The following is a 55,516-nucleotide window of genomic DNA, read 5'->3' on the forward strand; positions in this document are numbered from 1 at the left end:
ACCAGCAGCAGATGGTTGTCGGTGCCGCCGGAGACGACTTTGTAGCCCCGTTCGATGAAGGCGGCAGCCATGGCGCGGGCGTTCTCCACCACCTGCCGCTGATAGTCGCGAAACTCCGCCGTCATCGCCTCTTTGAACGCCACCGCCTTGGCGGCGATCACGTGCATTAAGGGACCGCCCTGAATCCCCGGGAAAACCATGGCGCTGAGCTTTTTCTCGATCTCCGGATTGGCCTTGGCCAGGATCAGCCCGCCGCGGGGTCCGCGCAAGGTCTTGTGGGTGGTGGAAGTGACCACGTCGGCGATTGGCACGGGATTAGGGTACAACCCCGCCGCGACCAGTCCTGCCACGTGCGCCATATCCACCAACAAAAACGCACCCACGGCATCGGCGATATCCCGAAACCGCTGCCAGTCCACTACCCGGGAATAGGCGGAAAATCCGGCCACGATCAGCTTGGGGCGATGCTCTCGGGCCAACTCCTCGACCTGCTCGTAGTCGATCTCCCCGGTATCGAGGCGAACGCCGTACTGCACAGCGCGGAACAATTTGCCAGAAAAATTGACCTTGGCGCCGTGGGTCAAGTGGCCGCCGTGGGCCAGACTCATCCCCAAAACCGTGTCGCCAGGCTCAAGCAGCGCCAGAAAAACCGCCTGGTTGGCCTGCGAGCCGGAATGCGGCTGGACGTTGGCGTAGTGGGCCCCGAACAAGGCCTTGGCGCGCTCGATGGCGAGCCGCTCGACCCCATCCACGTACTCGCAGCCGCCGTAATAACGCTTGCCCGGGTAGCCTTCGGCGTACTTGTTGGTAAGCACCGTCCCCTGCGCCTGGAGAACCCTGGGACTGGCGTAGTTTTCCGACGCGATCAACTCGACGTGGTCCTCCTGGCGCTTGAGCTCGCCTTGGATCGCTTCCCAAAGCTCGTCGTCGAAGCCGGCAATCTCCATCCCCTTGCTGAACATATTCACCTCCTTACCATCGTGTTGCCATTTTAAGCTCGGACTGCCGCAACGGCCAGCAAAATCGGGTACAATGCCTTTAAGGTTAAACCCCATGCGCTTGCGTTTTTATGGCTCAATACATCTACACCATGCATCGGGTGAGCAAGATCGTGCCACCCAATCGCACCATCCTCAAAGACATTTCCCTGTCCTTCTTTCCCGGCGCCAAGATCGGCGTTTTAGGCCTTAACGGCTCGGGCAAATCCACCCTGCTTCGGATCATGGCCGGCGTGGACCAAGACTACGAAGGCGAGGCCAGGCCCATGCCCGGCATCCGCATCGGCTATCTTCCCCAAGAGCCGGTACTCGACCCGAACAAGACCGTGCGCGAGGTGGTCGAGGAAGGCGTCGCCGAGGTGGTGGCGGCGCTTAGGCGCTTTGAAGAGGTCAGCGCGGCGTTTGCCGATCCAAGCGCCGATTTTGAGCAGCTCCTTGCCGAACAAGCCGAACTTCAAGCCACGATCGACGCCCACGACGGCTGGAACCTTGAGCGAAAACTGGAAATCGCGGCCGATGCCCTCAGGCTGCCGGATTGGGACGCCAAAACCGCTCACCTATCCGGCGGCGAGAAACGGCGCGTGGCTTTGTGCCGGCTGCTTTTGTCCAAGCCCGATATGTTGCTTCTAGACGAGCCCACCAACCACCTGGACGCCGAATCGGTGGCCTGGCTGGAACGTTACCTGCAAGAATACCCGGGCACCGTGATCGCGGTCACCCACGACCGCTATTTCCTCGACAACGTCGCCGGCTGGATTTTGGAGCTGGACCGCGGCCACGGCATCCCCTGGCAGGGTAACTATTCCTCTTGGCTGGAGCAGAAGGAAAGACGCCTTGAGCTCGAGGAAAAGCAGGAAAGCGCCCGCATCAAAGCGATGCAGGCCGAGCTCGAATGGGTGCGAAGCTCCCCCAAAGGCCGCCACGCCAAATCCAAGGCGCGCCTTAAACACTTCGAGGAACTTGCCGCGCAGGAATTCCAAAAGCGCTCCGAGACCCGCGAGATCTATATTCCTCCCGGACCGCGCCTGGGGGATCGGGTGATCGAGGCCGAGCATCTTAGAAAAGCTTACGGCGATAAGCTCCTCATCGACGACCTAAGCTTTACCCTGCCGCCCGGCGGCATCGTCGGAGTCATCGGTCCCAACGGCGCCGGCAAAACCACCCTGTTTCGGATGATCGTCGGCCAAGAGACTCCCGACGCCGGCACCATCCGCATCGGCGAAACGGTCAAACTGGCCTACGTCGATCAGAGCCGCGACACGCTCGATCCCGAGAAAACCGTATGGGAGGAAATCTCCGGCGGTCTGGACGTGATCGAGGTGGGCAATTACAAAACGCCCTCGCGCGCTTACGTTGGCCGATTCAACTTCAAAGGTCCAGACCAGCAAAAACGGATCAAAGATTTGTCCGGGGGCGAACGCAACCGGGTGCATCTGGCCAAGCTCTTAAAATCGGGCGGTAACGTGTTGCTGCTCGACGAGCCCACCAACGACCTAGACGTGGAAACCTTGAGGGCGCTGGAAGAGGCGCTTTTAGCCTTCCCCGGGTGCGCGGTGGTGATCTCCCACGACCGCTGGTTCCTGGACCGGATCGCGACCCACATCCTGGCTTTCGAGGGCGACAGCCGAGTGGTCTGGTTCGAGGGCAACTACGCCGACTACGAGGCCGACCGCAGACGTCGCCTGGGCGAAGAAGCCGACCGCCCGCACCGGATCAAGTACAAGCGCCTGGACCGGTAGATGCCTGCCGTCGATGCCGCTTACGCGCTCAGCCGGCTGCCCGAGGCGCAGCGCCAGGGCCGGGCCCAGCGCAAAACCTTCAAGGGCCTAGACTACTGGCACTACACCGACGACTTTCAACACATCCCGCGCGGCACGGCGGTATTCGGCGAGACGGTGGTCTTCGGCTACCCCCACATCGGCCGCGTGTTCGCGCTCGAGGCCGGGATCCGGGCGCATTTTAGGGCGCCTTTCTGGGCCGAGGAGAAGATCAACGGCTACAACGTCCGCATCACCCAAATCCAAGGCCAGCTCGTGGCCTTGACGCGCGGCGGATTCGTCTGCCCGTTCACCACCGATCGCCTGGCGGACCTGATGCCGCTTGAAATCTTCCAGAAAGAGCCGCGGCAGGTCGTCTGCGCCGAGGTCGCCGGCCCCGACAACCCTTATCTAGAAAGCAGCCCGCCGTTCATCTCCAAAGACGTCAAGCTGTTTGTCTTTGACCTGATGACCCAAGGTCAGCCGGGATTCTTGCCCGCGCGCGCCAAGCAGGCGCAGATAAAGCGGTTCGATCTTCCCGCCGTTCCCTTATACGGCTATTTTCAGCCCGACCAAATCGAAGACTTACGCGCCTTGATCTTAAAGCTCCACGAAGAATGGCGCGAAGGGCTGGTGCTTAAGGAGGACTCGCCGCGCGACCACCGCGCCAAATACGTCACCGGCCACAGCAACATCGACGACATCCGGGCAAGCAGCGACAATCTCCTGGAGTTGCCGCCGGAGTACTTCATCAACCGCCTGCTGCGCCTGGCTCTGTTCGTCGAGGAGCACGCCCTCCCCGCCACTTCCGAGCTGAAACAAGCCTTAGGCGGCGCCTTCCTCGACGGCCTGCGCGCTGCGATGCAGTGCTACCGCGCCACCCACCACGTCAGCACCCGTTTCCGCTGCCGCTTCCGGCACAAGGAAAACGCAGAATTGCTGCTCGACCACCTCAGGCACGCCAGCCGCCACGTCCAGATCCTCCTCCGCGACCTGCGCAGGGAGGATGGCTACTGGCAGCTAGAGTTCGAGCGCGTCTATCCGGCCCTGACCGGAATGCTCGGCGACCTTTTGGCCGGAAAGATGGTTTACGATTAGCCCTCCACCAGCTTTTCGAGGATCTGGAGCAAATGCTCCGGGTGCACGAGCATCACCCCCACCTTGTCGGCCCAGGTGCGCAGGCCCTCATCCGCCGACAGCAAAATTCCGTCGAGCTCGTAGGCTAAAAGCAAAACGTCCATGTCTTCGCGGCTGTCGATGATCCCCTGCCTTAAGGCCTCGCGGTAGCGGCCGCGCAGGCGGTTGATGACCTTGCCCACCTCCTCCGACTGCGCCCCGCCCCCTACCATCTTGGCGTGCTCCTCGGCGATCCTTAAGCCCCGGTCGATGCGCGCGCGCACTTCTTCGATGAACTCGTACAAAATCCCCGCCGGCACCTGCAAGTTAAACCGGCGCGGCGAACGGATCCTAACCACCGCCTCAAATTCCGGCGGCACCTCGCCTTTTTTGACTAAGCACAGCTCCTCATAAACCGAGCTGGGCATGTAAAATCTGGCCCGGCTGCGGCGCGCCAGATCCAAAAACGCCTCCATCGCCACCCGCGGCGATTCGCCAAACTGGGTGTAGACTTCAGGGTTGGTGAAGAGGCTGGTGTCGAGGACGAAATTGTCCATAACTTTACCTTGCCGCTTGTATTTAAGGGAGCAAGCCGTTATATATCCTGAAAGTCCAACTATACTCGATCGGGAGGGTTTATGCCGACTTACGATTATCTTTGCCGAACCAATCAGAGGATCGTAGAGGTCCGTCACGGGATGGGAGAGACCGTCAAGACCTGGGGGGAGCTGTGCCGCCTGGCCGGAATCGACCCAGGCGATACGCCGGAAGAGGCGCCGGTGGAAAAGCTGATTACCGGAGGCAACGTGATCTCCAGCGCCAGCCTCAAGAACCCGGAACCGTGCGGAGCGGGGACGTGCGGGATGGCGGGGTGCGGCAGCGGCGTTTGCGCCTTAGACTGAGAGGACTGGAGCGGGTGATGGGAATCGAACCCACGTTCTCAGCTTGGGAAGCTGATGTTCTACCATTGAACTACACCCGCCTTAAGCGATGGACCATTATAGCCGCGCGGCGGATAAAAACAAGACTTAATTTGGCATGTTTCACCGACTCAAGGACCGCTTAAACCGCTTTCGTTTTGCCAGAGCGTGCCAGGGGATCTACGCCACTCCCCCTTTGAGTTTAGGAGCCGAACAAGCCGTCGCCGTCCTCACCCAACTGCAGCACAAGGACGTAATCTTATTCTTGCTCGCGATCAAGTCGTTTGCCCGCTACGTGCCGCTGCGCGAGGTGTGGGTTTTAAACGACGGCAGCCTCACCGACGAAGATCAAGCCGTTTTGACCCACCACCTCTCGGCGCAGATTCTGCCGATCGCCCGCTTCCAAAACCCGCGCTGCCCCCGAGGCGGATGTTGGGAGCGGCTGCTGGCCATCGCCCAGATCAGCCGCGACCGCTACCTCATCCAGCTCGACGCCGACACCCTCGCGCGTGGGCCGCTGCCTGAGGTCATCGAGGCGATCGCCACGCAAACCGCCTTTGTGCTCGGCACCTGGGACGGGCAGGAATTGGAACCGATGCGGGCGTGTGCGGAGCGGGTGCGCGCTCGGCACCCCAACGCCGCCTCCCTCCACGTTCAGCTTGCCGCCGAGGCGGCGTTCCTGGACCTGCCGGAAGTCGACCGCTTCCGCTACGCGCGCGGCTGCGCCGCCTTCTGCGGATTCCCGCCGGGAGCGGTGGAGGTCGAACTCATCGAGCGCTTTTCGCAGGCGATGGAGGCGCGGCTGGGTGACAAGTGGCGCGCCTGGGGGTCGGAGCAAGTTATGTCCAACGTGGTCATCGCCAACGCTCCCAAGGCGCGCGTCTTGCCGCACCCGGACTACAGCGACTGCCACAAAATGAACGCCAACACGCGCTTTATTCATTTCGTCGGCACCTGCCGCTTTCAAGGTCAGCGTTATGCCCAAGAGGCCAAACAGGTCCTCCGGGAACTTCTCTAGCCCTCCGCCTCTGGCTAAGACGCTTTATCGGCTGCAGGAGTGGGCGCTCAAGCGGCCGACCTTCGCGTTCCTCGACGAACTGGAAAAAACCCAATTCCTTCCGCGGCAAGCGATCCAAGCGCTGCAGCTAAAGCGCTTGCAAGCTTTGCTTAAAACCGCCCTTGCCCACAGCCCTTGGCACGCCAAAAGGATCCAGGCAGCGGGCCTGGATTTGGCCAAGCTCACCTTCGAAGACTTCCGCCGCCTGCCGACCATGACGCGCGAGGACGCCCGCCGCCACGGCGATGAGATGGTCTGGAAGGAGGCTCCCGGCGGGGTCTTTCGTTATACCACCGGCGGTTCTTCGGGGGAGCCTTTGATCTTTTACTTTGGCCGCGCCCGTCAGGCCGCTGACGCCGCCTGCCGCCTCCGGGCCAGGCGCTGGTGGGGAGTCGAACCGGGGGATCGAGAAGTGCTGCTGTGGGGGGCGCCGGTGGAGCTGAAGCGCACCGACCGCATCAAGGCGCTGCGCGACCGTCTCTGTAACCAACTGCTGCTCAACGCCTTTGAGATGTCTAAGGCCCGCATGGACGCCTATTTGGCTCAGATGGAGGCTTACCGGCCCAAAGTGATCTACGGCTACGCTAGCAGCCTGGCCCTCCTGGCCGAGCACGCAGAAAAACGGGGCATCCGGCCGCACCTGAGCGATCTGAAAGTGGTTTTTGCCACCGGCGAGCCCCTCTATCCCCACCAACAAGAGCTCATCGGCCGGGTGTTTTCTGCCCCCGTGGCCCGCGAATACGGCGCCCGCGACGCCGGACTGATCGCCCTCGAATCCCCCGCCGGCCAGCTCCTCGTCAACTCGGAGTGGGTCCTCGTCGAGCTGTTGGACGCAGAGGGTCAGCCGGTAAAATCGGGTAAGATGGGCGAAGTGGTGGTCACGAATTTGGCTTCTGAGGTTCAGCCCTTTATCCGCTATCGCACCGGCGATTTCGCGCGCTTTAGCGCCGAGCCTTGCCATAGCGGACGCGGGCTGGAGGTTTTGCAAGAGGTGTGCGGCCGCAGCACCGATTTCATCATCCGCGAGGACGGCACGATCATGCACGCCTTGGCCTTGATTTACGTCTTGCGCGAGCTCCCGGGAATCGAGCAATTCAAGATCATCCAAGAAACTCGGGAGTTGGTGCGCGTGCAACTCGTCCCCGGTCCTGGGTGGCAGGAGAGCCATGCGGAGCGGATCGTGCAAGGCTTGAAGCAGCGTTTGGGGGCTAAAACTTGCGTCCAAATTGAGTCCATAGACGCCATTCCCCCAGAACCTTCCGGCAAATTCCGTTACGTGGTCAGTAAAGTGCCCCCGCCATGAAAACTTTGATCAAACGCGCTTTGCGCAAACTGGGCTACAAGATCGAACGCCTCGACCCTCTGGAAGAAGCGATCCCGGCCGATTACCACCGCTCGCCTTTTCTACCTCGCGCCTACCGGGGATCGCTGCACCGGATGCTGTATTTCCTAGATCAACTGGAAAAGGTCAAAGATATCGAAGGCGACATCATCGAGTGCGGGGTTTCCATCGGCCACGGGGCCCTGCTGTTCACCCTGATGAGCGAATATTTGGGGAAGATGCGCCACTACTATGGCTTTGATTCTTTTGAGGGCTTTCCCGACCCCATCGACAAAGACGAAACCACCCCAATTACCGGCAAAGGCTTTTGGGCGAGCCCGCCTGAAATCGTGCTCAAGGTTTTGCGCGATGGGCGCTTACCCGAAGACGTTATCCAAACGCGCATTCACCTGATCAAAGGCTGGTTCCAGAACACCCTTCCGCAATACCAAGGCAGGATCGCCCTGCTCCATCTGGACTGCGATCTGTACGAATCCTATAAAAAGGTTGCCCCGGGTGGGATCGTCATGTTCGACGAGTACGGCGATCGGCGTTGGCCTGGCGCGAGCAAGGCCATCGACGAATTTTTCGCCGATAAGCCCGAAAAGCCCACCGCGCACGAAAAGTGCCCTTGGAAATACTTCGTCTGTAAACGCGCATGAGTAAACGCCTCTGTAAGCTCCTCGTGCTCCTTTATCTCACCCCCGCCTTGGCTTTGCCTCCTTGGCCGGAAGCGATCCGCGGCGATTGGAAAGAGATGCCTACGCCAGAGCCGTTGCCGCCTTTCTGTCGCCCCAAACAAATGGGAGAGAGCGAATGGCGAATGCACGGCGCTATCCCAGGGCTAAATCACTTTTGCGACGCTAAGGTCAAGCGTTTCATCTGCCTAAAATACTCAGGAAAAGACCGGGCCGCGTGCCTATCCTATCTCGCTCGGGGAGTGCACGACGCCATCCGCGGCGCCCAGGAAAAATCGCCCAATCACCCGCTGGTGCCTTATCTGCATACCGAATACGCCAATTTTCTCGCCGAAGCCGGGGATTTTCCGCACGCTGTTCAAGAGTATCTGCAAGCGGTGCGGATAAACAAAAAGTATCTGCCTGCCTACGTCAAGCTCGCCAATGTGTTGATCAAAACCAAGGAGTACGACAAAGCGGAAAAGACCCTCCAATACGCCCTCAAAATCCAAAAAAACAAGCGGCACGAAGCTTACCTAAAAAAGCAACTGGCCAAAGTGGCCGCTTTGAAGGCCAAATCCCAATGACTTTACCCACGGTATCCATCATCCTGCCCACGCACAACCGTCCGGACTTACTGGCCCAGGCCATCGCAAGCCTCGATCGGCAAAGCTATCCCGGCCCGGGCGAGATCCTCATCGCCGACGATGCCTCATCGCCTCCGGTGACCGCATCCTCTCTGCCGCCTTGCCGATTTGCCGTCCGCATCGTCCGCAGTCCCACTCCCCAAGGTGGGGCGGCGGCCAAAAACCTAGGCGTCCAAGCCGCCTGCGGCGATTATCTCGTGTTCTTGGACGACGACGATCTTTTATCCCCGGGATATATCGAGGACGCGCTCGCTGCCCTGCAAACCTATCCAAACATCAAAACCTTATTCATGCGCGTTGAATGGTTTGGGGAACGCGCCGAATGGGGGCAGACCCACCACGACCGCAATACCTTTTGGATCTTGGAACAAACCAAACCTACGCAAATCGCGCCGGAACTTTTTGTTTTCAACGAAGACTTGTTTTTCGCCCTCCTCCAACGCATCCCCATGCCGTTTCAACGCCCCGTGCTACGCCGGGAGGACTTCCTGGCGATCGGCGCGTATCAAAAAGATTGCCTGTTGTGGGATTGCGAGTGGGCTCTGCGGGCGGCGCTCTATGGACCTTGTGCGTTATTGCAAAAGTCGCCCTATCTGCAACGCGCCTCCGGGCAAGGGTATTCTTCCACCGCCTCCCGCCAGGAAGAACACCTGCGCGCGATGCTGGTGGTCAAGGAACGCTTGCTCGATCACCCCAAAGCTTCCTCTTTTCGATCTAAGCTCACCGACTCGCTGGCCCAGGGGTATTTCGATCTTGCCTATTTTTACAGTGAGAACCGGCGCTTTGGCGAGGCGCTTGCGGCGCTTAAAATCTCTGCCTCTTACGGCAGATCGCTCAAGCAGCTTAAGCTTCTGACTAAAATCGGATTAAAGAGCTGGATCTGACATGCTGCAAATTGCCAAAAACCTCTACGATTACCGCGAACTGATCGCCGCCCTCGCTTGGAAAAACGTCATCGTGCGCTACAAGCAGGCTTACTTGGGCCTTCTGTGGTCGATCCTCAAGCCGGTGATGCTGATGCTGATCTTTACCCTAGTGCGAAGCTTTGTCGGCATCGACACCGGCGGCGTCCCCTATCCAATCCTGACTTTCGCCGCGCTGATGCCGTGGATCTTCTTCCAGGAGTCGGCCTCGGAAGGGGTGGGCAGCGTCACCGGCAACGCGGCGCTGATCCGCAAGATCTACTTCCCGCGCGAAGTCTTCCCGTTAACGGCGATGGTCACCAAAACGGTGGAACTTGGGATTAATTTCTTGATCCTGGCGGGGCTGATGGCCTATTACCAGATGGTTCCCACCCTCCACGCCTTATGGGTGCCGGCGATCATCCTCTACACCATGATCGTGGCCTTGACCGTCAGCTTCTTCGGGGCCGCGGCCAACGTCTACTACCGCGACGTGGCCGCCGCCTTGCCGGTGGCGCTGTCGCTTTTGATGTACGCCTCGCCTATCATCTATCCTCTGGAGCTGGTCAAACAAAAACTCTTGGTGGAGCAGGCCGCCGGCAGTTGGTCGGAAAAGCTTTATACCCTGTATTTGTGCAACCCTCTGGCCGGCATCATCGACGCCTTCCAAAGGGTGCTGCTCAAAGGCCTGCCGCCGGATTGGCACGCTTTGCTCCCCGGCGCCATTGTCATCGCGGTGATGCTGCCCTTGAGCTATCTGTTCTTTAAACGGGCGGAGAGCTGGTTCGCCGATGTCATCTAAGTAGACAAGATATACTGGCCGTAGCGACAAAGAAATTTCATCATGCCGGTGACAGAGACCAACGACGAACGCCTCCGCGAACTGGTGGAACGGATCGTGGAGGAAAAACTCCGCGCCTTCGTGGCTGAACGCGACCTCGAGCTGCGCGAGCGTTTGGTGCGGGTGGAGGAGGCTATCCGCCACCAGGGCGAGCTCATGGAACAGGGTTTCCGCCTGATGGAGAAGCGCTTCGAGCAGGTGGACAGGCGCTTCGAACAGATCGACAAGCGCTTCGAACAGATCGACAAGCACTTCGAGCAGATCGACAAGCGCTTCGAAATGCTCATCTCCCAGATGGAGAAGCGCTTCGAGCAGGTGGATAAGCGCTTCGAGCAGGTGGATAAGCGCTTCGAGCAGGTGGATAAGCGCTTCGAGCAGGTCGACAAGCGCTTCGAGGACATGAACAGGCGCTTTGAACAAATGGACAAGCGCTTCGAGCAGATGGAAGCCCAACTGCACATGATCGTCCGCCGCCTCGACCGCTTCATGTTCTGGTCCTTGGGGCTGACCCTGACTGCGGTGCTGTTCGTCATCGGCTTTCTGAAATGACGATAACCACAACCCACGATCAGAACTTCAAAAACCTGATCCTCGACTATCCTCGCCAGGCGCTGGAATTCTTTGCCAAAGCTGAGGCAGAGCAGATCGACGACCGGGTCAGAATCGTGCCGGTGCGCCAGGAACAGCTCAAGGAGCGTCTAGGGGATCGCTTCCGGGAACTGGACGTGCCGCTTCTGGTGGAGTGGCCCGACGGCCGCCGCGCGGCCATTCTGTTCGTCCTGGAAGAGGAGACCGATCCCCGCCGCTTCCACATCCACCGCCTGGCCCACTACTGCCTGGACCTTTCCGAGCTGTTCGAAACCGACCGGGTCGTGCCGGTAGTAATCTTTCTCCGCAGAGGACCCGTCCTGCGGGAGCTGCACCTTGGAGGCGACCGGGACACTTACCTCAGCTTCCACTATCTCGCCTGCGTCCTGAGCGATCTGCCGCTGGAACGCTATCTGACCTCGGACAACCTGGTGGCGCGCCTGAACCTTCCTAACATGCGCCATCACTCTCGCGAGGACAGGCTGCGCGCTTATGCCTACGCCATCCGCGGCCTATTGGAACTGGAACCGGACCCGGAAAGGCGGCTCAAATACGTCGATTTCATCGACATCTACGCCGGCCTGGACGAAGACGAACGGGCCGCCTATCAGCGTCAATACCCACAGGAGGCACAAATCATGGAAACCTTCGCATCCCGTTTCGAAGAACGCGGCGTCAAAAAGGGCTTTGAAAAAGGTCTGCAACAAGGCATCCAACAAGGGCTTCAACAAGGGCTGCAACAAGGGCTTCAACAAGGGCTGCAACAAGGGCTGCAACAAGGGCTGCAACAAGGGCTGCAACAAGGGCTGCAACAAGGGCTGCAACAAGGCGTCCTGCAAGGCAGGCGCCAGGGTGAAGCCGAGGTGCTCATGCGCCTGCTCGAGCGCAAATTCGGCCCGCCGACCGAAGAGCAGCGCCACAGGATCCTCGAGGCCGACGCCGACACCCTGCTGCGCTGGGCCGAACGCGTCCTGACCGCCGACCGCATTGAGGACGTGCTCGCCCCGTGACCGATCCGGCCGAAACCGAAAAACGCATCCTCGCCATGCTGCGCCAGGTCTTCGACCGCCATCGCGGCAGGCTGCGCGGCTACCGCATCCTACTGTTCGGCTCCCGCGCCACCGGCCGGGCGCGGGAGCGTTCCGACTTCGACCTCGGCGTCATCGGCGACCGCCCCCTGCCCCTGACCGATTTCTATGCCATCGAGGAAGACATCGAGCAGCTGCCCACCCTCTATCGGATCGATTGGGTGGACTTAAACCGCGCATCGCCTATACTAAAAGAAGAGGCTCTGAAGGAAGGCAAGGTCATTTATGAAGCCTGAAAGGATTCTGGAGGATTTCGAGCGCGCCCTCGGCCAACTTGCCACAGCCCTGGAAACGCCGGCAGACACCGACCTCATCAAAGCCGGCTGTATTCAGTACTTCGAATTCTGCTTCGAACTGGCGTGGAAGGCGATCAAGGCTGTCGCCGCCAAGCTCGGCCTGGAATGCAATTCGCCCAGGGCCTGTCTGAAACTTGCCTTCCAACAAGGCTGGATCGACGACGAGGACCTTTGGCTGGAAATGCTGGCGGCCAGAAACCGCATGTCCCACACTTATCACGCCGAAAACGCCCTGGCCATCTACGCACAGCTGCCGGCTTTCCATCAGGCCCTGCGGCAACTGTCTGCCCAACTCAGAAACGTGGAAGTTTGAAGCGGTCATGCCCCTCATCGAAGTCGAGCACGTCACCAAGGAATATCAGCTAGGCACCTTGACCGGCTTCAAGGGCAACCCGGCCCGAGATGGGGCCGGCACCGATCTGGAAGTGGGCAAGGATTGATTTTCCCCTGCGAGACGAGGTGTTGATTGAAACCGGTCAGATTTACCCGCCACGCTCAAGAGCAATGCATGGAACGCGGAGCGGAGACATCGGAAGTGTTGGCGGCCATTGAACACAGTGCTCGGGAACCGGCCAAGCATGGACGGATCCTGTGCCGGGCCAATTTCCCGTTCAATTCCACCTGGCAGGGAAAACACTATAGGAACAAACAGGTGGCTCCGGTTATCGCCGAAGAGTCGGAGGAAATCGTAGTGATCACCGTCTACACTTTTTACTTTTAGGAGAACACCATGAAGATCAGTTACGATCCTGAAATCGATGCGCTCTATATCCGGCTTGTGGAAGGCCCCCGCCAGTGTAAGACAATCCGCCTGACGGACGAAATCGCCCTCAACATCGGCGAAAACGAGGAACTGGTCGGGATAGAAATCCTAGATGCCAAAGAAACCTTAGGTGAAGGCAAAATACCTTCCGTGGTATTGGAAAACATCCAGATCGCCGCATAAAAACTTTACTTGGTTGACAATCCATGCCCATCATCGAAGTCGAGCACGTCACCAAGGAATATCAGCTAGGCGCCTTGACCGGCTTCAAGGACAGCCTGGCCAACCTAGGCCGGCGCCTGCTCGGAAAACTACCTATCGAGCGCGAGCGCTTCAAAGCTTTGGACGATGTCAGCTTCACCGTCGAGGAGGGCGAGGTGGTCGGCATCATCGGCCACAACGGCGCCGGCAAGTCCACCCTGCTCAAGATCCTAGCTAAGGTCACCACCCCCACCCGGGGGCGGGTGTACGTAGGCGGCTCGGTCGCCCCCCTGATCGAGGTGGGGGCCGGCATCAACCCGGAGCTCACTGGCCGCGAGAACATCTACCTCAACGCCTCGATCCTCGGCATCCCGAAAAAGGTCATCAAACAAAAAATCGACGAGATCATCGAGTTTTCCGAGCTTGAGCAATTCATCGACACCCCGGTCAAGCGCTACAGCTCCGGGATGCAGGTCAAGCTGGGATTCGCCATCGCCACCAGCCTGGATGCGGAGATTTTTATCATCGACGAGGTGCTGGCGGTGGGGGATCTGGCGTTTCAGCGGAAGTGTTTCGACCGGATGGAGGAGCTGATCAAGCGGCAGGGGAAAACCGTATTGGTAGTTAGCCATAATCTAAGGCAAATACAGCGGCTATGCAGCCGGGTAATCCTACTCGATCATGGACGTATCCGAGAGCAGGGCAAAGCAGAGGCGATCTGTAACCTTTTTTATGAATTAAGTGACAAGCAAATCCAAGCAAGGCGCGCGAGCTCCTCCTCAAAACTTAGCTCAAGCGGTGAAGTCGAATTGTTAGACATCCAACTTATTGATGACAAAGGAAGTATTGTAAATACTGTTCATTATAAACAAAACGTCATAATCCGAATGCAGTTAAAAGCCAATGTCCACTTAATCAATCCTATAGTTTCTGTCGGAGTGCACACTACTGATTTTCTCTACTTAGCAACTCAGGGAACAAAGATCCCATCACTCGAACCAGGTATTCACACTATTTTCTGCAAGATTCTAGAGTTTCCCTTTTTACCCCGCTCCTATTCGCTTCGTGTAAGTATTGATACGGGAGAATACGGCCATACTGCATTCTATGGTGAAAATCTCAAGTGTTTCTTAGTAGAATCGCCAAGATTCAATAGAGTCCACGGAAGCGAGGGCTTTGTCATGATAAATTGCAAATGGTGGCTGGAAGAGCATAAAAAAGACAACAAAGAAATCGGATCCCTCAATGAAAAACATGAAATGACTGAAAACCTAAGCACCCCCTAAGATTTGCATGAGTAGCATTGGTAAATGGATTCGCCAAAAAGCAGAAATTAAGGCTAATGAGTTAGCAGCATGACTCAAATTATTGACTTATCTGTCCATCAAGAGCACATCCCTGTTGGTATACGTAGAAATCTTTGCTTAAATACCGGTAAAGAGCAGTATACGTTTTATTTCGACTTAGTCGATTGTTTTGATATTCCTGAACCACAAGTTCTCGATGGCTTCGTCTACGGTATTATCTTCCTCGCCATGCAAATTAGGCAGCCATTGAGGGTGCATGGAGCATTGAGTCGCAGTGCTATTTTTAATTTGACAGAATACCAAAGCGTTTGGGCATGTTGGCTCCCCGAGCGCTATAAAATTGTCGAGATCATTCCTGATGCGATTATAGAACTGTCGAATCCCAACCCGGATCGCGCTATTGCCGCTTTCTCTGGAGGCATTGACAGCACCTTTACCGCAATTCGGCATAGCAAACGACTCCTGGGGCCTGCTTCTTATCCACTCGATACTGTATTGCTTGTACACGGTTTTGACGTGCCGCTAAGCAAAGAAGATTCGTTTATTAAACTATGTCAGCGTATCCGCCCTCTGATAGACGAGTTAGGGCTAGAGTTCAAAGTGATTCGCACCAACCTCAAGGAAGCCTCTGGACAAAACTGGGAAGATAGCCACGGTGCACAATTGGCTGCTTCATTGCACAACTTTTCCCATGCTTTCAGATACGCTTTGATTGGCAGCACTGACCCTTATAATTATATGTGTTATCCCTGGGGATCGTCTCCTATTACTGACCACCTGTTATCTGGCGATCAAATGCGTATCGTCCATGATGGAGCCGCTTACTCAAGAACAGACAAGCTCGCTGTAATTGCCTTTTTTCCAACAGCGCTCAAAACCCTCAAGGTGTGCTGGGAGGGTCCTGACCCAGAACATAACTGCGGCCGCTGCGAGAAATGTTTACGCACTCTGTTGAACTTTTTTGCTCTCGATATCGATCATCCACCGTGCTTTGACAACGCGTTGAAGCTAGAAAATATTTACACTATTCAAATCCGCAATCAGACGCAATTCTACGAGCTCGAGAGCATCTACCAACATTTGGAAAGACGCGAGCCAACTGAGAAAGTCCTAAAAACGAAATTCGCACTCGATGCAATCTTAAAGTCTTACAAAGCCAAGCAATTGGCTGATGAATTTGGGCAGCTGAACAGACTCACACAGGATATCAAAGACATAGCCCCGGCATTCAGATCCAAGCGGAACACTTTGTTTAAAATCCTTGCACAAATCGATACCCCTTGGTTGTTCCATGAGGGCTTCAAAGAATACATTAAACTTAAACTGAAGCATTATCTAAAGCCCTATCCAAATGCCTGACACAATCAACCAATTACGCAAAAAAATCGGACAAACATTAGACCAAATTTTACCAACCGGAGCAAAATGCGTTCTGCTCGACTTTCCCAATTACAGTAATGTCGGAGACAGCGCGATCTGGCTGGGAGAAATCGAGTACCTCAAAGCTAGAAATGTTACCATTTCTTATGTCGCAGATTGCATTAACGACAATCTTTCAGTTTTAAAGCAGGCCATCAGCGAGAAGGATTACATACTTATTAATGGAGGAGGCAACTTTGGTGATCTCTGGCCACACCATCAAACTTACAGAGAAAAAATTATCCAGGCGTTTCCTGAGAATCCGATTATTCAGCTTCCACAGTCTATCCATTTCCAGGACAAAGCCAACCTCGACCGAGTTCGGAAAATCATCAATTCCCATGAGAATTTCACGCTGCTCGCCCGCGACGAAGCAAGTTATGAACTAGCCCACCGAGTGTTCGAGGGCCAAGTTCTATTATGTCCAGATATGGCTTTCATGCTTGATTTATACCATATTGGACGCGCTATCAAACCCTATTATGATGTTTCTTTCTTGCGTCGTACCGATAAAGAAAGCGCTGGTAGAATGTTTGATCTCCCCGGGACTATCAGCGCATTTGTTTATGACTGGCTTGACGAAGTGCCTCCTCCCAAAACTGCGGCCATCTATGCACAGCTTATTAATCGATTGTCCTCTACTCCGGTACAAAGCTCCCATCTTTCCGAGCTTATCGTTACAGCTTCCCTGCGTCTTGCTTTAGAACGAGTGATACGGGGGGCTTTTTTATTAAAGAAAGGCCGGGTGGTAGTCACTGACCGTTTACACGGACTGATTATGGCCACATTGCTTGGCTTGCCTGTGCTGGCTCGAGACAACAGTTATGGCAAACTGTCCCAATTTTGCGAAACATGGCTAAAGCCATTAATTGATGCGGGCATTATTTCATTTCCAGATTCCCAGCAGGCATTCGAACATAATCTGGCCAAAATGATCCGGCGCGATGTCCTTATTCAGATAAGCGAGTATTATGAAAACGCAGAAGCTGCCACTACTTCTTGCCTCTTTCCTACTGTTTGGGATAGGTTGACTGGCCAACCAGGCAGCTTGGGCAGTGAATTTCTAAGATGGGCTTATTTATACCAACATGGCGGCAATAAATGTATGGCTAGACAACTTGCCATCAAGGCAATCACGTATGCTCCGTTATGCGGGCGAGGTTATAAGTTACTAATAGATTTATTCATTTCAAAGATTCTCACTCCGCGCCGCAGAAGCATCATCGCTTGGTATAAAAAGCGTCTTGGCGAGGTGATCTTCGGCAAGCAGGCAGTATGATCAGCATCGTTATCTGCACTTATAACCGTGCAGAGATACTAGCGGATACGCTTAAAAGCTTTCTAGCTTGCGAGCGCGCGGGGATCGATCATGAAGTTTTGGTGGTGGACAACAACTCCCAAGACAATACCCGCGAGGTGGTACAGCAGTTCATCGATCGGGATCCAACCATCGGTTATCTTCAGGAATCCATGCAAGGCCTCTCTCACGCAAGAAACCGAGGTATCAGATGCGCCACGGGGAAAATCATCGCCTTCGTCGACGACGACGTCTATTTTTCCCCAAACTGGCTGACCGAACTGGAAGAAACCTTTGGTGATCCTGAGGTAGCCTGCATGGGCGGCAAATCCATCCCCCTGTTCGAGGATGGGAAACCTCCTTGGCTGACAGAAGACATTCTTCCCGTTTATGGATCGACGCGTTCCGGAGAGGCATCCAAACTGATGCAGTATCCGGAGCACCCTTTCGGGCTCAACATGGCTTTCCGCAGGGAGGTGTTTGAAACAGTCGGCCTGTTCAACCCCAAACTTGGCAGAATCGGCAAGAACCTTCTCTCCAACGAGGAGTCCGAGCTGTTCTGGCGCATCCACCGCGCCGGCCTGAAGGTGGCCTACAATCCCAATGCCATTATCTACCACAGGATTCCCAAGGAACGAGCCACTCCGGAATGGGTCCTTCGAAGATACTATTGGCAAGGCCGTTCCGAGGCAGTAATGGATAGGATCGTACTTGGCCAATCCCGTCTCCAAATATTAAGCAAGTTGACAGATAAATTTGTCACTACTCTAAGGCCCACTTTGAAGGGAGTTTCTTGGACACATCCCAAAAGATCTTATTGGCAATTAGCAGCCATGCCACTATCGAGGAAAATTTCGTGGTATTACTTGGCCGGATATCTCCAGCAGGTTTTTACTGGAATTCTGTCAATCCGAAATTGATCATTTTATACAAAATTGGCTGCCTTGCAAGGCGAGTCTTTATCTTTGTTCTTTTCTTGTATATTTGCCTGCCCATGCCCAGTTGGGCACAACCTAAAATTAAATCCATTTCCCTAAACAGCAATCCCGTCCCAAAATATGAAAAGTTGGAGTTGACTATTGTTACAGAGGGATTGAAATATAATAATCCATATAATCCGCATGAAGTCGACCTTCGTGCAAAATTTATTTCGCCATCCGGAAAAAAATGGCTAATTTCTGGATTTTATGATGGAAAGCACTGGAAAATCCGTTTTACCGCCAATGAGACCGGCCTCTGGCGCTACCGCGTGGGACTTAAAAATCATAACGACATCGCATTATCAGTACCCGATTCGTTTATAGTAACAGAATCCGCACGCCATGGATGGCTACGCGTTTCATCGATCGATCCTTATTATTTAATTCATGATGACGGCACTCCATTTTTTGGCATCGGCCAGGCAGGCGGAAATAGCAAACCACTTTGGTTCGTAGAAAATGCTATCAAAACCATCCGTGACATGGGAAATCATGGCCTTAATACGCTGTTGATTTGGTGGGGACCTTTTTTCCCCCTCGAATCCGAAGGGAAAGATACAGAAAATACAGGTGTCGGACGTTATGATCAATCCCAGGCACGACAACTGGATCGACTGGTCGAGGCAGCGGAAGAACATAACGTCATTCTCATTCCCGTGCTTTGGTCTCATAACCAGTTCTACAACCGATTTTCATACAGCTGGAGCGACCCGACAAAACCTCGCCGAAATCCCTATCGCCATTTGCATAACGGCAAACTTCGTGCAACAGAATGGGCTACCGATGCTGAGAGTTGGGAATATCAAAAGCGGCTGTATCGATACATTATTGCGCGGTGGAGTTATAGCACTGCTATCGGTATTTGGGGCTTATTTAGTGAACTTAACTTATCAGAATTAAAAAATGGAGAAGCATGGCTAAAAAAAATCTACAGATGGTTCAGAGTGAATGATCCATTCAAGCACCCTACCACAGCATCGTTAAATTCCAATAAAATCTGGTACAAAGGATACTCCATACTCGATGTGGCATCTTTTCATTCTTATAATGACAATGCCAGCCTTAGCAAAAATACTCAAATCCTGGTCAATGCTATTACCCATATGCGCCAATGGACCAAACCTAATTTTATCGGTGAATACGGTGTGCTTTCAAAGGAAACTAGGCTAAAATACGTTGTTGATGCAAACTGGGCGGCAACTATGAGTGGCAGTGCCATGACGCCACTTTACTGGTGGATGGCTAATGATCGTTATTCATCACCGCCGGGTAGTCTTACCTGGAAAAAATATCTGGAAATCCAGAAAATTATTTCTGAATTCGTCAATGACATTCCCTTTGGGAGAATCAAACTATGGCCTGTTAAGCCAGGCAAGGATGTTTACTTGAATTCTGTTCCAGATGGCTTCCGCCTATCAGCACCAAACAAAACGTCCTTTTCGATTACCTTGACACCAAAGAGTGAATGGAAGATTCCGGAGAATTTGGAGAATCCAATAATTATAATCCAAGAAGGAAATTTAACCCCTAATTCAGGAAAATTAAACGCTTACTTGCATGGCAGAGCACACCGCAATATGCAACAATCAGTCGAATTTGTCGCTCATTTTGATAAACGAAGTCAATTTATAATAGATGTAGATAGCTATAGCCGTAGTGGCGCCACATTGCGTGTCAATGTCGAGAATAAAACCACTGCGGAAACTATCTTTCCATCTGTCTTTCCATCTGTTTCGGGTCAGCATGCGAATGACTATATTGTAAATATCAATAAGTCTTACCTTATCCCAATCCCGTCCGGAATTCATTCAATAAAAGTCTTAAACTCTGGTCCCGATTGGATTCGAATCAAAGCTTATCGCTTCAAGAATGTGATCCCGCTCAGTCATGAGGAACTCGACAGAATAAAATATAAAAGAGGGGTTTTTGGTCTAAAAGGAAAAGACAGGCTTTATCTCTATATCAGAGACCACAAGATTTGGAGCAATGGCTTGGTTAAAGCAAAAAACTTAAAATCCGGGCTATATAGAATTCAATGGTGGGACACGGAAAAAGGCTTTATTAATGCCACCCAAGTAAAACCGAACTCAAAGGGAGAAATTATTGCCGTTATTCCAAAATCAGATCATGGGATCGCATGTAAGATCGAGTTGATTAAAAATTAAAACTATCGGTTATTGCAATGAAAATCCTGGTTATATCTGCTTTTTATCCCATGCCCGACCGTGCCTCAGGGGATCTCCGGTTTTATAATTTATTAAACTTTCTGTGTGAAAGACATGACGTCTTTTTTTACTCTTATGATGTCAAAAGACATTGTCAGGAGCTAGGCATAACAGAATGCAACCGTTATCAACAACTTGCACAGGATCTCGGCTTACGCCTGTTTGAAGGCCCCTTACCAAGATTGCTCCAGAAAGAAAGATTTGATGTTGTTTTCTTTGAGTTTTATCATTCAGCTCCTCAGTTCAGACTTGATTTAATCAGATTTTGGCAGCCTCATGCTAAGGTTGTCATAGATTCTGTCGATATTCATTTTCATCGGTTACGAATGAAGGCACAGGTGACACAAAAACAAACTGATATTAGCCAAGCTGCTGATGTGCAGGCCAGAGAATTATCAGCTTACAATCAAGCAGATATCATTTTGACAGTTACTGAAAAAGATAAGGACATTGTTTTATCCAAACTGTCGAATGCTTGTGTAAAGGTGTTGCCCAACATACACTATATACATCCTTTCAAAGAAAAATCTATTGATAAATCACGCGTACGATTATTGTTTGTTGGCGGTTTTAAACACGAACCAAATATCGACGCGGTTTTGTATTTTTGCAGAAAAATATTTCCAAAGATTGTAAACAAACAGCCAAACGTCCACCTTATTGTCATAGGAAGTAATCCTCCGGAAGAAATACGCAGGCTCGCTTCAAATAATGTCGAAGTACTTGGTTTCGTTCCTGAACTATATCCTTACTATGAAAAATCTGATATTGCTATTGCGCCACTTCGCTTTGGTGGAGGAATGAAAGGAAAAGTAGGTGAAGCAATGAGTTTTGGGTTGCCGGTTGTAACTACTTCATTTGGTGCAGAGGGTTTTGGATTTACCCCAGGTGAGCATGTCTTGATAGGAGATAATGCTGATGACTTTGCTTCTAAAGTACTTATGCTTCTGCATGACCAGCAGCTATACGAATATGTTCGAAAAAAAGGATGGGAATTTATAAAATCAAACTATTCAACCGAGGCGGTAAAACAGCGCACATTCAACATTTTTGAATCCATAGAAGGATGCAAAGTTAAACGACTTCCTCTGATGAAGCGGTCAAAAATGTGGTGCGAAAGTTTTCTTGAAAGACACTTGTTATGGAGGCTTAAAATAACATGAGCCCCCCCCTTGTCAGTATTTTGATGCCTGTATTTAATGGAGAAAAATATATTTCACAGACCATTGAATCTGTTCTTTCTCAAACCTATAAAAATTATGAAATCATAATTGTTAATGATGGCTCAACCGATCATAGCTACCAAAAGATAAAGCCATATCTGCGTTTGTCACATCTTAAATATATAGAGCAAGACAATGCCGGGGTTGCATCTGCTCGTAATGCTGCTTTACAGCTTGCCAAGGGAAACTACTTTGCATTATTAGATCAGGATGACCTCTGGCATCCAGAAAAGCTAACAAAGCAAATTGATTTATTTAAGTCCAATCCCAAGCTCGGTCTTGTACATTGTCATGCCGTGCCAATCAATGCTACTGGAGAAATACTGCCTGCTAATCCATGGTGGCCCAGACCTACTCCCCCGCGTGCTTTTGAGGAAATTTTTCTTGCCAATCCTATTCATTCATGTACCGCCGTATTTTGCCGCACCGCGTTGGAACAGATTGGCGGCTTTGATCCTTCTCCCGCTATACTTTTTGCTGATGAATATGATTTATGGCTCCGCATCGCTGCCACCTTTGAGGTAGGTTATATACCCGAAACCTTATCTTATTATCGCTTGCATAGCGAAAACAATAGTAGAGATACTATTCGGATGATAACCTCCACTCTTAATGTTCTAAAAAAAACCCAACATGATTTTCCAGAGCAAGTTAGCTGTATCCAGCGACAAAACCTTCGAAAACGGTATGCTTATCTTTATCTAAACTTAGCTGAAGAACAGCGCAGAACTGGCATGAGACTTCACGGTATAACTAATTACTTGAAGGCGGCCATATATGCACCGCGGTTCGTGTTATGGCGACTAATAGGAGAAAAACGAAGGAACCTTTGGGAATGGTATAAAAAACGCTTGTTTAATTGGCCCATGAAACTTTGATGATACCATGAACACCGTCCTCTACATCGCCAGCCGCTCCGACATCGCCGGCGGGGAAATCTATTTAAGGGATGTTTTCCAGCACCTGGATCGCTCCCGCTTCCGCCCCCTGGTGGTCCTGCCCGGCGACGGCGCGTTTCGCAACCTTCTCGACGAGATGGGCGTTGAATGGGTAATCCAGGCAGTCAATTACGGCTGGCTCAAGCCCCCCCTGCCCTGGTACTCCTTTCTGGCGGAATTGCCCCAACGGGTGCGCAACCTGGTCCGCCTGATCGAGGAAAACCAGGTTGCGCTCGTCCACACCAATTCCAACCAAATCCTGGAAGGCGCCTTGGCGGCCAAACTGGCCGGCGTCCATCACCTCATCGTGGTGCACATCCCCTTCCAGAGCAATCTCCCCATCTACCAGCGTTTCCCTTTGAATCCTCACAGCTTCGCCGAACTGATCGGCGATCTTTCCAGCCGTATCATCGCCGTGGCCGAACCGGTCGCCCGCTCGCTCTCCCCGCCCATTCCGCGGGAGAAAATCCGGGTCATTCACAATGGGATCGAGCTGGAACGTTTTCAAACCTTGCGCCAATTTGAACAGCCGAGTATCCGGCAGGAACTTGGCATACCACAGAATGCCCCCCTGATCACTGGCGTCGGCCGCCTCCACCCGGACAAGGGGTTTGAATATTTTGTGGAGGCTGCCGGGAAAGTGGCCCGGGAATTCCCCGAAGCCCATTTCGCCATCGTGGGGAGCGCAGATTCTTCAGATTATCAGGCCAGGCTGAAAGCCCGGGTTCAGGCGTTGGGGATCGATCGGTGCTTTCATTTTTTGGGCTTTCGCCAGGACATCCCCACCATCCTTACCCAGTCGGACGTTTTCCTGTTGACCTCGCGCACGGAAGGCGGGCCCTATGTGTTGATCGAGGCGATGGCCTGCGGTTGTGCGTGCGTGGCCAGCCGCTGCGGCGGATTCGTCGAGTACGTCATTCGCCCCGGCCACACAGGCTTCTTGGTGGAGTACGGCGATCCCGAATCGGCAGCGGATGCGCTACGGGAATTGCTGCGAAACCCTGGACTGAGACAGCAAATCGCAAAGCAAGGACGGGAATTCGTATTGACCTGCGGCGAGTTCGACGTGCGCCATTCGGTGCAAAAATTGATGGACGTGTATGAAGACGTCCTCTCCCTCCCCTCTCCCGCTGCTGGAAGCTATGCGGTGGATCTGCTACTTCAAGGAGCCATAGAAATCGGTTATCTGGGTCAAAAAATCACCGCCATGGAAGAGCGGCTGACAAAGGCAGAAAGGGTCGCCGCCCTGATGCTGGAAAATCCGCTCGTCAAGGCCGCCCGCACGCTCAAAAGCAAGTTGACCTCATGATCCCCCCACCTCCACCAGACACCTCGCAAAGCGGCGCAGATCGTTGAGGCGGTGTTCCAGGATCGAACGCAGGATTTGGACATCCAGTTCCTGGTAGGCATGGACGGCGATGTTGCGGAATCCGACCATCTTTTTGAGCGCCTCGGCGAGATCGCGAGGAATCACTCCAACCTGCGCCAGCAGGGTGAAGGCCTCGCGGCCCGACTGGGGAATCCCGAGGCGGCGGACGCGCACCAAGTGCATGGCGGCATCGATGGCCGCCTCGCAGGCGCGTTGCAAATTTAAAACGATGGCGTCCTGGCGAGTGAAATTCGTTTCCAGCTCGTCTTCGTGGCCCCGGTATTCCTCTTCGATTCGCTTCAGGCAGCGTTCGATGATCGCCGCCTTGTTAAGTAGCACGTCATCCATAAACACTGCCTCGTTGACGGATGTCCTGCAAAATTCCGGCGCGGCGCTCGTTGAGGTCCACGTAGTCGGAAAACACGTGGGTCTCGAACAGTTCGCAGGCGAAGCGGTCGCGGCAATAAAGTCGCCTGCCGCTGGAGATCACCTGCATCGCAAGCACCGTCGGTGCCCGTCTCAGATCCACCAGGTCCACGTCCCGCCCGCCAAGGTCCATCAGCTCCAGGGCCAGTTCCCGCAACCTATCTTCCGGCAGCGGGCGGCAGGTCAAGACGGCCAGGTCGATGTCGCTGTCCGGCCGCACGTCTCCGCTGGCGAAGGAACCGTACAGCCACACCCCAAGCAGTTCCTCGCCCAGCTTCCGGATCAGATGGTCCAGCAAGCGGTCGATGACGGTTTGAGAACCTGCTTTAGGTTGCAAAGTCATAAGAGCAACACCGGTATCGAAAAGTGATTTGCCGCTTGCGCCATAGCTTTATCTGCGGTCACCAACTCCGCCCCGGCCAACGCTACAGCGGCCAGGTGCAAAGCATCCAGCGTTCTTAAGGGAGTGTCGCAGCCCAACAGCCAGTCCCGAGCCAGATGGTAGTGCTCCCGGTGTAGGTCCAACACATAATAACAACCACGACGCCCATCTTCCTGAAAAGCGGCCTGAATCAGATTGGCATCCGAAGCGTCCAATTCGCTCATCCGGACCAGCCGGGCCAGCACCGAGGCAAACTCAGTCTCGGTCAGTGTACTGATCAGCACCTGGCTTTCAGTTTGGATGAGCAGCGCCTGAACCTGATCGCTCAACGGTTCCGGTCGATAATAGGGAATCAATGCGCTGGTATCGAAATACCGCGTCAATCCTGCTCCTCCCGCATCTGCCTGACTATTTCAGCCGAGACAGTCCGCGCTGGCCTGAAGCGGTTACGAAACTGGCGCCGGTCAGGGAATACGGGCCTTTCTGTGGCTCGTATCAGTTTGGCTACCGGTTTGTCCCGTCGGCAAATGATGATCTCCTCTCCGGCAATCACTGCATCGATCAATTTTCGCAGTTGATCCCTCGCTTCAGTGATATTGACAGCACGCATGGATGATTCTGCTCGTTAATGTACAGGCTCATTGTACAAGACGCGGTTCTGCCGGCAAAGAAACCCTATAGTCGCTCAGCTTGCGGGTCAGCTGTGCGATGACGGTTTGCACAAAAAGCCCAAGTTGCCAGATTTTGGCCTAAACTATAAGCGTTTGCCAAACATAACGCCACCATGCCAGCCGCAAAGCTTCCTTTAGACCCCCGCGATGCCGCGGCGATTCAGCGGCTGCTTCAGCCTTGGCTTGAGCGTTTTAAGGCCCAGCTCATCCTGTTCGGCTCCCGCGCCCGCGGCGATTTCTGTCCGGCCTCGGACATCGATGTCGCTATCAAAGCAGAAAGCCCCCTTCCCCCCTGGCTGCTGGCCGAGATGCGCGAGCTTATGGAGAACTCGCCTCTGCCCTTTAAGGTCGACCTGATCGACTATGCCCGCGCCCCCGAAGATTTAAAGCGCGCCATCGACGCGGAGGGCATTCCGTGGCCGATTTAAAAAGACGTCTGGAGACCGCCCATAGGGCGCTGGAGACTTTTGAGGAACTGGCGCTCGTTGCCGACCCAATCGTTCGGGACGCCGCCATCCAACGCTTTGAATACACGTTCGAAGCCGTCTGGAAAGCCGCCCAGGCCGTGCTCCGGGAACGTTACGGCGTAGCCCTGGCTTCACCCAAACCCGTCATTCGCGCCTGTCTGGAAAACGGCCTGCTGAACGAAGAGGAAGCCCACCTGGCGCTGGCCATGGTCGATCACCGCAATCTCACCGCCCACACCTATAACGTGGCCTTGGCAGAAGAAATCTTCGCCGCCCTGCCGGCGTACCGAAAGCTTTTGCGTGCCTTAAGCCGCCTTCAAACATGAGCACGACCAAGACCTTGCAGACCCTGCGCCTCGCCGACGCTGCTCGGGAGCTCGTCCCTTCCCTAGACGCGGAGCAATTGATCGACCGGCTGGGGGAAGCCGAATGCCGTTTTCTGCGCTTTCGGGGGCCGGCTGACCACCTCCTGCCCGGCGTCTCCCGGATACGAGCTTGCCCGGCCGGAGGCTGGCTGCTGGAAGGAAAAGAAAACTTCTGGGTTCCCCGCTTGCCGATGGCAAGAAGGCTGGATTCCCAAGGGCACGTCTTGGAAGAGACCGCCGCCCCCCTTTCCGGCTTGGCGCTGGACGATTCGGGGCTGACCCTGTCCCTTGCGCCGCCCGAAGATTTTGTGACCGATCTGATAATCTGGCGGCTGACGCCGAGGCTGCATCAGGAGCTGACCGATCTCACTCCCATCGAGACCCAGGCCTATTTCCTGTGGGGATCGCACACTCAATACCGCAAACCCGCCGACCTTTACCTGCACCTCATCCACGGCTTTGTGTACGAAAACCGCGCCAGCTGGCCCAAATACTGGAAGATCTGCTCGGAAAACGACGCCCACGCCCTGTACGTCTTGTTTTCTGGCCTAGAGCGGGCCACCGGCAAAACCCTCTATCGCCTGTTCAAACGGCAATTGATCCTGTCGGTGCTGAGCCGCCAAGCCGAAGACGGCGGGTTTTACCACGGCGAGTGGACCGATGCCATGGAGTCGCATTTCCGCCTTCACACCAGCGCTCTCCATCTACTGCTGGACGCCTACGAGGAAAAACTCGATGCCTCCATCGCCACGGCCTTAGAACGCGGCGTCGAGTTTCTGCTCCGGCACGCCGAGCGCCTCGAGAGCGGCCTGTGGTTCCTGCACGATTCCCTGGAGCTGACGGCGGAATCGATGCGCCAAAGCCCGTTCCAGTGGCTTCCCTGCCGGGCCTTTGGCAAATCTGCAAGCAACATGTTGGTGCTTAACACGCACCTTGACACCACGGTCGCCGTGGACCGGGGAGCAAGACAGCTAGAGAAATCCGCCTGGCAGAAGGCGGTAAACGAGGCCAACCGGACCACGGAAACGATCCTTGCGGCCACTCCGGCCACCTGGCTGTACCGCCTGGTCTTTGGCCCGATCGCCCTAAGCTTTCTGCCCAGCGAGCGCGCCGCCGCCCTCCCAATTTGGCAAAGAGCCTTAAAGCGGCTGGGTTGGAAATACCTGATCCCTTATTTTCACCATTTAAAATGCCGCTTTCCCCGCCTGGTGATGCCGGGCGGCTATCTTGACCGCGCCTTGTGCCTCAAGGGGATTTCCACCGCCTACCAGGCCATCAACGTCATGGATCTGGTCAGGCTCCAAGCGCGCTTTCCGCAATTGAAGCTGCGCCCCTACATCGACGACGCTGTGGCATTCACCTACCGCAGCGGCCTGTGGCAACGCTGGGCCGAGGACGAAAGAACCCGCTACGCTTACGGCTTCTGGGCCGAGGCCCTGCACCGCCTGTGTCTGCTCGATCCCGATCCGGCGCTGCGGAGCCGGCTGGCCGGGACGATGGCGAAACTGGAAGAACTGGGGCTAGGGCAGCCGCCCGGGCTTCTGGGGGGAGACTGGGAGCGGGGCATTGCCGGCTCTCCGCAACGGGATCTGCACAAACTCTTACCTGGCGTCCGCATCGCCGATCTTTCCACACCCGCCGGGGCGGAGTACCTGCTGTTGGGAACGGGTAAAGGCCCGGTGCGTTTGGACACCGGAGCACTGGGGACGGGGCTGAACTGGACCGATCCTGAAGGCAGGCCCATGGGCCCCGAGCTTTCCCTGCAACCCGGCCAGTGGGCGGTAGGACGGTGACCCTGCCCCACGTCGGCATCGTCTCCCCGGAATTCCCCCCGGACATCGGCGGGGTGGAAAGCTACGCCTTAGGCTACGCTCAAGCCTTGGCCGACTTGGGGTATCCGGTCACCGTGTTCACCCGCCCTCACCCCCAGGGGGAAATCGAGCTTGCCGGCGTTGCCATCCGCCCGGCCCTGAAGCTGCGCCGGGGGCTGGACCGGAAGCTCTTGGAGGCGCCGGAGATCGACGCCTGGCATGTCATGAACGCCGCCTACGCCTGGATCGCTGAGGAAACCGACCAACCCGTGGTGGCTTCTGTCCACGGCAACGACTTTCTGCGCGCCTATTTTCCCACCACCGCCCCGGCCCTGTACCGTTTCGGTCCCCTGTGGCGCTTCGAGGGTACATTGCGCGCTCTAGAACGGCTCTGGCGCACGCATACGACCCGGCAAATCCGCGCCTGGCTGCCCAAGACCACCGCCGTCCTTACCAACAGCCGCTACACCGAGCAGGTGCTGCTCGAAAAAATCCCAGCCTGCGCGGGCAAAACCATCCCGGCTTGGGTGGGGGTCGATCCGTTTTTTCTAGAGCCGCCTTTGCCTGCGGAAGAACGGCACCGTCCGGCGCGCCTGGTCACGGTCGCCCGGCTGTCCGAACCGCGCAAGAACGTCCCTCGGGTCCTGGAAGCCTTGGCCCGGTTGCGGGAGCGTCACGACTTCCGTTACCTCGTCGTCGGCGAAGGCAGCCAGCGCCCGGACCTGGAGCGCCTGACGCGCCGGCTGGGGCTGGCGGATCGGGTCCGGTTTGCCGGCAGCCTGGACCGACACGCGTTGCGCAAGGTATTGCTGGATTCGGACCTGTTCGTCCTTACCCCTTCGGTCCTACCCCACAGCCACGAAGGCTTCGGTCTGGTGTATCTGGAGGCGGCCGCCTGCGGGGTGCCGTCCCTGGCCGCCCGCCTGGCTGGGGCCGCCGAGGCAGTGGCGGAAGGAGAAAGCGGCTTTTTCGTCGAGAAGCCGGAAACGGAGGCGATCGCCTCTGCCCTCGGCGCTTTCCTGGAAGGTAAGATCCGCTTCTCCCGCCAGCGCTGCCGGGAATTCGCCAAGCGCTTTACCTGGGAGCAGGTTGTACGGAAGGCGCTTCCCTTCTATGCTGGATGATAGACAATTGCAGGCTGAAGCTGCTGAAGAGAGACACCGATGAGATTGAAGCTCGTAATCCACAAAGCGGAGGAGGGCGGTTACAAAAGCACTTGATGAGGCTTGCAGATATCGATGAGTCAGAACTCTGACCCTCAAATCTCCGTCATCATGCCCTGCCACAACGCCGCCGCCTACGTGGCGGAGGCGATCGGCAGCGTGCGCACGCAAACGTTCCAGGATTGGGAACTGATCGTGGTCGATGACGGCTCCAGCGACGCCAGCGCCGAGATCGTCACCCGGCTGGCCCAAGAAGACGGGCGGATCCGCCTGCTGCGCCAGGAAAACCAAGGTCCCTACCCGGCCCGCAATCTGGGTCTGCGCCACGCCCGGGGAGAATACGTCGCCTTTCTTGATGCCGACGACTGGTGGGACCCGACCTTCCTCGAAAAAATGCACCGAGCGTTCCTCCAAAACCAAGCCGATTTGGCTTATTGCGGCTGGCAGAACGTGGCCGAAAACGGCCCAAGCCGCCCTCCTTACGTGCCGCCGGATTACCTGCAAGAGCGCGATTTCTGGCAGCGCTTGCTCTACTCTTGCCCTTGGCCCATCCATGCGGCCTTGACCAAGCGCGCGGCGATCGAGGCGGTAGGAGGCTTTGCCACGTATGCTTTTACCAGCATGGACTACGACCTCTGGCTCAAGATCGCCGCCCATACCCGAAAGTGGGCGCGCGTGCCAGAAGTCCTGGCCTATTATCGCTGGCACGAGCTTGGCCAGATTTCAGCCATCCGGTGGCGGCAGGTCTTGAACGCGTACGAAGTGCGGCGAAGGTTTGCAAAAGCGCATCCCGAGTTCTACCGCCGTCTCGATCCCAAAGACCTTCGCCGGCTGCTCGCCAAGCCTTTGCTTCAGAGCGCCTACCAAGCGCTCTGGAGGCGCGAACTTGACTCCGCGCACCGCCTGTTTCGCCGGGCCTTGTTTCAAGGCGGCTGGGGGTTTAAGGACCTAAAATACCTTCTGGCAAGCCTGTTGCCTTTTTCTTGGTACCGGAGGATGGTGGCATGAGGCGCTTTTTGATCCTCATGTATCACATGATCCGCGTGCCCAAGACGCCGGAAGAGGCGCGCTACGCCTGCCCGCCCGCGCGCTTTTATCGCCACCTTGCCTGGCTCAAAAAGCACCGCCCTTTGGTCTCGCTCGACCAGATCGAAGCGGCGTTGGCCGAACAAAGCGCGCTGCCTGAAGGCGCCGTCGCCGTGACTTTGGACGACGGCCACGCCGACAACTATCAAAACGCCTTTCCCATCCTGCGGGAGCTTCAGGTTCCGGCCACGATTTTCTTGACCACCGGATACCTTGGCCGAACCAACTTGTGGATGGCGCGCTCGGGCTTCCCACCCAGCCCGATGCTGAGCTGGGAGCAAGTCGAAGAAATGCACCGCTACGGCATCGCTTTCGGCGCCCACACCGTCACCCATCCGCGCCTGCCCGAGCTTGCCCCTGAAGCCGCCAAAGCGGAAATCCTCGCCTCCAAACGCGCCATCGAGGAGCGCTTAGGAAGCTGCCGCTATTTCGCTTATCCCTACGGCCTGTTCGACCCGGCCTGCCGGGACTGGGTTAAGGAAGCGGGCTTTGCTTTGGCCTGCTCCACGCGCTCAGGTTTCAACCATTTGGGACGCGATCCTTTGGCCTTGCACCGCATCGAGGTGCGCGGCGACGACGCTTTGTGGCAGCTCAAGCAAAAGCTTAAATTCGGCACCAATCAAGCCAGCCTTGCGCTTCCCTTGCGCTATTATGCTCATAGGCTCAAAGAAAAATTGCGCGCATGGACATCTCGGTAATCGTTTGCACCTACAACCGCTGCCACAACCTGCCCGAATGCCTGGCCGCCCTGGAACGCCAGGAGGGCGTCCAGGACCTTGCCTGGGAGGTGATCTTAGTCGACAACAACTCGAGCGATCAAACGCGCAGCTTCGCCCAAGATTACCTAAGGCGCGCGCCTTTTAACTTCCGCTACGCCTTTTGCCCTGCGCAAGGCCTCTCGCACGCGCGCAACTTCGGCATCGATCAGGCCCAAGGGCGCTATTTGGCCTTCATCGACGACGACATCCGCGCCGCTCCCGGTTGGCTGGCGGCGATCGTAGCCACGTTTCGCGCGCACGCTTGCGATGCCGTCGGCGGCCGAATCCACCTTGAGGTGCCGCTCGCCAGCCTTCCCAAGTGGATTCGGCCGGAGATGTACGGCTTTTTGGGCTACCGCGATTTTGGCGAAGAAGCTTACGCCCTCGATGGCTTTAAGGAATTTCCCTTTGGCGGCAACATGGCCATCGCCAAATCGGTCTTTGCCCGCGTTGGCCTATTTAATCCGAATTTGGGGCGCAAAGGCGAAGGCAAGCGCAAAGACGAGCTGTTCAAAGGCGAGGAGACCGAGTTTTTTCACCGCCTGGCCAGCGCGGGCGGCCGCATTTGGTACCAGCCAAACGCTTTGGTTTACCATAAGGTCCTGCCGCAGCAGATCACCAAGCGCTATTTTTTGATTTTGCACCACAACGCCGGCATTCAGACGGCGCGTTTGGACGCGCAAAGCTATGCGCGCACCCTTTGGGGCGTGCCGCGCTTTGTTTACTTTCTTTGGCTTAAAGCGCTCGGTCGCTATCTTTGGCAAACCCTCCGGCATGGGCCCGACTTTAGCTTTCGCCAGCTGATGAACGTGGCCTATTTCACCGGCATGATCCAGGAGTACCGCCGCCGTGGCTGAGCCGTTTTTCATCGTCGGCGCCCCGCGCTCGGGCACCACGCTTTTGCAATACATGCTGCGCTCGCACCCCAACCTGTCGCTGCCCACGGGCGAATCGCACTTTTTTGTGCCGCTGTATCAGAAGCGCGCGAGCTTTGGCGACTTGAGCCGCAAAGACAACCTGCGGCGCGTGCTCGAGGCGATGTACGCTCAAAGCGCCAATTTTCTAGAAACCGACCTTCACGGCTTGCGCTTTGATCTAGAGCGCCTGACCGAAGGCTTGCACCGCGCCGGCTGCACCACAATTCCTGCGATCCTCGCTTACCTGTACGAGCAAAACGCCCAAGGCGAAGGCAAGCGCCGTTGGGGCGAAAAGACCCCTTACTACGTGCTGCACATGCCTTTGCTGCTGGAGATGTTCCCTGCGGCCAAATTCATCCACCTGATCCGCGACGGGCGCGACGTATTGTTGTCCCTCTACGGCCGGCAAAAGGATTTCGGCGTCTACAACAGTTATTTCGGCGCCAAATACTGGGAACACTACGTGGCCACCGGCCAACACGTAGGCAAACGTTTGGGTCCAGAAAGATACCTGGAAGTTCGCTACGAAGACCTAGTAAGCGCCCCGGAGGCCACCGTGCGCCACATCTTGGGCTTTTTGGGCGAGCCTTTCGACGCGGCGGTCATCCGGTTCAAAAAATCGGGCGAACCCGGGAAAACGCCGCTGCTGCAACAAGACCTGCGGCCGGACAACCTCTACAAATGGAAGACGCGCCTGTCTTACCTTGAGCGGCGCATCTTCGAAGGGGCGGTTGGGACCTTGCTGTACGTCAACGGCTACGAGCTCAGCACCCCGGCGCGCCCTTTGCCGGCCTTCTTGCGCGTTGGTTTTCGCCTGCACAACGCCTTTAAAACATGGCGCAGCTGACCCTCCTCATCTGCACCCACAATCGCGCCGCCCTCCTCGCCCGCACCCTGGAGCACCTGGCGCGGGCGCGCTACCCCGAACGGGCGGAAATCTTGGTGGTCGCCAACGCCTGCTGCGACGCCACCGATCAAGCGGTCGAGAAAGCGCGCGCGCTAAGCCCGGTGCCCATCCGCCTCGCACACGAGCCGACCCCGGGCAAATCTTACGCGCTCAACACGGGCCTTAAAGCGATCGATTCGCCGCTGATTGCCTTCGTCGACGACGACCACCGGGTCGATCCAAACTACCCGAGGGCGGTGGCCGAGGCTTTCGAGCAATTTCCCGACGCTGGCCTCATCTGCGGTCGGATCCTGCCCGACTGGACGGGGGAGGAGCCCGCCTGGGTGCACAACGAGACCTTCTTCCCCATCCAGCCGCTGCCGGTGCCGCGTTACGATCAGGGCCAAGCAGGGCGCTGGATCGACTTTCAGGGCCCTCTGCCCGGCGGCGGCAATCTGGCGATCCGCAAGGCCGTCTTCGACCGTCTGGGCGGCTTTTCCGTGGAGCTTGGGCCCAAGGGCCACGATTTGGGCGGCAGCGAAGACAGCGAATTCGTGCTCAGGGCGCTCCAAGCCGGCTTTTCAATCCGCTACGTCCCGACCATGGTGCAATACCACTACGTGGACCTTGACCGCCTCAAGCTTTGGTATCTCATGAAAAAGGCCTACAAGCGCTCGAAGACCGTGGTGCGCTACCGCAAACAAGACCGCTTTGCGCCGCGCTATCTTTACCGTAAGGTGGCCGAACACGGCCTCAAAGCGCTGTTTTCGCTTTACTGGCCGGAGAAGCGCTACTGGCTGGTGCGCACGGCCGCCGCCCTGGGTGAACTGAGCGCTTATTTGCCATGATCTTGGTTTTGGGCAAAGCTTGGCTGGTCGATGCGGCATTGGGTCTGGCGGGAGCGTTGGCGCTGCTTTTGCTTTCGGCGCTGAATTTTAGCCGCACCGGTCCCCAAATACGCGCCGAAATCGCCCGCCACTTTCGCCTCTATACCGCCTATTGCCTGCTGCGCCAGACTTTGTGGGCTTTTTTGATCCTGTTTTGGCTCTCTGGCTTTGGGCAACTCCTTTACCTTTCCTGGGTTTTTGCCGGGAAACTGCCGCTTTCCCTGGCGGGGTTGGCCCTGGCGGGCGCTTTAGCCATCGCTGCCTTGGTGGGGCTGCAGTTCTCGCGCCAGCTGCTGCACTTTCCGGCCAGCCTGATGATGTCCTTCCCTTACGCCATCCGCAGGCTCTATCCCTTCTGGCGCATCTTGACCGTCACCCGCCTGCGCTGGCTGATGGTGCTTGGCGCGGCCGGCTATCTCGGGGCGCTGGGGAACGGCCTTGCCGCGAGCCCGCAACCTGCGCGCTTTTATCTGCTCGCAACGCTTGGCTTCTGGACCCTACCCTGGCTGTTTGCGGCGCTCGAGCTTCCCCCTTTCCCGCGCCGCAACCGCAAGGTCGCTTCCCGCCCCAATCTGCTCCTGATCGGCTGCGACACGCTGCGCGCCGACCGGCTGCTCAACTATCCGCGCGAGGTGGCGCCGTTCTTAAAAACGCTTGCCGCCCAAGGCACTTTGTTCACCCGCTGCTACACCCCGATCGCCCGCACCGCGCCCAGCCTGGCCACCTTCCTGACTGGCACCGACCCGGACACCCATGGGGTCTTCGACAACTACATGGACTTGTCCTGGGCCAAGCTCAAGGTCCAAGCCCTCCCTGAGGTTTTAGAGAACTTTGGCTATCCCACCGAAGCGATCTCGGACTGGTCGGGCAGTGACCTGGGCAAGTTCTCCTTCGGCTTCAAGCGCCTGTTTTTGCCCCCGGACCAGTGGAATTTCAAGTATTTGATCCGCCAGGGACCGAAAGAACTGCGCCTGTTCTTGAGCTTGTTCACCCACAACCGCTTCGGGCGGGTGTTTCTGCCGGAGCTGTATTTCCTCGCCGGGGTTCCCATGACTTCCGAACTCGGCCGCCTGGCCCGCCGGCGCCTTTCTGCCCTGGCCGGCCAACCGCCGTTCTGCCTGACGGTGTTCTTTGGCACCTGCCATCCGCCCTTCGGCAGCGAGTACCCTTACTATCGCCTGTACGCCGATCCCAATTACCGCGGGGACTCCTTGTTCGCCATGGCGCGCCTGACCGACCCATTCGAGATCCTCCGCAGTCAAAAGGAGCCGCGCGAGGCCTTCGATCTGGATCAGATCATCGCCCTGTACGACGGCTGCGTGCGCCGCTTTGACGACGAGGTGCGGGCGATCTGCCATCACCTAAAGCGCCTGGGGCTAGACCAAAACACCTTGGTGGTCGTCTTTTCCGACCACGGCATGGAGCTGTTTGAACACAGCACCTGGGGCCAGGGCAACAGCGCCATCGGCGAGCAGAGCAACCGCGTTCCGGTGCTGGTCTTCGACCCGCGCCTTCCCGGGCGCGGCCCGGTGCACGACCTCGTCCGCGCCGTAGACATCGCCCCCACTTTGCTCGAGCGCTTGCAAATCCCAATCCCTTCCAGCATGGAAGGGGTCTCGCTCGCCCCGTTCCTCGCCGGGGATCGTTTGCCAGAGCTCGTTGCCCGGTTCAAGACCGGCCTGTGGCTGACCCGCCCTCCCGGCCTCCCCCCCGAGCACCTGGGCTACCCCGAGATCGTCGACCTGCTCTACATCCCCGACAAAGCCACCGGCACGCTGGCGATCAAGCCCGAATACTTGGACCCAATCGAGCGCGCCCGGGACGTGGCCGTCTGCTGGCGCAACTTCAAGCTGGTGCGCCTGGCGCTCAATCCAAGGCCCAAGTATCTCCTATTCGACCTTTCGACCGATCCGAATTGCCACCACGACCTCAGCCGCCTCTACCCCGAAATCGTCGCTCAGCTGCGCCGCCATCTGGAGCCGCAAAGCGGTTCGGTCTGCGCGGCCACCCTCGACCAGGCGTAAATTGCGCGGACAAACTTGGCGGCTTGGCGCCCTGCCTCGGGCGGCGCTTTGGCCAAAGACACCAAGGCGGCGGCGACTTGGGCGACCGAATGGCCGTCCACGCGCACCCCGGTGATCCCCTCGTGCACCGCATCGCCGGTGCCGCCGTCTCTGCCCGCCACAGAGAGCTTGCCGCACGCTCCCGCCTCCAAAAACACCATGCCGAAGCCCTCGTTATCTCCCTCGATCTCGCGGTTGGGCATGGCGAACACGGCGCAGGCGTTGTACCAGCGCGGCAGCTCGTCCATGGGCACGTGGCCGAGGAAGTGGACGCGTTCCCTTACCCCCATCTCCAAGGCCAGAGCTTCTAAGGTTTCTCGGTCTTCGCCGACGCCGACGATGGCGTAATGGACGCCGGGGATCTCTTGCATCACTTGGGGCAAGGCCCGGATCACTTGATCAAAACCTTTGCGCCGCGACAATCTTCCTACCGACAGGATCAAGGGCGTATCGGGGGAAAGCCCTAAGCGTTCGAACAGGTCTTGGGTGGGAAGGCCCGGGCGGAAGCGCTCGGTGTCCACGCCGGGGGAGATCTTCACGATCCTTTCCTGCGGAACGCCGATTTTCCGCAGCTCCCGGAGGGTGAAGGCGCTGTTGGCGATGACGGCGCAGGCCTTCCGATAGACGAAGGCCATGGCGCGAAACTTTCCCGGCTGGCGCCAGGTGGTGATCTCCTCGCCGTGGGCATAGACGACCAGGGGCTTGCGCAAGAGGCGCGCGACCACCCAGCCGACCAGGCCTTCGGGCAGCACTCGGCCGGCGTGGATCGCGGCTACGGGATGGCGCCAGGCTAGGCGTAAGGCGGCGCCTAAAAATTTGACGTACATCGCCAAGGACTCGGGCCGGAGCCAGCGATAGCGCTTGAGTTCCAGGCGGTGGATGGTGTTGGGATGATCGCGGTCGTGAGCCTCGCAATCGGGCACGCGGGCGGTGAGGATGTGGATCTCCTTGCCGCCTAAACGGCGGTAGACTTCGTCGAACCATACCGCGGTGCCGCCTTTGGTCGGCAAAAACAGCTCGGTGATGACCAAAAGGCCCTGCCTTTTCTTCATCCCTTGAGGACCGAAGCGATGCGTTTTAAGTTGGGCAAAGACGGGGCTTCATACACAAGCGGCAGCACCGCCTGCAACGCTTCTCTCCTGCGGCCGGCGCGAAGCAGCGCGACCGCCAAATCGTAACGCGCCCGCGCCAGACCCCGCAAATAGCCGCTCCAGAGCGCCGGAGAAAGGCGGCGCTGGGCCTTTAGGGTCGATTTCAAGGACTTCCACGCCGCCACCGTCTGCTGCTGGGCGCGCAGCGGGTCGCGGCGGGTGGCGCTTTGGGGGTGGATCACGTAAGCCGCCACCGGCGCTTTGATCACCCCCGCAAAGCGGCTGACCGAGCACAGGCGGATCAAAAAGTGCACGTCCTCGCAGACCGCAAAGCCCTCGGGATAGCCGCCAAGGCGCAGGAAAGTCTCCCGGGGCAGGGTGAGCGTGTGGGTATCGCCGAAGTGGTCCTCGATGAAGTCGCCGAAATCCTGCGCCTGCATCCGCGCGACCGGCCCTGCTTCCTGCAGCAGGCGCCTTCCCAAGGTGGTGGACTCTAAAGAGCGGCGAAGCAGATTCCCGGCCTCGTCGCGGTAGTCGAAATCGGCGGTGACGAAATCCGCCTCGGGGAAACGCTCGATGGCCAAGGCGGCAAGCTCCAGGCGCCTGGGGTAGTAATAGTCGTCGGCGTCCAGAAAGGCGACCCAGGCGCTTTGCGCCGCCGCCACGCCCGCGTTGCGTGCCGCCGCCGCCCCGCGGTTTTGCTGACGCAGCACTCGAACCGGCGCCCCGTAGCCGGTGGCGATTTCGGCGCTGGCGTCGGTTGAGCCGTCATCGACCACAATGACCTCCCGGGGCGGCAGGGTCTGGGCGAGGATGGAATCGATGGCCCGCTTCAGGGTCCGCTCCCCGTTGTGGACGGCGATGACGACGGAGAAATCGATCGTGCTCATCCGCGCAGGCGCCTCCAGGCGGTTTGCAGCCGCGCCGACAAAGGCGCGGCCGTCGGCGCGTCCATCGCTAGCTGACGGGAAGAAAGGAACCGGACTTCGGGAAAGGATTCCAGAACCCCGCGCAGCAGCCGTTCCAAGGCGGCCAGCGAGTCCCCCAGGTTGCCGTCGAGGAAGTTGAAGCGATGGGTCTCAAGCAGCGCCGGCTCGCGCCGGGACCACTTGGATTCTATCTGCGCGAGCGTTTCTGCAGGATCGTGGCCCAGCGCCGGCTCGAAATAGACGTCGCGCACCAGGCATTTTAGGCCCGAGGCGAGGGTTTGGCCGTGACGGTAGGACCGATCCGCAGGCAGCAGCCTGCCCTGGGCGTCCCGACCCGGGAAGCGCCTGCCCGGGGTGATCAATACTTCCACGCCCGCCTCGGCGTAGGCGCGCTCGGCGTTTTCGTCCCAGACGAAGGTCGGCGGGACGACGACCTTGGGCGGGCGGCCAAAGCAGCGCGCGAAACACGCCGTCTCTTCGGCCACCGCCCGGCGGATCGCCTCCGCCGGCAAAGGTTTCGAAGGCAGGCCATGGGCGGCGTCGATCCAGCGGCTCTGCAGCCAGGCCGGAAGCTTCTCGGTGCGCCAGCCGTCCTCGGCCAGCCAACGTCGGACCGCCTCGTCCCGACGCCAGAAGGCCAGGAAGTTCTCCGGCCAGTAATGCGCCATTCCGTGGAGCTGCAGGGCGAACACCCCCGCGCGCTCCCCCTCAAGCAACGCCTTGACGATGGGGCGGTATGCCGGAGCGTCGAGCAGGCAAGCGCGATACTCCCCGGTGGCGGCGATCGCCGCAGGATCGGGAATCGAAAGCACGACTCCGATGGTCATCACCGCCGGGTTTCCCGCCAGGTCCCGGAACCGCAGAAGCCGCTCCCGCAGGGCCGCAAGCGCCAGGGCCTGATCTGCCGGCCCCGGCCCCCAGTCGTCGCTCTCGATGACCACCACCGGTCGCTCGAGCACCGGCGCGGTCAGACGCAAGAGGCGCTCCCGCATAGCTCCAGGTAAATCCGCTCCAGCTCGCGCACCGGCTGGGTGGTGAACTCGCGCACGACTTTCTCCCGCCCTGCCTCCCCCATCCGCCGCCGCAACTCTGGGTTTTCTATCAGCCGTTCCACCTTGGCGATCAGCCCTTCCAGATCGTCCCGCTCCACCAGAAAGCCGGTGACGCCGTCCTCGACGATCTCCGGGATACCGCCCACGCGCGTGGCGACCACCGGTTTGCGGCACGCGCCGGCTTCCAAGTTCACCAGACCAAACGGCTCGTCCCAACGCGAAGGCACCACCACCAAATCGGCGCTGTGGTAGACGTTCTCCACGTCGTCGCGGCGGCCTAAGTAGAGAATGCTGGGGGAGGAGGCGATCTCGGCCAAGAGCTCCTCCTGGCGGTAGGCGCCCGGCTCGTTCTTGCATTGGCCGGCGATCAAAAACCTAAGTCTAGGCTGCTTGGCGGCGAGCGTTTTGGCTAGGCGGAGGAAGAGGTCCACGCCCTTGATGGGCTTGATCTGACCGAGGAAGGCGACTACCAGCGCGTCCTGCGGGACGCCAAGCTCCGAGCGGATCGAACGCCCACGGTCAAAGCGGTCAAGCTCGATGGGATTGTAGACGACTTTCTTGGGCACCTCTTCGGGTTTGGAGTGTTGGGCAGTGTAGCGCGAATTGGCGACAATGAGGCGCGAGAGGCGCAAAAAAGGCCCTGGGTTTTTAAGCACCACGTGGTAGTGGGTAATGAGCGGGACCCTTACCAGCTTGGCGGCGAGCACCTCGGCTGGGCGCCAGAAGGCGTGGTTGGCGTGGATGAGGTCAAAACGCTCCGCTCTGAGCAAGCGCGCAAACCGCCAAATGGCTTTAAGATAGCGCAAAGGGTCGCCCGGCTCGGTAAACCCTCCCCAAAAACGGTAACGCACCCCCCATTCTTCCAGGCGGGGCACGATGGGCCCTGGGCGCGGCAACAGCACCCACGGCTCAAAGCGGCTTTTGTCCAGATGCTTGAGGTTGGTAAACAGCACCCGGCTCGCCCCGCCCCAGTCGCCGGAGCTTTCGGAGAGATACAGGACCTTGATTTTAGCCATAGCCCATCTCCCGCGCGACCTCGGCCACGCGCGGCAGGACGCGCTCGATCTTTTCGCGGTTGGCGGTTGCCTTCCACTTGTCCTGGCCGATGGCCGAAAACGCGTTGTAGGGATGCTCTAGCACGTGCGCGCAATGGCGACGCAAGGGCTCGTCGAAAGGAACCTCGACCGCCGCAAAGACCCGGGCAAAGCCCGCCACCGGATCGGTAAGGAGCTCCTCGTAGAACACCTCGCACCAGCGCTCCTTCGCGATTTGGGATTTGGCCTCCAGGAGGGCGGCGTTGATAGCCCGGTACTGCAACGCGCATACCTCTTCGATCGAGGCGTTCAGGTACTCGCGCCAGCCCGGCGGCAAGAAGAAACACCAGCGCCGGAAGCGGCCGCCTTCGATGCTGACCGCCGCGGGAAGGTCTTTAGACCACAGGCCGAAGACCTCGGGCTTTTTCCAGCCCTCGATCAAGGAGTGGATGTTGTCGCCGGGATGGCGCTTGACGTAGACGAAAAAGGCGTCCGGGAACAGCCGATCAAGATACAAAACAGAAAAACCGTTTTGGTTGTTCTTGTCCACAAAGCGTCGTTTACCGGTGTGACCGTAAAACAGCTTTGCCGCCGCTTGGCGGTCTTTGAGGCAGGCCGCCTCCACCGGGATGGCGTGGCTGTCCCAGCCGCGCTCTGCGGGCGGATGTAGGCCCGCCCAGAAATCGTGGGTTTCTTTGTGCAGCGAGCCCAGGTGAGGGCTCTGCGATAAGGTTTTGTACACCAAGGTGGTGCCGGCGCGGCTGCAGCCGACCACAAACACCGGACGCTGGATGAGAGGACGCTTTAGATCGAACCACAGACCGCGAGCCAAACGCGCCAATTTGGCTTGATAAAACGCCGCCGTCTTATACACTTTCTCGCAAAGCTCTTGCATCGGGACTTATCCTATGTACGACATCGCCGGTTGGTTTGGCCCGCATCCTTCAAAGCATAGCCCAAATGCGCTCCTAAATGCTATGTTGGGCCGCCCCCAGGAAATTCAGATCCAATCCGATTGCGCCCTGGCTTCCGGTCAAGCCGGGCAGATTGCCACTTTCGGCCCGGTCAGCGTGCTCCTGTGCGGTCGGCCCACCTGGGCGGAGGCCGCCTTGGCCCAAGAGGCCGGCCGGCGCGGCGCGGCCGAGCTTTTGGCCCGCCTGTGGCAGAGCCATGGGCTTGCCGCTTTGGACCGGATCGGCGGCAGCTTCGCGCTGGCGCTTTACGACCGCGCTCGCAACGAAGGCCTGCTCGCCATCGATCGCATGGGGATATGCCCCTTGGCTTACGCCCAAGTCGCCGGCGGGTTGGTTTTTAGCACCGATCTTAGCGTTCTCTGTCGGCACCCGGCCGTTGGCCGCGAATTGGACCCGCTGGCTCTGTTTGCTTACCTGTACTTTCATACGATTCCGGCGCCTCTTTCGATCTACCGCAAAGCGCGCAAGCTCCTGCCCGCGCAGTGCCTGCATTGGCGCCAAGGAAACCCGGAATCAAGGTTTTATTGGCAGCCTGAGTTCACCGCCAGCGCAAAACCTGAAGCCGAACTTGCCCGCGAACTTCGCCAAGCGCTGGAGGAGGCGGTCGCAGGTTGCGTTACCGACCCCAAAGCCACCGGCGCGTTTTTAAGCGGGGGGCTAGACAGCAGCACCGTCGCCGGCTACTTAAAACGCCTCGCTCCGGACTCGGCCGCGGCCTTCTCGATCGGCTTTGCCGCCGAAGGTTACGACGAGATGGAATACGCTCGGGCCTGCGCGCGCCACTTTCAGTTTCCCCTGCACGAGTATTATCTTACTCCCGAAGACGTCATCGCCGCCGTCCCCAAGATCGCCGCCGCCTACGACGAGCCGTTCGGCAACGCCTCGGCAATTGCGGCTTATTACTGCGCCAAACTGGCGCGCGAGCACGGCAAGACCTGTCTTTTGGCCGGCGACGGGGGCGATGAGCTGTTTGCCGGCAACGCCCGCTACGCCAAACAAAAACTGTTCGCGCTGTATCAGCGCCTCCCGGCCGGGTTGCGGACGGCGCTGATCGAGCCTTTAGTCGCCGCCGGCGGCGTGCCGGGGCTTGCCAAAGTCAAAAGCTACGTGGAGCAGGCCAAGCTCCCCTTGCCCGAGCGCCTGGAGACCTACAACTTCCTCCACCGCACCCCGCTCTCGGATATCTTTGAAACGGATTTTTTAGCTTCCATCCCGACCGACTGGCCGATCGAGCACCTTAAGGAAATCTACCACCGCCCCAAGGCGTCCATGCTCCAACGCCTGCTTTACCTGGACTGGAAGCTCACCCTGGCCGACAACGACCTGCGCAAGGTCAACCGCACTTGCGCTCTGGCCGGAGTGGAAGCGCGCTACCCCATGCTGCAGGAGCCAGTAGTCGAACTGGCCATCCGCATCCCAGACCGCCTGCTCATGCGCGGCTTGGAGCTGCGCTCTTTCTACCGCCGCGCCTTTAAGGACTTCCTGGCCCCGCAAACCCTCGCCAAACCCAAACACGGCTTCGGCCTGCCGTTCGGGGTGTGGCTCCAATTCCACTCAGGGCTTCGCGAGCTGGCCTACTCCAGCCTCGACCAGCCGGCGCTTAGCGGCATCGTCCGCAAAGACTACCTCGCCGCGCTCAAACAAGCCCACTCAAACGCCCCTAGCTACTACGGGGTAATGATCTACGTCCTGATGATGTGGGCCCAATGGGCGCTCGCGCACCCAAGCGCCTGACGCCGTAAACCGGTATGGATTTGGCCGGCGCCAATTGCGCGGCCGGCTGTTCCTGTAAGGCCTTTTGGGCAAGGACCTTGGCCAGCACGATCAAGGCAAGCAGGTTGTAATAAAGATCGAAGTACGCCAGGCCCAAAAACGCCCCGGCGGCAAAATACCCCACCAAGCTGACCTGGAGCATGGAGGCCAAATCGTAAAGCCACTTTAAATCCTCGCGCGCTTTGGTCTGGCGCATCACCTGCCGACAGCTGCGCCAGGCGCTGTAGCCTATCGCCAAAAACAGCAAAAGCCCAACAAAGCCGTGCTCCCCTAGGACCTCGAAATAAATGCTGTGGGCGTCGTGGACGTTGCCAGGATCGGGCGCATACATGGCAAACGAGGGGGCTTTAAAACACTCAAACCCCCCGCCGAAAAACCGATCCTTGGCCAGGTAATAAGCCATCCACCAGGCGTTGATCCGGCCCATGGCCGACTCGTCTTGCTCGTAGGTTTTGATCGTCGCCATGCGCTGGTGCCAGGATTCGGGCATGAAGGCGTAGATCGCCGGCAAAGCGATCATAAGAACCAGCAACAACGCCCACTTCTTGCGGCTGTTCTTGACCAAAAACAAGGACATCGCCGCCAGCCCCAAAAAAGCTCCCCGCGACTGGGTGCCGACCACCGAGATCAGGCACAGAACCATGCCGATCAGGAGCAGGCGCTTGGCCCAGAACTTGTCGGTGGTCAGCTGGCAGTAGCGCAGCAAGGGAATGGTCATGATCAGCGCCAGGCCGATCTCGTTGTTGCCGCCGATGAAGGTTCCCGCCGGCCCGTAGACGGCATACGCCCCGCCGGTCAAAACGGTGAACACCCCGCCCTTGAAGCCGTAAAACCCGAGCGAGAGCGCGATCACCCACACCCAGGTCTGGATCCGCCAGCGGGTGGTCATGATCATCATGCTCACAAAGGTCATCAGCTGGATCTTCCAAACCTTGTTCCACTGTGCCCAGGCAAATTCCGGATATATGGCCAACAGCGTGGTTACAAACATCCAGCCGAGAAAGACGACCAGCAAGATCGTCTCGGCCGTCCACGGAATTTTCTTGGGCTCCTTGGAGATCAGCAGCGCAAACATCGTCGTCAACGCCACGATTTGGGCATAAGGGAAATCGTGGGCAAACTGCCAGGAGAGCTTGTGCGGGTTCATGTAGCCCAGCCAGGCCCACATCAGGATGCCGATTTCCGGCCGCTGCAAGATAAACGGCAGCGACCCGAACACGACCACGGTGACGAAAAGGTCTCGGAGTGGAACCCCCATCAGCCTCCTCCGGCAATCTCGCAAAACCGCGCGACCAAGGTATCGATCCGCCGCTCCCAGGCGTTCTCTCGAGCGTAGGCAAGAATCGCCGCACGATCGAAAGACCCTTCTAGGGCCTCGTCCAACGCGCGCTCTAAAGCGTCTGGAGCGCCAAAGGGCACGATCGTCCCCAGCTCCTTGCGGCACACCACCTCGCGGTTTCCGCCCACGTCGGTGGTCACCACCGGCAAGCCGCACGCCATCGCCTCCAGAAACACGTTCGCCCAGCCCTCGTTGGCGGTGGCCAGAACGAACACATCCGCCGCCGAGAGGGGAATTTTAAGCGCCTCGGGCGCCATAGGCCCCAAAAAGCGCACGTGCTCTGCAAGCCCCAGCCGGAGCACTTGCGCTTTAAGCTTTTCGCTCATATCCCCTTCCGGGCTGCCTCCCCCCACGATCAGGTAGATCAGGTGCGGATGGCGCGGCAAAAGCCTGGGTAAGATCTCGATCACCCGCTGCTGCCCCTTGCGCGGCACCAGCGCGCCGACGCTGACAAGCACCTTGGCGGTCTCGGGGATGCCGAGCTCAGATCGCGCCTGCCGCTTGGGCAGGGGATAAAACTTGGCCACATCGACGCCGTTGCCGACCACCTCGATCTTGGCGCCTGAGGCGCCCAAAGCGACGACGTGTCGTTTGAGCGATTCGGATACGGAAAATACCCAATCGGCTCCGGCAAGCGCCTCGAGGATCTTGCATCGCTGCGCCGGATCGCGGGACAAGGGCACCTCGGTGCCGCGCAAGGTGATGGTCACCGGCACCTTGAACCTTCGCCCGAGCTGCACCGCGGCGTAGCCGTCCGGATAGGCAAAATGCGCATCGATCAAGTCAAAGCCCACCTCGTCTTTGAGCCTCTCCAGCAACGCGCGGCAGCCTCGCGCCATCTGCGCCCCGTCCCAGCCTTTGAACAGGGCAGGAACGGAGAAAAACTTGGGATAGTACACCGGAACGCCGTCTTGGACCTCGCACGCGCTCGCCGGCAGGGGGCGAAAGTGCGGCCTGAAGGCGCGAATCCACCCTTGCCCTGGAAACCAGGGCTGCGGCGAGACCACCACCAGCGGCAAACGTTTGGCGACTCTAAACATGCGCTCGCGGATGAACAGACCCGCCTGCGGCCGGGCGGAAGACGGAAACAGGCTGCTTAAGACCAAAATCCTAGGCCGCGCGCGCATGGGCGAGCAATTTTTCGTAGATCGGCAGGTATCTGGCCACGCTCGCGCGCCAGCTGCGCTCTTGTTCGACGAAGCGGCGCGCCCTCGCGCGCAGGGCCGGCCACAGGTCGCGCGCTGCGAGCGCCTTTAACACGGCTTCGGCCAAGGCTGCCGCGTCGCCGGCGCGAAACAGGATCCCGGTCTCGCCGTCCCGGATCAGCTCCCGGTGGCCGCCCACGTCGGAGGCGATCACCAGCTTGCCCTGGGCCATCGCTTCTAAAGGTTTCAAGGGGGTGACCAGCTCGGTCAGGCGCATCGGCAGGCGAGGATAAACGAAGGCATCGACCAGGCGATAGTAACGCGGCACCTGATCGTGGGGGACGCGGCCGGTGAACACCACCGCTTCGGTCAACTGAAGGCGATAGCTAAGCGCTTTAAGTTCAGCTTCCTGCGGCCCGCCGCCGACCAAAAGCACTTTTACCTGCGGCCGCTGCGCGAGGATCGCAGGCAGCGCCAAAAGCAGCAAACCAAGCCCTTCATAAGCGTAAAAAGAACCGATGAAGCCCAATACGGTCTTGCCTTCTAAGCCCAATTTCCGGCCAAGCTCGAGGTCGGCCTCGCCGCCATAAGCGAATTCCTCCGCATTCACGCCGTTGGGGATCACCGTGACCTTGGCCTCGGCGATCCCGCGTCCGAGGATGTCGTTTTTCAGTCCCTGGCAGATGGTGGTCACCGCATCCGCCCGGCGGAACACGTAGGTCTCCAGCGCCCGCGTCAGGCGGTAGCGCAGGCTGCCTTCCGTGGTGGTGCCGTGGTCCACCGCCGCGTCCTCCCAGAACGCCCGGCATTCATAGACTACGGGCAGCCGGTGGCGGCGCGCGGCGCGCAGGGCCGCCAAGCCGTTGAGGGCCGGTGAATGCGCGTGAAGCACATCGGGCTTTAACTTAGGGATCAGCTCGTCCAGGCGCCGCTCCAAGGCCCAGACCACCGCCCAGGGGCCAAGCAGCCGACTCTCCCAGGCCGGCGGCGCCGGGGTGCGGTAAAACGCAAAACCGTCCACATTCTCCAACTCGGCAAAAGCGCCTCGATGCTTAGGCGAGGTCAGGTGGCAGGTTTCCAATCCCAAGCGCCCAAGCTCCTTCAAAATAGCGCAGGTGCGAAAAGTGTAGCCGCTGTGCAGCGGGAGGGAGTGATCGAGGACGTGGAGAATGCGCATCTAGTTTTGCCTTAGAAAAGCTTCCAACATCAACAGCGCCCAGATCGGCGCGCTAAAGTCGCGAAGGCCCAACTGGTGTTGCTCCACCAGGGTGCGGAGAAACGCGGGATTAAACCAGCCCGTATCCAGCATTCGCTCTCCCAACAGCGCCGCCCGCACCCGGTCGCGCAAGGGACCGCGAAACCAGGACGCCAAGGGCACAGCAAAGCCCATCTTGGGCCGATACAGCACGCGCTCTGGCAAATAAGGCTCCAAAGCCTTCTTGAACACGTACTTGCCCTCCCCGCCGCGGAGCTTGAGCTCCGGAGCCAGGCCGGCGACCCACTCGACCAGACCCGGGTCAAGGATGGGGACCCGAACCTCCAAAGAGTGCGCCATGCTGGCGCGGTCGACCTTGGTCAGAATATCGCCGGGCAAATAGGTCTTAAAGTCCAAGTACTGCACGCGCGAGAGCGGATGTGGCGGCGCCTTTTCTAGGTGGCGGTAAAACACCGAAACCGCCCGGTACCCGGCCAGCGCTTTCTTAAAACTTGCGCTGTAGAGCTTAGCGCGCAGCCCGTCGCCCAGCACCGCGACGCTGTGGAAATAACCCTCCACCGAATCGCGCGCCAAAGACTCCAAGGTCGACTTAGCGCGCAAGAACCTGGGGGCAAAATCGAGTTTAGGGTAAAGACGCCCTAACAGGCCAAACAGCGGGCGGCGCAAGGACAAAGGCAGCCAGGCGCGCAGGCGTTCCTCATAAAGATGCCAGCGATAGCGGCGATAGCCCGCAAAGTTTTCATCGCCGCCATCGCCGGAGAGCACGACTTTCACCTGCTGCCGCGCCAGCTCGCACACCCGATACGTCGGCAGCGCCGAGCTGTCGGCGTAAGGTTCATCGTACAGGCCAGAGAGGCGCTCGAGCAGGGAGAAATCGTCCGGGTCGACCTGATAAACGCATAGCCTGGCGCCGTAACGGCCAGCGACCTCCTTTGCGTACTCGGTCTCGTTGAAGGCCGGGTCGCCAAAAGCGATCGAGCAGGCCTCGACCGGACGATCCATCAGGCCCGCCATCATCGCCACCACCGCGCTCGAATCCACCCCGCCCGACAAGAACGCCCCTACCGGCACGTCGGCGACCAACTGCATCTTTACCGCTTGTTTCAGGTGGGCGATCAAGCCTTGGGCGGCTTCACGCGCGTCGCGCACGGTGGGGGCAAAGCGCACGTCCCAGTAACAGACCGGCTCTCCAAGCGGCTGACCGGGCCGCACCGTCAAAGTATGGCCGGGCGGCAGCTTGAAGGCGCCGCGGTAGATGGTCTTGGGGTCGGGAACGTAGCCAAACGCCAGATATTCCTCCACCGCCTCCAGGTCGAGGCGGCGGTCGAGTTTGGGGTGCTTTTTGAGCGCCTTGAGCTCGGAGGCAAACCCCAGCCAGCCGTCGGCAAAGGGCGCGTAGTAGAGCGGCTTGACTCCCAGAGGGTCGCGCGCCAGAAACAGCACTTTTTGCGCCTCGTCCCACAATCCAAACGCGAATATCCCGCGCAAACGCTTGACGCACGCCTCCCCCCAGGCCAGCCAGGCGTACAAGATCACCTCGGTATCGCCTTGGGTGCGAAAAAGATAGCCTTGCGCTTTAAGCTCGCGGCGAAGCTCCTTGAAGTTGTAAATCTCGCCGTTGTAAGTCACCGTCACCCGCCCGTCGGGCGTGGACATGGGCTGGGCGCTTCCGGCAAGGTCGATGATCGCCAGCCTGCGGTGCGCCAGCCCAAGGCCCGGGGCAAGATAGACGCCCTCCCCGTCGGGGCCGCGGTGGATTTGGGTTTGGTTCATTTGCTCCAACAGCTCCCGGTCGACCGGACGTTGGCTTTCAAGATCGATCAAGCCGACGATGCCGCACATACTCTAGGCCTCAAGGTCGCGAAAGCAAAAGAGGTTCTCCCCTTTGAGCAAGTACTCAAACGGGTATCGGCTGATGCAGGAAAAAAACGGCCGGCTCGTTCCCTGCCAGGGGAAAAGCCAGTCGTCGAGCTCTATCACGATCAAACCGCTCTTCTCCACCCACGCGGTATTGCTTGCAAACAGGGCCGCCTGCGCCCCCTCGATGTCGATTTTCACCAGCCACGGAGAGGGGCACCCGGCAACCGCCAGCAGCTCCTCCACCGTGTAGGCGCGAACCTTGGCCTGATCGCCCTGCGCCGGAGCGACTCGAAACGCCGCAAACCCCGCCTCCGGGTTGACGATGCGCAGCCATCCAGGCGCATTCCAGACGGCGCCGTGGAACACCTGAATCTGCTCTTTGCCGGCGACGTTGCGCGTTAAAACTTCCAAATTGCCCTCATCCGGCTCCACCACCAGGATCTGCGCCTCGGGGAAACGCTTGGCGAACCAAATCGCCGCCAGGCCGATATTGCCCCCCAGGTCTAAAATGACCGGTCTTTGACCGCGCTTTAGTTGGCTTTGGTATTGCTCGAGCCAGCGCCGGTGATGCGGAAAAGCCGAGGTATCGTATTGTTCTTCCACCAAACACTGCCAGAAAATCGCCCGATCGCTCGCGCTGTCGCGCAAATAGACCTTGCCCAAACCGGGAACTCGATACGCTTTAAGCTTTTCCGATTTATAGGTCGAACCGGATTCGATCTGCATCCACAGCCTTCCGCCCCAAAAGACGCCAAAACGGCGCTGGTAATTGGGCAGTTTGGTAAGCTTTCGGGAAAAGTTATTGGCTAAGGAGGCTGTCATAGACTTTCATATAGTTTTCGATCATTCGAGTCAGGGTAAAGCGCTCTTCCACCTTCGCCCGTCCACATCGGCCATGGGTTTTGCGGCGGCTCTCGCTTTCGACATAGCCTGCCAAAGCCTCGGCCAGGCGCTCTGGATCTTCCTTGGGCACGAGGGTTCCATTCTCCCTTTCCGCCACCAGCTCCACGTTTCCGCCCACGGCGGTGGCCACCACCGGCAGGGCGGTGGCCATCGCTTCGAGGAGGGTGTTGGAGATGCCTTCGGCCTGCGAAGGCAGCACGAACACGTCCAGGCCGCGCAACACCTCAGGAACATCGTCGCGCTCGCCGGCCAACCAAGCCAGCTCAGACAACCCAGCCCGATCCAGCAGGCGTTGGCATTCGGCGCGCAAAGGCCCTTCGCCGACCAGAACCAGGCGCGCGTGCGCCTTAAGATGGGGGTAGCGCTCGAGCAGCGCGATGAACGCCTTGACCAAGGTCGGCTGGTCCTTGACGCCGTGCATGCGCCCCACGGTGCCGATCAGCACCTCCTTAGGATCGGTGAAAGGGCAACCTGGAATCGGCGCGCGCCCATTCGGGGGCGGGGAAAAGCGCTCAGCATCCACACCGTTGACGATACGGACGATCTTAGCCGCAGGAACGCCCACCTCTTCTCGCAGATAGGTCTCGATCTGCCGCGAAAGGGCGATGTAACGCCGGATCAAAGGACGAAACCAGCGCCTAAAGTTGCGGTATTTTCGGCCGTCGGGATCGAAGCTGTCCCAGCCATGCTCGCCGTGGATGCGGATCGGCACCCCCGCAAGATACGCCCAAAATTGACACTCTAAGGTCGCGAGGTTGCGGGTGTGGACGATCTTGGGCTCGAGCTCGCGCAACAGCCGGTAAAAGCGCAAGTACGCGCGCCAATCTTGACCTTCGCGCTTGTTTAGGGCATAGATCGGCACCGGCCGGCGCAGGCGCTGCCTGAAAGCGGTCGCCTCCGTCAGGCAGACGATGGCGTGACGATACCGGTCTTGGGGCAGATGGTTGAGAAGGTTGACCAGGCCGTTCTCCAGCCCCCCCACCCCTAAGCGGTGGATAACGTGAACGATCAACGGCGCGCTCATCGATGCCGCCCGGCTCCCGCTTGCGCGAGCGCCTTTTCAAGCTCAGGCAGCATCGCCTCGGTAAAATCCCGCAAGGCCGCCACCGCCTTTCTCTGGTCGTCCTCAAAGGCGGTGGCGATGACGATTCCGGCGGCGTCCTGCGGGCGGCCTAGCAGCTTGTCCTTGGCTTCCAGCAGCTTGGCTAAGGGTTCGCTGACGGTGAAGGTGGAAGACACCCAATTCCAGCGCCAGACCAAAAGCTTGGCCAAAGCGGATTGCAAAAGGCCCTCGCGTACCTTTAAGCTTTGCCCGGCCAGCGGGACTTTGCGGACCCTCTCCCAAGGCATCTGCCACACCGGATGCTTTTGCGGGATCAGCACGTTCTGGGAATTGATCAGCTCCTTGCCCTGGGCCTGGGTGCGGTAGTAGAGCACATACAGCTTCACTTGCCGCCCGCCGTCGGTGTAGCTGGCCTCAAACACGGCGTCGGGGAAGAGATAACGCGGCTTCCAGGAAGTCGGCTCGAGTGCGCTTCTTCGCCAGTTTCCCGCCTGCTGCGGCAGCTTAAAGTCCACCGGCGCTACCGGCGCCGCCTGCGCCAGGTCACGCACGATTCTTGCGTACCCCGGCCAGACCGCAAGCACCAAAAGCGCCGCCAAGGTCACGGCGATAAAGGACGGCCAAGGAGCCTCACCGACAGGCGACTCCATCGCCACTTGCGGCTCTGCGGGCAACGGTCGCTCTTGCCACAGCGCGCCGATCCAGAACAAGAGCAGCATCACCAGGCCGAAAAACACCCAGCCGTAGATGTAATGATCCACGCCGAGCGCGAGCTTCATGTCGGAAAAATGCGCGATCATCACGATCATATAGGCTCTGAGCCCGTTGGCTATGATCGGGACCAAAGTCGCCAAAGCGACAAAGACAAGGCGCCGCCACAGCGCGCGATAACTCAGGTAAGCGTACAGACACCCTAAGGTGATCGAGGCGATAAGATAACGCAGGCCGCTGCATCCCTCCACCACCGACCAGTCGCCCGAAGGCAGGCTGAAAAACGTCCCCTCGCGGTAGACGGGGATGCCGGTGAATTTGATCATCGCCACGGTGAAATCGGCGGTGAAGTTCATCAGGGGGGGGATCAAAAACTCGCCGACCGGCACGGCGAAGAACAAAAACCCCAACGGGAAGGCGATCTCCCAAACCACCCGCCATCCCAGCACAGCCAGGGTCAAAGCCAAGATCAAAGCGATAAAGCACAGCTGCTCGACCACCAAGACGTCGGTCACCTTGGCCAGCAACCAAACCAATCCCAGGCCGGCCAAGGCCAAGACGCCGCGCCCGTCCGGCCGCGGCGTTTGGCGCAGGAGAAACAAGCGGCGCCGCCAGATCAGCCACAGGCTGAGCGGGAAAATGAGGTAGCCGTGGGTGAACGTCTCCGAACGCTGCCAGATCTCGACCATGGACCAAAAGCTCGGGAAATACGCGGCAAACAAGGCCATCAGCCCCACCCCTAGGCTCGTCAAGGCAAGCGGCCAGGGCTGGAAAACCACGGCTTGGATCCCCGCTTTGGGTAGGGTTTGCTGATTCATAGCGCCAACACGGCGTCCAAACGCTCAAGGTGCTTATTCCAACTATAGCGCATCTCCACAAAGCTCCGGTTGGTCGCAGAATAAAAAGGCAAAAAATCGCGCTCGCGCAAGGCTTGAATGATCAAATCGGCCATCTGCCCGGGTGCATCGGCAACGCCAAGGTCCAAACGGCTTTGGACCTCCAACCCGTCCATCGCCATCGAGGTAGCCAGCACCGACTTGCCCATCGCCAACGCCTCTAGGATTTTGTTCTGGATTCCGCGCGCGATCCGCAGCGGCGCCACCGCCAGGCGCGCGTGGGCCAGATAGGGGCGAACGTCGGGGACCTGACCGGTCACCACCACGCCTTCGCGCCGCCCGAGCAGCTTGACCTCGGCACTCGGGCGCGCCCCGACGATGTAGAAGCGGGCCTCCACGTGATATTGCAACACCTTGGGGAACACGCGGTCGGCGAACCAACGCACCGCATCGACGTTGGCCCAGTAGTCCATCGCTCCGGTGAAGACCAGAACCTGTTCTCCTGGACGATAGGGAGAGGGAAATTCGCGCCCAGGCCGAAAATAATCCGTATCTACGCCGTTCTCGACAAAGTCCACGTTCGCCGCTTCCGGCACCAGCTGCTTGAATAAAGCCGCCTCCTTAGGCGAGACGAACAAGCAAAGATCAAAAGCTCTGGCCACCTTACGGTCGTATTCCAAGAGCTTGGCTGCCTCGCGACTATAAAGCCAGCGGCTCCAAAACGGCTTTTTGGCCGCGTATTGGCGCCACTTGTCCGAGTCCACGTCGACGAAATCGAGGATCTTAGGGAAGCGCCAGCTTGGATTCACAAACTGCGCCATCGCCGAGGAAAACACGAACACCGCATCGATCTTTCCCGCCTCGACTAGGCGGCGGCACCAGGCATAGAGCCTAGGGTCGGCGTATAGGGCCTGGGTCAAGGGCCGGCCGCGCACCAGGCCGGCCAATCCCCGGTAGGCAAAAGCGCGGCGCGGCAAGGGCAAGATCAAACGCTCTTGGGTGTAATCGGCCAGCGCTTGGGCGTGCTCCAAGTCGCTTAAGAAATCGACGAAGGTGCCTAAGAAAACCCGGTGCCTTTGAGCAAAGTGCTTGAGAAAGCGAAACGAGCGAATCTTGTCGCCTTTGTTGGGCGGGTAAGGGATGCGGTGGCTGAGATACAAGAGATTGGCCATTTATCCTAAGCTTCTTGCCAGCCAAGGCCCGATCAGAGAAGCCATAGGCAAAGGCAGGTGCCGCCAGAGCTTTACAAACAGGCGGTACTTAGGGTTTAGGGGATTGATCTCAGGGAGAGCGGACGATCGGATAAGTTCGTATTCGTAATGCAAAGGCTCCGGGGTGAACCCCCAGTGGGTCTTGAAGCGGAAGCTGCCGGTGCCTTGTTTGCTTCGCCCGTAGTCGAACACCCGCACGCCTTTTGCCACCGCCCGCCGCATTACTTCCCAATACATAAAATCGTTGGCGTGCAGCTTACGCGCCGCCGCCGTCCCGCCGCCGTAATAAGGCAGCACCTGGTCGCGGAAGTAAAAACTCATCACCCCCGCCACCGGTCGGCCTTGATGCTCCACCACCAAAACCTCGCACGCTTTGCCGAAGACTTGCTTTAAGATTTGAAAGTAGCGCTTGGAAAATACCGGCGTTCCTAAGTTGCGCACGCTTTCGGCGTAGACCCGATAGAACCGATCGATGCCTTCATCGATCGTAGCGCTCAGACCCGCCTCCATCCCCTTGCGCACCATCGCCCGCTGCTTTCGGGGGATGGCTTGAAAGTTGGCCTCAACCTCTTCGGCCAGAACCTTGCGGAAAGTGACGTATAAGTTCGATCGCGGCCGGTTTGAGTTCGAAGGCTTAAGATAGCGCAGCTCCAGCCAGCCCACCTGCAGTTTGCGCGCCAGATCAACGGCGGCTTGCTCCAACGCGGCTAGAACCTTCGGATCGCAAGCCAAGGCCCCGCCGTAAACGCAAAACGGGGTCGAGATCAACCGATTCCCGAACAGCCGGCTCTTGATCTGGGCCAAAGGCAAGACTCCCACGATTTCCCCGTCCTGTTCGGCATACAGGTAATAGCTCGGGTGGCCAAACGCCTCTTCCAAGACCGTCTTCCAGCCATGAAGGTGGAAAAAGCTCGCCTGCGGGTGATTGGCCACGAACGCATCCCACCGGCTGCCTAAGCGCGCGCTCAGGATTTCTATGCGCATGCGTCCGGCCTTAAAAATACGTTGGTCATCGTGTCCCAGCGGAAATCTCGCAACAGCGATCGCAACCGCCCCTCCATACGATCCAGATTCAGGTAGTGGCGCAGGCGGGTTTTAAAGCCGAGTCCACTGGGGCGCGGCTGGTCCGGGTCGAGCTCCCAGGGGTGAAAATAAAACACCGCCGCTTGCCCTTCGCGATTGACGCGGGAGAGCGCCCAGCGGGAGAGGCGATAAGGATACAGGCGAAAATAGCCCCCGCCGCCGCAGGGGAAATTGCGGCCGCCTAGGCGCACGGTGGTGACCGGAATTTCCAAGAGTTCAGGCGCCGCCTCGGGGCGGAACGGGAATCTGGGCGCTTCCGGCCAGCCGTAAAGGTCGTGGTGGACCGGATAAATGCTGGAGCTGTACTTAAATCCAAGCTCGGCGAGCACGGCCAGCGCCCACAGATTTTTCGGGCCGATCGAGTAACTCGGTGCGCGGTAGCCGAGCACCGCAACGCCTGCGGCATCCTCTAGGATTCCTTTGGCGCGCGCCACGTCCTGGTAAAACTCTTGCCTTGACTGCTGCGTCGCCGGCGCGTGCGCGTAACCGTGGCAAGCGAGCTCGTGCCCGGCGGCGACGATCTGGCGCACCAGGTGCGGATAACGCTCGGCCACCCAGCCCAAAGTGAAAAAGGTCGCCCGGATCCCCGCCTGCGCGAACAGCTCCAAGACCCGCTCGGTGTTAGCGACCACCCGCTGCGGCCATTTCTCCCAATCCGCCGTTGCAATGTAGGGCGCAAACGCCAGGACTTGGAAGTAATCTTCCACGTCCACGCTCATCGCGTTGACCTGGCTCATAAGAATTCGGCCTCAATCGCAGCCACGATGCGCTCGGCCGCCCGCCCGTCCCACAATTCCGGGATCCGCCCGCGTTTGCCGCCGGTTTGGAGGATCTCCTCCACGCCGGCGAGAATCTTGTCCGGGTCGGCGCCGACGAGGGTATTGGTCCCCTCGGTCACCGTCACCGGCCGTTCGGTGTTTTCCCTCAACGTCAGGCACGGCACCCCAAGCGCCGTGGTCTCCTCTTGCAAGCCGCCGGAATCGGTCAGCACCAGGCGCGCGGCGCGCACCAGCCCCAGCATTTCTAGATACCCAAGCGGCTCAGTCACGAGGATCTCTGCCCGGTCTAGGATCGCGTTGAGCCCAAAGCGCTCGATCCTTTGGTAGGTCCGGGGATGGCAGGGAAACACCAACGGCACCCTGCGGCTGACTGCGGCCAGCGCCTTGAGCAAGCTTTCCAGCACCCGAGGTTCATCCACGTTGGCCGGGCGGTGCAGGGTCAACACGCCAAATTCCGAAGGCGCGCGCCGGCCATAACGGGCCAGGGTTTGCACCGGCGGGATGGCCTGTTCTAAATGCCGCAACAGGGCGTCGATCATGACGTTGCCGACGAAATGGATCTTGGCCTCGGCGATCCCTTCGCGCAGCAAATTGTCTCGGGCGGAGCGCTCGGTGGTGAAAAGCAGCTCGGAAAGCTGGTCGGTCAGCACCCGGTTGATCTCCTCCGGCATGGTGCGGTCGAAGCTGCGCAATCCCGCCTCCACG

At 58.4% G+C, this 55,516-nt stretch carries 56 protein-coding genes and 1 tRNA gene (2 of these 57 only partly in view); 34 read left to right on the top strand and 23 right to left on the bottom strand.

Annotated elements, in window-relative coordinates; translation table 11 throughout:
- Positions 1 to 962: the 5' portion of a serine hydroxymethyltransferase gene (gene glyA / locus ACYQ3M_RS01420; RefSeq protein ID WP_460034255.1), read on the bottom strand. It extends 295 nt beyond the left edge of the window; only the first 962 of its 1,257 coding nucleotides appear in the window; its start codon is at positions 960 to 962; the stop codon falls past the left edge of the window.
- Between the two features lie 107 nt (positions 963 to 1,069).
- On the opposite strand from glyA, the gene ettA reads away from it, so the two are divergent.
- Together ettA and ACYQ3M_RS01430 are read left to right on the top strand one after the other, a co-directional pair.
- The gene (gene ettA, locus ACYQ3M_RS01425; RefSeq protein ID WP_460034256.1) at positions 1,070 to 2,737 is read left to right on the top strand and encodes an energy-dependent translational throttle protein EttA; all 1,668 of its coding nucleotides are present in this window, start codon (positions 1,070 to 1,072) and stop codon (positions 2,735 to 2,737) included.
- Positions 2,738 to 3,853: an RNA ligase gene (locus tag ACYQ3M_RS01430; protein WP_460034257.1), complete on the top strand. Its 1,116-nt coding sequence runs from the start codon at positions 2,738 to 2,740 to the stop codon at positions 3,851 to 3,853.
- On the opposite strand, the gene ACYQ3M_RS01435 is transcribed toward ACYQ3M_RS01430, so the two are convergent.
- Positions 3,850 to 4,428 (bottom strand): RNA ligase partner protein, encoded by a 579-nt coding sequence (locus ACYQ3M_RS01435; protein ID WP_460034258.1) that lies wholly within the window; start codon positions 4,426 to 4,428, stop codon positions 3,850 to 3,852. The two genes, ACYQ3M_RS01430 and ACYQ3M_RS01435, sit on opposite strands and share 4 nt — an antisense overlap.
- An 81-nt stretch (positions 4,429 to 4,509) precedes the next feature.
- Between ACYQ3M_RS01435 and ACYQ3M_RS01440 the strand changes: the two genes are divergently transcribed.
- The gene (locus ACYQ3M_RS01440; RefSeq protein ID WP_460034259.1) at positions 4,510 to 4,773 is read left to right on the top strand and encodes a zinc ribbon domain-containing protein; all 264 of its coding nucleotides are present in this window, start codon (positions 4,510 to 4,512) and stop codon (positions 4,771 to 4,773) included.
- 6 nt (positions 4,774 to 4,779) lie between these two features.
- Here ACYQ3M_RS01440 and ACYQ3M_RS01445 read toward each other — a convergent pair.
- A tRNA-Gly gene (locus ACYQ3M_RS01445) sits at positions 4,780 to 4,853 on the bottom strand.
- A gap of 56 nt (positions 4,854 to 4,909) precedes the next feature.
- Between ACYQ3M_RS01445 and ACYQ3M_RS01450 the strand changes: the two genes are divergently transcribed.
- From ACYQ3M_RS01450 to ACYQ3M_RS01545, 20 genes are all read left to right on the top strand, one after another.
- A complete protein-coding gene (locus tag ACYQ3M_RS01450) occupies positions 4,910 to 5,809 on the top strand; it encodes a glycosyltransferase family A protein (RefSeq protein WP_460034260.1) in 900 nt (299 codons plus the stop codon).
- Complete coding sequence (locus tag ACYQ3M_RS01455) at positions 5,769 to 7,151, top strand: phenylacetate--CoA ligase family protein (protein WP_460034261.1); 1,383 nt, start codon at positions 5,769 to 5,771, stop codon at positions 7,149 to 7,151. The genes ACYQ3M_RS01450 and ACYQ3M_RS01455 overlap by 41 nt, the downstream gene beginning before the upstream one ends.
- Positions 7,148 to 7,831 (top strand): TylF/MycF/NovP-related O-methyltransferase, encoded by a 684-nt coding sequence (locus ACYQ3M_RS01460; protein ID WP_460034262.1) that lies wholly within the window; start codon positions 7,148 to 7,150, stop codon positions 7,829 to 7,831. Before ACYQ3M_RS01455 ends, ACYQ3M_RS01460 begins: the two co-directional genes overlap by 4 nt.
- Positions 7,828 to 8,433, top strand: coding sequence for a tetratricopeptide repeat protein (locus ACYQ3M_RS01465; RefSeq protein WP_460034263.1), 606 nt, complete (start codon positions 7,828 to 7,830; stop codon positions 8,431 to 8,433). Before ACYQ3M_RS01460 ends, ACYQ3M_RS01465 begins: the two co-directional genes overlap by 4 nt.
- The gene (locus tag ACYQ3M_RS01470; RefSeq protein ID WP_460034264.1) at positions 8,430 to 9,377 is read left to right on the top strand and encodes a glycosyltransferase family 2 protein; all 948 of its coding nucleotides are present in this window, start codon (positions 8,430 to 8,432) and stop codon (positions 9,375 to 9,377) included. The genes ACYQ3M_RS01465 and ACYQ3M_RS01470 overlap by 4 nt, the downstream gene beginning before the upstream one ends.
- A gap of 1 nt (position 9,378) precedes the next feature.
- A complete protein-coding gene (locus ACYQ3M_RS01475; protein ID WP_460034265.1) occupies positions 9,379 to 10,197 on the top strand; it encodes an ABC transporter permease in 819 nt (272 codons plus the stop codon).
- A 42-nt stretch (positions 10,198 to 10,239) separates the two neighbouring features.
- On the top strand, positions 10,240 to 10,785 hold the full coding sequence (locus ACYQ3M_RS01480; RefSeq protein WP_460034266.1) for a hypothetical protein: 546 nt from the start codon (positions 10,240 to 10,242) through the stop codon (positions 10,783 to 10,785).
- The gene (locus ACYQ3M_RS01485; RefSeq protein WP_460034267.1) at positions 10,782 to 11,834 is read left to right on the top strand and encodes an RpnC/YadD family protein; all 1,053 of its coding nucleotides are present in this window, start codon (positions 10,782 to 10,784) and stop codon (positions 11,832 to 11,834) included. Before ACYQ3M_RS01480 ends, ACYQ3M_RS01485 begins: the two co-directional genes overlap by 4 nt.
- On the top strand, positions 11,831 to 12,148 hold the full coding sequence (gene mntA / locus ACYQ3M_RS01490) for a type VII toxin-antitoxin system MntA family adenylyltransferase antitoxin (protein ID WP_460034268.1): 318 nt from the start codon (positions 11,831 to 11,833) through the stop codon (positions 12,146 to 12,148). Before ACYQ3M_RS01485 ends, mntA (ACYQ3M_RS01490) begins: the two co-directional genes overlap by 4 nt.
- Entirely contained in the window at positions 12,138 to 12,521 is a 384-nt protein-coding gene (locus ACYQ3M_RS01495) for an HI0074 family nucleotidyltransferase substrate-binding subunit (RefSeq protein ID WP_460034269.1), read from the top strand. The genes mntA (ACYQ3M_RS01490) and ACYQ3M_RS01495 overlap by 11 nt, the downstream gene beginning before the upstream one ends.
- A gap of 153 nt (positions 12,522 to 12,674) precedes the next feature.
- Positions 12,675 to 12,929, top strand: a complete 255-nt coding sequence (locus ACYQ3M_RS01500) for a DUF4258 domain-containing protein (RefSeq protein WP_460034270.1) — start codon at positions 12,675 to 12,677, stop codon at positions 12,927 to 12,929.
- Between the two features lie 9 nt (positions 12,930 to 12,938).
- The gene (locus ACYQ3M_RS01505; RefSeq protein WP_460034271.1) at positions 12,939 to 13,154 is read left to right on the top strand and encodes a DUF2283 domain-containing protein; all 216 of its coding nucleotides are present in this window, start codon (positions 12,939 to 12,941) and stop codon (positions 13,152 to 13,154) included.
- A gap of 23 nt (positions 13,155 to 13,177) precedes the next feature.
- A complete protein-coding gene (locus ACYQ3M_RS01510) occupies positions 13,178 to 14,458 on the top strand; it encodes an ABC transporter ATP-binding protein (protein WP_460034272.1) in 1,281 nt (426 codons plus the stop codon).
- Positions 14,459 to 14,527: 69 nt separating this feature from the next.
- Positions 14,528 to 15,838, top strand: a complete 1,311-nt coding sequence (locus ACYQ3M_RS01515; RefSeq protein WP_460034273.1) for a hypothetical protein — start codon at positions 14,528 to 14,530, stop codon at positions 15,836 to 15,838.
- On the top strand, positions 15,831 to 17,177 hold the full coding sequence (locus ACYQ3M_RS01520) for a polysaccharide pyruvyl transferase family protein (protein WP_460034274.1): 1,347 nt from the start codon (positions 15,831 to 15,833) through the stop codon (positions 17,175 to 17,177). The genes ACYQ3M_RS01515 and ACYQ3M_RS01520 overlap by 8 nt, the downstream gene beginning before the upstream one ends.
- Complete coding sequence (locus ACYQ3M_RS01525) at positions 17,174 to 18,115, top strand: glycosyltransferase family 2 protein (RefSeq protein WP_460034275.1); 942 nt, start codon at positions 17,174 to 17,176, stop codon at positions 18,113 to 18,115. The genes ACYQ3M_RS01520 and ACYQ3M_RS01525 overlap by 4 nt, the downstream gene beginning before the upstream one ends.
- Entirely contained in the window at positions 18,013 to 20,340 is a 2,328-nt protein-coding gene (locus tag ACYQ3M_RS01530) for a DUF5060 domain-containing protein (protein WP_460034276.1), read from the top strand. Before ACYQ3M_RS01525 ends, ACYQ3M_RS01530 begins: the two co-directional genes overlap by 103 nt.
- Positions 20,341 to 20,357: 17 nt before the next feature.
- Positions 20,358 to 21,563, top strand: a complete 1,206-nt coding sequence (locus tag ACYQ3M_RS01535) for a glycosyltransferase family 4 protein (RefSeq protein WP_460034277.1) — start codon at positions 20,358 to 20,360, stop codon at positions 21,561 to 21,563.
- Complete coding sequence (locus ACYQ3M_RS01540) at positions 21,560 to 22,501, top strand: glycosyltransferase family 2 protein (protein ID WP_460034278.1); 942 nt, start codon at positions 21,560 to 21,562, stop codon at positions 22,499 to 22,501. Before ACYQ3M_RS01535 ends, ACYQ3M_RS01540 begins: the two co-directional genes overlap by 4 nt.
- 7 nt (positions 22,502 to 22,508) lie before the next feature.
- On the top strand, positions 22,509 to 23,870 hold the full coding sequence (locus tag ACYQ3M_RS01545) for a glycosyltransferase family 4 protein (RefSeq protein WP_460034279.1): 1,362 nt from the start codon (positions 22,509 to 22,511) through the stop codon (positions 23,868 to 23,870).
- Here the strand turns inward: ACYQ3M_RS01545 and hepT are convergent.
- From hepT to ACYQ3M_RS01565, 4 genes are read right to left on the bottom strand one after another with little or no spacing between them, the layout of a single operon-like run.
- Positions 23,865 to 24,278: a type VII toxin-antitoxin system HepT family RNase toxin gene (gene hepT / locus ACYQ3M_RS01550; RefSeq protein WP_460034280.1), complete on the bottom strand. Its 414-nt coding sequence runs from the start codon at positions 24,276 to 24,278 to the stop codon at positions 23,865 to 23,867. The two genes, ACYQ3M_RS01545 and hepT, sit on opposite strands and share 6 nt — an antisense overlap.
- Complete coding sequence (gene mntA / locus ACYQ3M_RS01555) at positions 24,271 to 24,699, bottom strand: type VII toxin-antitoxin system MntA family adenylyltransferase antitoxin (protein WP_460034281.1); 429 nt, start codon at positions 24,697 to 24,699, stop codon at positions 24,271 to 24,273. Before mntA (ACYQ3M_RS01555) ends, hepT begins: the two co-directional genes overlap by 8 nt.
- Positions 24,696 to 25,121 (bottom strand): type II toxin-antitoxin system VapC family toxin, encoded by a 426-nt coding sequence (locus ACYQ3M_RS01560; protein WP_460034282.1) that lies wholly within the window; start codon positions 25,119 to 25,121, stop codon positions 24,696 to 24,698. Before ACYQ3M_RS01560 ends, mntA (ACYQ3M_RS01555) begins: the two co-directional genes overlap by 4 nt.
- Positions 25,118 to 25,348: a type II toxin-antitoxin system Phd/YefM family antitoxin gene (locus ACYQ3M_RS01565; RefSeq protein WP_460034283.1), complete on the bottom strand. Its 231-nt coding sequence runs from the start codon at positions 25,346 to 25,348 to the stop codon at positions 25,118 to 25,120. Before ACYQ3M_RS01565 ends, ACYQ3M_RS01560 begins: the two co-directional genes overlap by 4 nt.
- Before the next feature lie 174 nt (positions 25,349 to 25,522).
- On the opposite strand from ACYQ3M_RS01565, the gene ACYQ3M_RS01570 reads away from it, so the two are divergent.
- The 10 genes from ACYQ3M_RS01570 to ACYQ3M_RS01615 all read left to right on the top strand — a co-directional run bounded on the left by ACYQ3M_RS01570 (position 25,523) and on the right by ACYQ3M_RS01615 (position 35,773).
- Positions 25,523 to 25,837: a nucleotidyltransferase family protein gene (locus ACYQ3M_RS01570; protein WP_460034284.1), complete on the top strand. Its 315-nt coding sequence runs from the start codon at positions 25,523 to 25,525 to the stop codon at positions 25,835 to 25,837.
- Positions 25,825 to 26,202, top strand: a complete 378-nt coding sequence (locus ACYQ3M_RS01575) for an HI0074 family nucleotidyltransferase substrate-binding subunit (protein WP_460034285.1) — start codon at positions 25,825 to 25,827, stop codon at positions 26,200 to 26,202. The genes ACYQ3M_RS01570 and ACYQ3M_RS01575 overlap by 13 nt, the downstream gene beginning before the upstream one ends.
- A complete protein-coding gene (locus tag ACYQ3M_RS01580) occupies positions 26,199 to 28,034 on the top strand; it encodes a hypothetical protein (protein ID WP_460034286.1) in 1,836 nt (611 codons plus the stop codon). The genes ACYQ3M_RS01575 and ACYQ3M_RS01580 overlap by 4 nt, the downstream gene beginning before the upstream one ends.
- On the top strand, positions 28,031 to 29,176 hold the full coding sequence (locus ACYQ3M_RS01585; protein ID WP_460034287.1) for a glycosyltransferase family 4 protein: 1,146 nt from the start codon (positions 28,031 to 28,033) through the stop codon (positions 29,174 to 29,176). Before ACYQ3M_RS01580 ends, ACYQ3M_RS01585 begins: the two co-directional genes overlap by 4 nt.
- Positions 29,177 to 29,290: 114 nt before the next feature.
- Complete coding sequence (locus tag ACYQ3M_RS01590) at positions 29,291 to 30,223, top strand: glycosyltransferase family 2 protein (RefSeq protein WP_460034288.1); 933 nt, start codon at positions 29,291 to 29,293, stop codon at positions 30,221 to 30,223.
- A complete protein-coding gene (locus ACYQ3M_RS01595; protein ID WP_460034289.1) occupies positions 30,220 to 30,999 on the top strand; it encodes a polysaccharide deacetylase family protein in 780 nt (259 codons plus the stop codon). Before ACYQ3M_RS01590 ends, ACYQ3M_RS01595 begins: the two co-directional genes overlap by 4 nt.
- Positions 30,984 to 31,916 carry a glycosyltransferase family 2 protein gene (locus ACYQ3M_RS01600; protein ID WP_460034290.1) on the top strand — a complete coding sequence of 311 codons (933 nt, stop codon included), beginning with the start codon at positions 30,984 to 30,986 and terminating at the stop codon, positions 31,914 to 31,916. Before ACYQ3M_RS01595 ends, ACYQ3M_RS01600 begins: the two co-directional genes overlap by 16 nt.
- The gene (locus ACYQ3M_RS01605; protein ID WP_460034291.1) at positions 31,909 to 32,823 is read left to right on the top strand and encodes a sulfotransferase family protein; all 915 of its coding nucleotides are present in this window, start codon (positions 31,909 to 31,911) and stop codon (positions 32,821 to 32,823) included. Before ACYQ3M_RS01600 ends, ACYQ3M_RS01605 begins: the two co-directional genes overlap by 8 nt.
- Positions 32,811 to 33,710 (top strand): glycosyltransferase family 2 protein, encoded by a 900-nt coding sequence (locus tag ACYQ3M_RS01610; RefSeq protein ID WP_460034292.1) that lies wholly within the window; start codon positions 32,811 to 32,813, stop codon positions 33,708 to 33,710. Before ACYQ3M_RS01605 ends, ACYQ3M_RS01610 begins: the two co-directional genes overlap by 13 nt.
- A complete protein-coding gene (locus ACYQ3M_RS01615; protein WP_460034293.1) occupies positions 33,707 to 35,773 on the top strand; it encodes a sulfatase family protein in 2,067 nt (688 codons plus the stop codon). The genes ACYQ3M_RS01610 and ACYQ3M_RS01615 overlap by 4 nt, the downstream gene beginning before the upstream one ends.
- On the opposite strand, the gene ACYQ3M_RS01620 is transcribed toward ACYQ3M_RS01615, so the two are convergent.
- From ACYQ3M_RS01620 to ACYQ3M_RS01640, 5 genes are read right to left on the bottom strand one after another with little or no spacing between them, the layout of a single operon-like run.
- Positions 35,707 to 36,864: a glycosyltransferase family 4 protein gene (locus ACYQ3M_RS01620; protein WP_460034294.1), complete on the bottom strand. Its 1,158-nt coding sequence runs from the start codon at positions 36,862 to 36,864 to the stop codon at positions 35,707 to 35,709. The genes ACYQ3M_RS01615 and ACYQ3M_RS01620 overlap by 67 nt on opposite strands.
- Entirely contained in the window at positions 36,861 to 37,793 is a 933-nt protein-coding gene (locus tag ACYQ3M_RS01625; RefSeq protein ID WP_460034295.1) for a glycosyltransferase family 2 protein, read from the bottom strand. The genes ACYQ3M_RS01620 and ACYQ3M_RS01625 overlap by 4 nt, the downstream gene beginning before the upstream one ends.
- Positions 37,790 to 38,824, bottom strand: a complete 1,035-nt coding sequence (locus ACYQ3M_RS01630) for a hypothetical protein (protein ID WP_460034296.1) — start codon at positions 38,822 to 38,824, stop codon at positions 37,790 to 37,792. Before ACYQ3M_RS01630 ends, ACYQ3M_RS01625 begins: the two co-directional genes overlap by 4 nt.
- Positions 38,800 to 39,900, bottom strand: a complete 1,101-nt coding sequence (locus ACYQ3M_RS01635) for a glycosyltransferase family 4 protein (protein ID WP_460034297.1) — start codon at positions 39,898 to 39,900, stop codon at positions 38,800 to 38,802. The genes ACYQ3M_RS01630 and ACYQ3M_RS01635 overlap by 25 nt, the downstream gene beginning before the upstream one ends.
- Positions 39,893 to 40,813: a sulfotransferase family protein gene (locus ACYQ3M_RS01640; protein ID WP_460034298.1), complete on the bottom strand. Its 921-nt coding sequence runs from the start codon at positions 40,811 to 40,813 to the stop codon at positions 39,893 to 39,895. The genes ACYQ3M_RS01635 and ACYQ3M_RS01640 overlap by 8 nt, the downstream gene beginning before the upstream one ends.
- Positions 40,814 to 40,895: 82 nt before the next feature.
- Between ACYQ3M_RS01640 and ACYQ3M_RS01645 the strand changes: the two genes are divergently transcribed.
- Positions 40,896 to 42,626 carry an asparagine synthetase B family protein gene (locus tag ACYQ3M_RS01645; RefSeq protein ID WP_460034299.1) on the top strand — a complete coding sequence of 577 codons (1,731 nt, stop codon included), beginning with the start codon at positions 40,896 to 40,898 and terminating at the stop codon, positions 42,624 to 42,626.
- Here ACYQ3M_RS01645 and ACYQ3M_RS01650 read toward each other — a convergent pair.
- The 11 genes from ACYQ3M_RS01650 to wecB all read right to left on the bottom strand — a co-directional run.
- Positions 42,553 to 43,923, bottom strand: coding sequence for a putative O-glycosylation ligase, exosortase A system-associated (locus tag ACYQ3M_RS01650; protein ID WP_460034300.1), 1,371 nt, complete (start codon positions 43,921 to 43,923; stop codon positions 42,553 to 42,555). The two genes, ACYQ3M_RS01645 and ACYQ3M_RS01650, sit on opposite strands and share 74 nt — an antisense overlap.
- On the bottom strand, positions 43,923 to 45,131 hold the full coding sequence (locus ACYQ3M_RS01655) for a glycosyltransferase (RefSeq protein WP_460034301.1): 1,209 nt from the start codon (positions 45,129 to 45,131) through the stop codon (positions 43,923 to 43,925). The genes ACYQ3M_RS01650 and ACYQ3M_RS01655 overlap by 1 nt, the downstream gene beginning before the upstream one ends.
- The gene (locus ACYQ3M_RS01660) at positions 45,115 to 46,326 is read right to left on the bottom strand and encodes a TIGR04063 family PEP-CTERM/XrtA system glycosyltransferase (protein ID WP_460034302.1); all 1,212 of its coding nucleotides are present in this window, start codon (positions 46,324 to 46,326) and stop codon (positions 45,115 to 45,117) included. Before ACYQ3M_RS01660 ends, ACYQ3M_RS01655 begins: the two co-directional genes overlap by 17 nt.
- The gene (locus ACYQ3M_RS01665; RefSeq protein ID WP_460034303.1) at positions 46,327 to 48,207 is read right to left on the bottom strand and encodes an XrtA/PEP-CTERM system amidotransferase; all 1,881 of its coding nucleotides are present in this window, start codon (positions 48,205 to 48,207) and stop codon (positions 46,327 to 46,329) included.
- Positions 48,208 to 48,210: 3 nt separating this feature from the next.
- On the bottom strand, positions 48,211 to 48,951 hold the full coding sequence (locus ACYQ3M_RS01670; RefSeq protein WP_460034304.1) for an FkbM family methyltransferase: 741 nt from the start codon (positions 48,949 to 48,951) through the stop codon (positions 48,211 to 48,213).
- A 73-nt stretch (positions 48,952 to 49,024) separates the two neighbouring features.
- Positions 49,025 to 50,152, bottom strand: coding sequence for a TIGR03088 family PEP-CTERM/XrtA system glycosyltransferase (locus ACYQ3M_RS01675; protein ID WP_460034305.1), 1,128 nt, complete (start codon positions 50,150 to 50,152; stop codon positions 49,025 to 49,027).
- Positions 50,149 to 51,720, bottom strand: coding sequence for an exosortase A (gene xrtA / locus ACYQ3M_RS01680; RefSeq protein ID WP_460034306.1), 1,572 nt, complete (start codon positions 51,718 to 51,720; stop codon positions 50,149 to 50,151). The genes ACYQ3M_RS01675 and xrtA overlap by 4 nt, the downstream gene beginning before the upstream one ends.
- Entirely contained in the window at positions 51,717 to 52,910 is a 1,194-nt protein-coding gene (locus ACYQ3M_RS01685; RefSeq protein WP_460034307.1) for a TIGR03087 family PEP-CTERM/XrtA system glycosyltransferase, read from the bottom strand. The genes xrtA and ACYQ3M_RS01685 overlap by 4 nt, the downstream gene beginning before the upstream one ends.
- Positions 52,911 to 53,933: a FemAB family XrtA/PEP-CTERM system-associated protein gene (locus ACYQ3M_RS01690; RefSeq protein ID WP_460034308.1), complete on the bottom strand. Its 1,023-nt coding sequence runs from the start codon at positions 53,931 to 53,933 to the stop codon at positions 52,911 to 52,913.
- Positions 53,924 to 54,769: an XrtA system polysaccharide deacetylase gene (locus ACYQ3M_RS01695; RefSeq protein ID WP_460034309.1), complete on the bottom strand. Its 846-nt coding sequence runs from the start codon at positions 54,767 to 54,769 to the stop codon at positions 53,924 to 53,926. The genes ACYQ3M_RS01690 and ACYQ3M_RS01695 overlap by 10 nt, the downstream gene beginning before the upstream one ends.
- Positions 54,766 to 55,516, bottom strand: the 3' portion of a protein-coding gene (gene wecB, locus ACYQ3M_RS01700; RefSeq protein WP_460034310.1) for a non-hydrolyzing UDP-N-acetylglucosamine 2-epimerase. It continues 356 nt past the right edge of the window; the window shows 751 of its 1,107 coding nt (coding positions 357-1,107); the start codon falls outside the window, past its right edge — the gene reads right to left on this strand; it ends in the stop codon at positions 54,766 to 54,768. The genes ACYQ3M_RS01695 and wecB overlap by 4 nt, the downstream gene beginning before the upstream one ends.

Source organism: Methylothermus subterraneus, from assembly GCF_054656915.1.

Coding starts and splice junctions, on each gene's coding strand:
- ACYQ3M_RS01690 (WP_460034308.1), bottom strand. CDS start 53,933: ATGCGCATAGAAATCCTGAGCGCGCGCTTAGGCAGCCGGTGGGATGCG.
- ACYQ3M_RS01440 (WP_460034259.1), top strand. CDS start 4,510: ATGCCGACTTACGATTATCTTTGCCGAACCAATCAGAGGATCGTAGAG.
- ACYQ3M_RS01535 (WP_460034277.1), top strand. CDS start 20,358: ATGAAAATCCTGGTTATATCTGCTTTTTATCCCATGCCCGACCGTGCC.
- ACYQ3M_RS01570 (WP_460034284.1), top strand. CDS start 25,523: ATGCCAGCCGCAAAGCTTCCTTTAGACCCCCGCGATGCCGCGGCGATT.
- ACYQ3M_RS01480 (WP_460034266.1), top strand. CDS start 10,240: ATGCCGGTGACAGAGACCAACGACGAACGCCTCCGCGAACTGGTGGAA.
- ACYQ3M_RS01510 (WP_460034272.1), top strand. CDS start 13,178: ATGCCCATCATCGAAGTCGAGCACGTCACCAAGGAATATCAGCTAGGC.
- ACYQ3M_RS01505 (WP_460034271.1), top strand. CDS start 12,939: ATGAAGATCAGTTACGATCCTGAAATCGATGCGCTCTATATCCGGCTT.
- mntA (WP_460034281.1), bottom strand. CDS start 24,699: ATGACTTTGCAACCTAAAGCAGGTTCTCAAACCGTCATCGACCGCTTG.
- ACYQ3M_RS01610 (WP_460034292.1), top strand. CDS start 32,811: ATGGCGCAGCTGACCCTCCTCATCTGCACCCACAATCGCGCCGCCCTC.
- ACYQ3M_RS01565 (WP_460034283.1), bottom strand. CDS start 25,348: ATGCGTGCTGTCAATATCACTGAAGCGAGGGATCAACTGCGAAAATTG.
- ACYQ3M_RS01465 (WP_460034263.1), top strand. CDS start 7,828: ATGAGTAAACGCCTCTGTAAGCTCCTCGTGCTCCTTTATCTCACCCCC.
- ACYQ3M_RS01595 (WP_460034289.1), top strand. CDS start 30,220: ATGAGGCGCTTTTTGATCCTCATGTATCACATGATCCGCGTGCCCAAG.
- ACYQ3M_RS01475 (WP_460034265.1), top strand. CDS start 9,379: ATGCTGCAAATTGCCAAAAACCTCTACGATTACCGCGAACTGATCGCC.
- ACYQ3M_RS01435 (WP_460034258.1), bottom strand. CDS start 4,428: ATGGACAATTTCGTCCTCGACACCAGCCTCTTCACCAACCCTGAAGTC.
- ACYQ3M_RS01635 (WP_460034297.1), bottom strand. CDS start 39,900: ATGGCTAAAATCAAGGTCCTGTATCTCTCCGAAAGCTCCGGCGACTGG.
- ACYQ3M_RS01485 (WP_460034267.1), top strand. CDS start 10,782: ATGACGATAACCACAACCCACGATCAGAACTTCAAAAACCTGATCCTC.
- ACYQ3M_RS01430 (WP_460034257.1), top strand. CDS start 2,738: ATGCCTGCCGTCGATGCCGCTTACGCGCTCAGCCGGCTGCCCGAGGCG.
- ACYQ3M_RS01520 (WP_460034274.1), top strand. CDS start 15,831: ATGCCTGACACAATCAACCAATTACGCAAAAAAATCGGACAAACATTA.
- ACYQ3M_RS01685 (WP_460034307.1), bottom strand. CDS start 52,910: ATGGCCAATCTCTTGTATCTCAGCCACCGCATCCCTTACCCGCCCAAC.
- ACYQ3M_RS01515 (WP_460034273.1), top strand. CDS start 14,528: ATGACTCAAATTATTGACTTATCTGTCCATCAAGAGCACATCCCTGTT.
- ACYQ3M_RS01650 (WP_460034300.1), bottom strand. CDS start 43,923: ATGGGGGTTCCACTCCGAGACCTTTTCGTCACCGTGGTCGTGTTCGGG.
- ACYQ3M_RS01455 (WP_460034261.1), top strand. CDS start 5,769: ATGCCCAAGAGGCCAAACAGGTCCTCCGGGAACTTCTCTAGCCCTCCG.
- ettA (WP_460034256.1), top strand. CDS start 1,070: ATGGCTCAATACATCTACACCATGCATCGGGTGAGCAAGATCGTGCCA.
- ACYQ3M_RS01640 (WP_460034298.1), bottom strand. CDS start 40,813: ATGCAAGAGCTTTGCGAGAAAGTGTATAAGACGGCGGCGTTTTATCAA.
- ACYQ3M_RS01525 (WP_460034275.1), top strand. CDS start 17,174: ATGATCAGCATCGTTATCTGCACTTATAACCGTGCAGAGATACTAGCG.
- ACYQ3M_RS01670 (WP_460034304.1), bottom strand. CDS start 48,951: ATGCAGATCGAATCCGGTTCGACCTATAAATCGGAAAAGCTTAAAGCG.
- hepT (WP_460034280.1), bottom strand. CDS start 24,278: ATGGATGACGTGCTACTTAACAAGGCGGCGATCATCGAACGCTGCCTG.
- ACYQ3M_RS01630 (WP_460034296.1), bottom strand. CDS start 38,824: ATGCGGGAGCGCCTCTTGCGTCTGACCGCGCCGGTGCTCGAGCGACCG.
- ACYQ3M_RS01625 (WP_460034295.1), bottom strand. CDS start 37,793: ATGAGCACGATCGATTTCTCCGTCGTCATCGCCGTCCACAACGGGGAG.
- ACYQ3M_RS01540 (WP_460034278.1), top strand. CDS start 21,560: ATGAGCCCCCCCCTTGTCAGTATTTTGATGCCTGTATTTAATGGAGAA.
- ACYQ3M_RS01450 (WP_460034260.1), top strand. CDS start 4,910: ATGTTTCACCGACTCAAGGACCGCTTAAACCGCTTTCGTTTTGCCAGA.
- ACYQ3M_RS01655 (WP_460034301.1), bottom strand. CDS start 45,131: ATGCGCGCGCGGCCTAGGATTTTGGTCTTAAGCAGCCTGTTTCCGTCT.
- ACYQ3M_RS01620 (WP_460034294.1), bottom strand. CDS start 36,864: ATGAAGAAAAGGCAGGGCCTTTTGGTCATCACCGAGCTGTTTTTGCCG.
- ACYQ3M_RS01470 (WP_460034264.1), top strand. CDS start 8,430: ATGACTTTACCCACGGTATCCATCATCCTGCCCACGCACAACCGTCCG.
- ACYQ3M_RS01600 (WP_460034290.1), top strand. CDS start 30,984: ATGGACATCTCGGTAATCGTTTGCACCTACAACCGCTGCCACAACCTG.
- xrtA (WP_460034306.1), bottom strand. CDS start 51,720: ATGAATCAGCAAACCCTACCCAAAGCGGGGATCCAAGCCGTGGTTTTC.
- ACYQ3M_RS01460 (WP_460034262.1), top strand. CDS start 7,148: ATGAAAACTTTGATCAAACGCGCTTTGCGCAAACTGGGCTACAAGATC.
- ACYQ3M_RS01695 (WP_460034309.1), bottom strand. CDS start 54,769: ATGAGCCAGGTCAACGCGATGAGCGTGGACGTGGAAGATTACTTCCAA.
- ACYQ3M_RS01590 (WP_460034288.1), top strand. CDS start 29,291: ATGAGTCAGAACTCTGACCCTCAAATCTCCGTCATCATGCCCTGCCAC.
- ACYQ3M_RS01580 (WP_460034286.1), top strand. CDS start 26,199: ATGAGCACGACCAAGACCTTGCAGACCCTGCGCCTCGCCGACGCTGCT.
- ACYQ3M_RS01545 (WP_460034279.1), top strand. CDS start 22,509: ATGAACACCGTCCTCTACATCGCCAGCCGCTCCGACATCGCCGGCGGG.
- ACYQ3M_RS01495 (WP_460034269.1), top strand. CDS start 12,138: ATGAAGCCTGAAAGGATTCTGGAGGATTTCGAGCGCGCCCTCGGCCAA.
- ACYQ3M_RS01675 (WP_460034305.1), bottom strand. CDS start 50,152: ATGAGCGCGCCGTTGATCGTTCACGTTATCCACCGCTTAGGGGTGGGG.
- ACYQ3M_RS01615 (WP_460034293.1), top strand. CDS start 33,707: ATGATCTTGGTTTTGGGCAAAGCTTGGCTGGTCGATGCGGCATTGGGT.
- ACYQ3M_RS01645 (WP_460034299.1), top strand. CDS start 40,896: ATGTTGGGCCGCCCCCAGGAAATTCAGATCCAATCCGATTGCGCCCTG.
- ACYQ3M_RS01665 (WP_460034303.1), bottom strand. CDS start 48,207: ATGTGCGGCATCGTCGGCTTGATCGATCTTGAAAGCCAACGTCCGGTC.
- ACYQ3M_RS01660 (WP_460034302.1), bottom strand. CDS start 46,326: ATGCGCATTCTCCACGTCCTCGATCACTCCCTCCCGCTGCACAGCGGC.